This is a genomic window from Paraburkholderia sp. BR13439, assembly GCF_040948805.1.
Classification (GTDB): Bacteria; Pseudomonadota; Gammaproteobacteria; order Burkholderiales; family Burkholderiaceae; genus Paraburkholderia; species Paraburkholderia youngii.
The window spans coordinates 226,333-282,530 of sequence record NZ_JBFPKN010000011.1 but is presented as its reverse complement, the minus strand read 5'-3'; the positions used below and the strand labels follow the sequence as shown (position 1 = coordinate 282,530).

Here is a 56,198-nt window from a genome sequence, read left to right as displayed (position 1 = left end):
CATCAAGGACGGCCCGTCGTACCATGGCGTCTTTGTGCTCCTTTGAACAACGTTGTCGCCATTTACGCCCGAAATCGGAATTGCCGTCACATCGGATATACCGATTTTTTTTGCAAATTCGCAATACTCGCGTGAAATTTCGTCGAACCGCTCACGGGAGTAATCAACCAGGTCCATCTTGTTCACCGCAAGAACCACGTTGCGAATGCCGATCAACGACACGAGATAGCTATGCCGTCGCGTTTGCTGCAACAAGCCTTTGCGTGAATCGACGAGGATGATGGCGAGATCCGCCGTGGAAGCCCCCGTTATCATGTTGCGAGTGTACTGCTCATGCCCGGGCGTATCGGCAACGATGAACTTGCGGCGGTCCGTCGAGAAAAACCGGTAGGCGACGTCGATGGTGATGCCCTGCTCGCGCTCGGCAGCCAGACCGTCGAGCAGCAGCGCATAGTCTATTTCCCCACCACGCGTACCGACCTTCTTCGAATCGGCTTCGAGCGCGGCAAGCTGATCCTCGAATAGCATCCTGGATTCATAGAGCAAACGGCCAATCAACGTGCTCTTGCCGTCATCCACGCTCCCGCATGTGATGAAACGCAGAAGGCTCTTTCTTTCGTGCTGCTTCAGGTACCGTTCGATATCGGTCCCGATCAGGTCAGAGACGTGTGCCATTAAAAGTACCCCTCCTGTTTCTTTCTCTCCATCGATGCGGCGCCGTCGTGATCGATCACCCGACCCTGGCGCTCGGAGGTCGTCGTCAAGAGCATTTCCTGAATGATCTGCGGCAATGTCGTGGCGTTCGACTCGACCGCACCGGTCAGCGGATAGCAACCCAGCGTGCGAAAGCGCACCATTCTGTGCTCTGCCTTTTCGTGCCGCGAAAGCGGCATGCGGTCGTCGTCCACCATCACCAGCGTGCCGCCCCGATTCACTACGGGTCGCCGCGCCGCGAAATATAGCGGCACGATGGGGATGTTCTCGAGGTAGATGTACTGCCAGATGTCCAGCTCGGTCCAGTTTGAGATGGGAAACACGCGGATCGACTCGCCATGGTTCTTGCGCGCGTTATAAAGGCGCCACAGTTCGGGTCGTTGACTCTTCGGGTCCCATTGATGGCTGGCTGTACGGAATGAAAAAATTCGCTCCTTCGCACGCGATTTCTCTTCGTCCCTGCGAGCGCCCCCCAAAGCGGCCTCGAAGCCGTACTTATCGAGCGCCTGCTTCAGGCCCTGTGTCTTCCACATGTCGGTGTGAACCTGCGAACCATGATCGAACGGATTGATTCCAAGTTCTTTCGCTTCCGGATTCTGGTGGACGATGAGCTCCATTCCGGCCTCGCGAGCCATCCGGTCGCGCATCGTGTACATGTCGCGAAACTTCCAGGTGGTATCGACATGCAGGAGCGGAAACGGGGGCGGCGCCGGGTAAAACGCCTTTTTTGCCAGATGGAGCATGCAGGCGCTGTCCTTGCCGATCGAGTAAAGCATCACAGGGCGCTGTGACTCAGCGACGACTTCTCGCATGATATGAATGCTCTCGGCTTCGAGCCGCCGCAGGTGAGTCAATGTGGGCATGGCAAATCCTTTTACAAAGGCGATTCACTGCGCGGCTGCGATGGCGGCCAGCATCAGTTCGGCAATCTCCGCTCGACATATGAGCAGATCGGGCATCGAAACGTCCGACCCGTTATAGATGCATGGGCTACCGTCGATGCGGCTGGCATGAAGTCCGGCCGCAAGCGCGACCCCTACCGGAGCGCACGAATCCCATTCATATTGCCCGCCGGCATGAAGATATGCGTGCGCCTCGCCACGCAGCACGGCCATTGCCTTTGCGCCTGCCGAACCCATCGGCACGAGCTCGGCGTTCAAGCGCTGGGCAACCCGTAGTGCCAGTTCGGGGGCACGGGAACGGCTCACGAGAATTTTTAGGCGCCCCTCAGGCGCTGGGGGCAACTCAGGCGGCGATAAAGTTCCGAACGTGACGCCACGAGCCGGAAGCGCGACAGCACAAGCGCGCGGCTCGCCGCAAACCGTCAGTGCGACATGGACCGCCCAGTCGTCGCGCCGCTCCAGGCATTCGCCATACTCGCGCGTGCCATCGAGGGGGTCGATGATCCATACACGATCGAGGGCTAGCCGTTTTGGATCCGGTGCGGACTCTTCGGAAAGGAAGCCGTCTGCCGGTCTGGTGTGAGCGAGAATGTGCGTGATCAGCTCGTTTGCCGTGGCATCGCCCGCTGTTCCCAGTGGTTTGCCCGCAAGGACCGCCGACGCGCGTATCGCGTTCAAGGCAGCTCCGGCCGCCGTAGCAATGTGCACGGCCAGGCGGTGATCGTCGTCAACCGAATGCACGGTGCCAGCCGTGTTCATCGAACCGCTCCATTGCGAGGCACCTGTTCCATCGCGGTGAGACCCGCTGGTGTGTACCAGATGTGCTCGATATAGTGACCCAGCGTTGCCCTGTGATCTGTGTAGAAGTACCGGGCGGACCCAGGCGACTGACCGTCGATGACGATGGGCACGCCCGCGGCAGTCATTTCGCTACGCTGCGTTTCGAACGCCGCTTCGCTATCGATCAACTGCGCGATGTGGTGATGGCGAATCGCGACCCCGTCTCGAGGAAGCGCATCACGATACACACGGTCGTCGCCGGATAACGGCTCGATCAGTTCGAGCTGAACGGATCCGACGAATGCAAGCGCGATGTTCAGCTTGCAATGATGCCCGGCGATCGACTCGATTTCAATGCCGGGCAAGCGCGCCCACGTCTGCACATTCTGTTGCCTGCAAAAGTAGTCAATTGCCTTGTCCACGTCGGTGGTGACGTACGCAATCTGCAGAAAGCCGGAAAACGGAGAAAGTGAGAGCGTGCTCATCATTGCAGGCCATAGGTAGTCATGTAGCGGGAGAATCGCTCCCGGATCGCCTCGGTTGCAAGGCCGAATTCGGCTTGGGTATATTTATGCACACCATGAGCGCGTTCTGGGCTTTGCTCAACTCGCCGGCGCATTGCTTCCATCGTTTCCTCGGTCAGTTGAAAGCCGAAGTGACCGTAAATCCGCCGCATCGTACCAATCGGATCGGCGTGAAGGTCGGCTTGGCTGATATCGAGGAACTGCTTCTTCGGCAAGGACGCGCGCGCCGCCATTGCTGCTTCGCTGGCCCACGCCCAATTATCGAGTTCGCGCGCGCCGATCTCGTGCCTGTCGACTTGCTCGCCCTCGGAAATTCGACGCGCCATCGCCAGCACGCTCGCGAGCGAAGGCAACGCCTCCACGGGATTCCGATGTGTCTGGACCACGCATGCGTCGGGAAAAACCTCGAATAGTGCGGGCAACTGCATCAGGTGGCCGGGATTTTTCAGCAGCCACGTTTTTTCGCGGTCGCGCGCGCCGATCAGACTGAGCGTCTTTGCAAAGTAGCGATAGGCGGGTAATTCGCTCTGCTCGCGCCACCAGCGATCGTATTGAGGTACGCGGAAGGACGACCCCCACAGATTGCTGCAAAAGCCCTGTTTGAGTATTTCGAGGCATTCATCGACCTCGTCGGCGACGATGTTATGTGCTGCGCGCATCTCCGGCGCCGACCTGAAAAAGGCCTCCAGTCCGGCCGCGGTCGCCTGGAACTGAACGTAGTTGATCCAGGTGTCGCGCGGCGGCCGTGGCTGCGGAAAGACCGTCAGCCACTTTTCCAAACCCTGAAATTGCGGGTCGACCGAAAGCAACTTGTGCAATGCGGTCGTGCCGGTCCGAGGTATGCCGGTGATGACGAGCGGACGCCGCGGAGTCTGGGACAAGACATCGGCATGCTTGCGCAGGCCCTCCACTAGCGTCAGGCGCGAGACCAAAGCACCGACAACTGCATTCCACGCAAATTCCCGGCCCCCTGGCGCGAAGCGCGGGCCATCTTCGTCGAAAGCGTTCAGAAGTTGCGTCAGGCCGGGCATGTATTCGGCGCTGGAGCCGAAATCGCTCGAGCCAGTAGCGGCACTCGCGACTGCATGAAGCTCATCCTCCGCACCCGAAAATCGTTTTGATGGCGACATCTATCGTCTCCTGAAGATCCCTTAATCGTGCTTACCACCGCCGTCTCAGCTGCGCACCTATTCGTCTCTCGCGCAAGAGTCTCTCGCGTTCGGTTGCGTCAACGAAGCGAGTCCCTGTCGGCAAGTGATTGCGCAACTCGGACACCGGCACACGCTTGAGCGTCGGAACCGGCTCCGAACTGCACCCATACCATCTGCCTATTGCGGTCCCCCGATTGACCCCGCATGTATCCAGCCAGTTCGCGACACCCGGATCACGGTGCGCAATCACGGCGCGGAAATGGCCGTCTTCGTCGACGTGCGCCTGATGTCCATTGAGGCTGCTTTGGTGATCGATATAGTCAAGCGCGTTGAACAGAGCGTCGTTCAATTGCACGTTCCAGTATCGGCGTGTCTGCGGCAGTGCGGTTTCGAGAATGAGCGCTTCGTCGTCACCGAAATCGAAAATCGCTTGCCAGTACGCCTGTTTCGCGAGGCCACCACCGAAAGCGAAAAACTCGAACTCGTTCATGTTGATCCGCGTGCGCAGTTGCTGCATGTGCGTGAGCCAGCGACGTGACAGACGCTCCGCGTAGTCCATCAGCTCGCCGGTACGCCTCGCGATCTCCTCGTGGCCCATTGGCGGTTTCGTCCGGGGAGCGTCGAGGCACTCGATAGCGATTCGTGCGTCACGTTCCGCTCCCCACGCATACGAGCGCTGGCGCAGCATTGCGAAGTCAGCCTCGGGGTGCAACTCGAGCCAGTTGCCGTGATAACCGGCGGGACGCCGTGCGCTCAATAGAACTTCGAAGCTGCCGTCCTCGCCGATCTCGAGGTCGTCCAGGTCGAACTGACCTAGCGGAGGGTGGATTTTATCGGTAGTACCCATGATGCCGCGGCCGATATCCAGCGTCAGCAAATGCACGCTGCCGCGCTCTCCAACTAGCCGATATCGCAGGTCACCTCGCAACGGTGCGACGAAATAGGTGTCGTCGGGATTCGGCTGCAGCATGAAGACCGAGTTAAGGAAAGGCAACCAGTCTGGATGAAGCGGATCGGATTGGAAGTAGATGAAGTAGGCAAGCGAGAGATTCATCTGAAACTGCCGATACAGCTCCGCGCGCGTTTGAGGATCGCGCGGTGTCTCCGTCAATTCGAGCAGACTCTCCGCGTTTGCCAACTGGGAGAGATAGTCGCTCCAGGATTTCAGCTGAGCCATGGGTTCACCATTACCTTGCATTGCGTCGACCGTTCACGCAGTGCTTCAAATGCATCGGGTAGCGCGTCAAGCGAGACGCGGTCGGTAATCATCGCGCGCGGTTCGACACAGCCCGCGTCGAACACGTTCGCGACATGAGTGAACTCTTGCATACTGTAGGTGACAGCGAACTGAATTCGCACTTCCTTCCATACCGCTACTGCCGGAATGAATTGATCCGGCACCGTGCAGAAGCCGAGCACTACGACGTCGCCCTGCGGCTTAACGCAATGAATCGCCTTTGCAATCAGATCCTTCTGCCCTGCGCATTCAAACACGACGTCTGGTGGACCCTTGAGAGCATCGGCAGCTAGCGCCGCCAGATCCTGCCCATCCTGCGGAACCACAAATTCGTCAGCCCCCATGTGTCGCGCGAGCGCTTCGCGGCGCTGCGATGAAGCAGTCGCAACAATGCGACCAGCGCCGAGGCGACGAGCCCAGAACGTGGCGGCCAGTCCAACGGGACCCGCGCCAATCACGAGCACTTTCGCGCCCGGCGTGAGCTTTGCCAGCGCAACTCCGTGCAAGCCGACGGCCATCGGTTCGATCAGTGCGCCGTCCTCCATGCTCAGCGTCTTCGGAAGCCGGGTCGTTACGCGCTCGGCAACGACTGCATATTGAGCGAAGCCGGCGGCGGCGCCCTTGAATTGCGCGCAGAAGTTCGGCTTCCCGGAAAGACAGGTCGCGCAATGCCCGCATCCGACAAACGGCAGCGCGGTTACAGCATCGCCAATCTTCAGCTTCTCAACGCCCTTACCTAAGGCCACCACCTCGCCGGCAAATTCGTGACCTAGGGTCGAATTTTCTGGAAGCGTGAAATGCGGTGCGTGTCCATCCGTCATGTGTAGATCCGATCCGCAGATACCGCAGCGGTGAATCTTCAGCACAACTTCTCCCGATGCTGGAGTGGGATCGGCCACACCCCTAACTTCTAGAGGCGAACCTACCTTCTTGAAATATGCGGCCCTCATCGCTTGAGTCTCCGGTTGGCGTCAATGTGCTGCCCGTCATCGAACATCTGAAATATACTTTACTGGGAAAGTAAATTGCGGTGTCCAGGTGTTTGTACCGGGACGGCACTGGAAGCAGACGCGCCAATGTGTTCCCCTGAGCTTTCGCTCACGAACATAGCGTTATGCGGGATTGGCCATATGCCACCGGATGCCTCGATGGCAACGAAAGACGGGAGAGAAGGCCTGCTGAGAGCGCAGGCCCAGGATGGGTTTGTGTCTTGCGCGCTGATTGCGAGCAGCGATGGCGATGACTAGGGGTTTGCTATCGAAATGGTGATCACCGAAGCTATGTCAGCCGCGCTCGGCACCCCGACGTGCGGCCTCCGCGTCTGCAAGGACATGCAGTTCCCGCAACAAGGTCGAGAGTGCCGCTCGCCGTTCAGGCGCCATATGACTGGATGCCACCCAGTCAGTGCCGTACGCCTCCTGATGGAGGATGTTCCTCAATACTTTGCGTGCCTGTGACTTCATTCGTACGAGTATTCCACGACCATCCGCCGGGTCCGGCATGCGCTCCACCAAGCCCATCTGTTCGAGCCTGCCGACACACTTCGTGATGCCGCCCAGCGTCATTGCCAGCGGTTTTTGAAGTTGCGTCGGAGACTGCGTGTAAGGCGGACCGGAAACCAGAAGCGCATCCAATAGCAACAGTTCGGCTGCCAGCAGGCCCTGACTCGCGGCGGCTTCCTTGAGCGCCCGGTCGATGTGAGCAGACAGTCGTAGGAGTCGTTGCCCGATCAGATAGACATTCGGGTCTTCCGCTGGCCACTCGCGCGCCCAAGCCGCAGCCTGTTCGTCCAACGCATCGCTAGCCTCTGAGCACACGGGGTTCTGCAGCGCCTCGCATTCGGCCAGAAATTGTGCTTCAGCCTGAGAACGTTTCGAATAGGACGCCTCGCCGTTGTCACCGAAAGCGACGTCGACCCAGCCGGCCTCGCCAAGTTCGTTCAGGTGCTCGATCACGCTCGCACGCGATATTTTCAGCTCACGCGCCAATGCGGCTGCGCTTTGAGGACCCGCATTCAGCAGAGTCAGCAGTTGTCGTCGGGAAGCATCCGCTAACGCGGCGAATAGCGGATCTGCGGTCTTGCGAGCACCCATGCGATTATCGATTGGTTCGGACCCCCGCTTGCCGGACGGCAAATACGCGTTGTCGAGCAAACAGGCGATCGGCATGGACCGCGACTCAGCGGTCCGTGCCAGCGCCCTACAGGTGCCGTTTCCTGTCACGCGGGTCAATTCAGCCACGCTAAGTTACCAGAAAACACGCCCTGTAAGCTCCGTGCTAATAGACACGCTTCACGTGGCGAGGCGCACACTGGCCAGATCGACGGCTATTGTTGAACCAGGTCGTATGCCGCAAGCGCGGCGACCTCCGTCACACCACCGTCTACGGGTAGGCACGTGCCGGTAATGAATCGCGATTCATCGCTGCAGAGAAACAACGCGGCGGCCGCGACGTCCCACGCATCCCCTTCCAACGGAAGGGGCGCGATTTTTCGGCGGCGTTCGCGGGCCTTGTCACTGAGCATGCTTTCGACCATCGGCGTAAAAATATGGCCCGGAGCAATCGCGTTGGCACGAACATGATCGCGGCCGTACATCACCGCGAGTTCACGCGTAAAGCCGACCATGCCCGCTTTCGATGAGCCGTATGCGGCTGACCCGTGGCTGCGGATGCCCGCGACCGAACCGATGTTGACGATTGCCCCGCCTCCGCGCGCCACGATCTTCGGCACCGCACTTCGGCTCATCAAAAAGGCACTTTTCAGATTGACGTCGATCACGCGATCCCAGGAGGCCTCGTCGAGGTCCTGCAACCGCCCCGGCGCGCCCGAAATACCGACGTTGTTGACGAGAATGTCGAGGCCACCGTACCTCTCGACGGTCTCGTCGACAATGCGCGCACAGACCGCACCGTCGGTGACATTGCCGGTCGAGACGAACGCGCTGCCGCCCCCCTCCGTGATCAGCGCGAGCGTTTCCGCCGCCCGCTCGTATTGCTGATCGACGAGACAGACGGACGCGCCCTCCGCGGCGAAAAGACAGGCAATTGCCTTGCCCGTGCCGAAACCCTGACCGAGCGATCCCGCGCCGGTCACGATCGCGATCTTGCCGTTTAAACGTTGATGAAAGACTTTCGGAGCGGGCATGCTGTAGCCGGTTGAGGTAGATCGATCGTCGTCTGGAGCGTTCGATCGAGCGGGTATTCGTTAGCGCTCAATCCCTCGCTCGCGAGGACGTCACTGATGCTTGAGCTTAGTCTCGTCAGGCCAATAATGCAACATATAGTTGCATTATTGGCCTTCGATCCAATCGGTTAACCCACTTCGCCATGATCCACCAATGCCGCACCAAAGCGCGCTGCATACGCCGTGTTCACCGCCTCGGTCTGGAAGCGCGTTTCGTTGATCGCAAAGATGAAGAATCCGTATGCGAGATCGCGTCGATAGTCGCCCCATGCTTCGTCGAAGTCTGGTGCCTGAACCCCGTTAATCGCCAATTGGGAAAGATAGTGCTCTAGTAGCGACCGCTCCCACGAGCGCCGGTCTTCGATATCGAGCGCGCACCCTATGTGATAAGCGACCTCGAGACTCCAAGGCGCCCGGCTAACCTGAGCATCGAAAAAACCCGGCGCTTCATCAGCTTCGACGTAGAGATTTCCAAGGTGCGTATCGCCGTGGATCACACATACCGGTTTGCGCTTGTGTTCGCGCGCAATGCGCCCGAGCGCTGCCACCATCCAGTCGCGATCGTGCAGATGCCGGCTTACCGCGGCCCCTCTCGGCAGCGATACGTAGTGCGCCCAGACATCCGGCTCGAGGTAGCGGTTCTGATATTCCAACGACCAATCCGAAAAGCGCTCCCCCACCCAATCAAGCCGCCCGCCCTTGTCGAACTCCCGGCTATTCCATGTTTGCGCGTGATAGCGCGCCATTGCACTCAGACGCAAAGCCACCTGTTCGTAGCCCTGCGGCTGCTGAGCACGACAGAACCGAACGTTACGCTCGACCAGGTCTTCCATCACTACGACCGCCTGCCAGGCGTCAGGATCGGCGCCCGCATAAAAACACTTCGGCGCGTTCATGTTTATGAACGGCAGTACGTCCCGATAGAAGCGCATTTCGTTGCGATACATCTCCTTCATCGACGGACTGTGTTCCTCGAAACCGCCCTTCACGATCATGCGCGACGGTAGTGCCATCGCATGTCCCGCGTCGTTGTACTCCAGAGCCACTCGGACCTTGGTCGACGTGCCCGGCAGTACATCCACGTGCTCGCACGAGAGCACTTCGACGCCGCTGAAGCGGAATCCCAGCGCTGAAGTAAGCCACTCCGCCGTCACTTCCCCGACAGTGACAGGCAACCTCATGTCACTTGCCACACCAGATTCAGACAAGGTTCCTCCCGAATATTGCGGATGAAAGACGCGTGCGCATCGTCGCGCAGACAGCCATTCGGTCGCAACATGGGGAAAACCACACCCCCCGGTGCGTTGCATATTTTGAATGACGTGCATATAGTTGCTTGCAAACGCAAAAATTTTTTTAGCAGGTAATCGATGACCCCACTCGAATCCCCCGCACTTCAGAGACGTCCGCCTAGCGCCGAACTCGCGCATACGCTTGCTCCGGACGAGTACCGCACAGAAGAAAGCGTCGCGTTCAAGATGAACATGGTTCATCTTCTGCTTGGCGCGGAAATCGACCGGAAGCTCGCGGCGAGCAAACTTTCTGCGATTCAGTGGGGGATTTTGAAAGCGCTGTTCGACGAGCGTGCTCGTACACCTACCGCCCTGTGCCGAATACTTCTCGCTGACGGCAGCATCATGACTCGCAAGCTCGATTCGCTCGAAAAAAGAGGATTGGTTGAACGGATCCGCAGTACTTCCGATAGACGTTCTGTCGAGCTCGCACTGACAGAAGATGGTCGACAGCTGTTAGGCGAGACTTTGCCGCTCATCGTCGAAACAAGCAATCGCCAACTTCACGGCTTCACAGTGGATGAAGTTGAAGCCGCCCGGAATCTGCTCGATCGGATGATCGCCAACTTGAGTTGAGCTGCCAGATCCCACCGATCGATTCACGTCGGCGCTCAGGTCGACGCGTACCCGCTACTGAAAAGGAGTTGTTCATGGAGCATACCGAAACAACCGTAAAGCAAAGCGCGGACCCGGCGCAGGATGCCAGCCTGGCACCGCTGCTGGTTCCTCACGTATACCGTGGGCGCACCGTCACCGGAAGCGCGATCAGACACGTGTCTCGCGATCTGGGGCAAGGCTTTTGCACGCCTAAAATCGAACTAGACGATTTGGTGTGGCCACGCGCTGAATCCGGCCCTGCCTTCGATGTTCCTGTCGCGAAGATCATCGATTTTCTTGTCGAACTAGGTCCGCGTTTGCACCTCGACGTCAATCCGCTGATGCAGGCTGCGCTCGAATCGATGATCAAGGTCAGTCCGCTCGGGCGACGGATCCTCGAAAACTGCTATCGCGACATTCCCAATCTTTTCTTGCGTGAAGTGATCGAGGACGAACTGCGCGTGAGTCTCGGCGACGCGCGTCTCGTGGACGGTTGGGTGGAACGTACTCTGCGCGGGCGCCCGAGTCGTCTGCGCGCGTTTCCCCCGCGCCTCGTACATATCCTCGCAGGCAACTCGCCGATGGTCGCAGCCATGACGGTCATGCGCGCGGCGCTGACGAAGGGTGTTCACCTGCTGAAGCTGCCTTCGAACGATCTTTTCACGGCCACCGCAATCCTGCGCACCATGGCCGAAATCGACCCGGATCATCCGGTTACCCAGTCGTTTTCTGCCGCGTACTGGCGCGGCGGCGACGAAAACGTCGAGTCGATTCTTTATCGTCCGCAGTACTTCGACAAAATCGTCGTGTGGGGCGGCGAAAGCGCGGTTCGGCATGTGATGCGCTATGCCGGCCCCGGGCTCGAGCTGGTCGCGTTCGATCCGAAGGTATCGATCTCGCTGATCGGCCGCGAGGCCTTTGCATCCGACGAAGTACTGCGCGAGGTCGCGCGTGCGGGCGCAGCCGATGTGCTGTCGTTCAACCAGGACGCGTGCAATGCTAGCCGGTATCAATTCGTCGAAGGCGACGAAGACGACGCCGACCGCTACTGCGAGCAACTAGCGCTCGCACTCGGCGAAGACTATCGGTACGGCGACGGCCAAGGCCCGCTCGTGCCCGCCGACATTCGCGAGGCCGTGGACGTGCTGCGTGAAATGGAACCGATCTATCGCGTGTTCGGTGGCTATGACGGCAAGGGGCTCGTCATTCGTTCTGACGAAATGGTGGATTTCCACCCCATTTGCAAGACCGTCAACGTCGTTCCTGTAACAAGCCTGCGCGATGGCGCGCGGCACGCGACGGTCGCCACGCAGACGGTGGGGATCTATCCGCCTCACCGGGTCACGGAGGTACGCGATGCGCTCGCCTGCGCTGGTGTCCAGCGCATGGTGGCGCTGGGCGAGTCGATTTCTGACGGAGTCGGCGGCTATCCCCATGACGGCATGTTCCCGATCCATCGATTCATGAAATGGGTATCGGAGGAATCCGGTCCGAATCAGGAGGGGACTCGATGATGCAAGCCCTTTCTAAGCTACTGCCACTCACGGACGTCGCCGACCCTTTCCGGAATGCGCCCGAAAACCTCCACGCGATGCAGCTTCAGGCCGTGGACGAGCGCTTCGCACAGCGACGGCAGCAGATTCGTATTCTCGACAAGCGGGCCAGCGAGGCTGGCGTTACCGAAGTGAAGAACATGAGCGATGCCGTGCCATTGCTCTTTGCCGACGCCGTCTATAAAAGCTATCCGGATGCGTTCATCGAGCAGGGTAAATGGCGCCATCTCACTGCATGGCTGCAAACGCTCACGACGCGCAAGATCGACGGACTCCAATATGACGCGATTCGCGACCTCGATGACTGGATCAACGAGTTGCGCCGCAACGGACACTACGTGATGAGTTCGAGCGGGACGTCGGGCAAGCAGTCCTTCATATACCAAAGCGAGGCCGACCGTGAACTTGGATGGCGGCTGCTCGCCCAGGGTATTCGGTGGGCCGCGAGCGGTATGCGCGATCCGTCGCGGCGTTATCCGGTGTTTCTGTTGACGCCTTCTTCAGGCTCTTATACCGGCACGGAACGGATGGCGAAGTTCGCTGAATCCATTGCCGTGCCCGGCGACCTCCACTACATGTCCGATGTACCGCAGAGTGCCGCGCACACGACGCGCATGGCACGCATGCGACGCGCGATCGCGGACGGTACCGCGCTGCCAAGTGAAATCGAGGCGTTCCAGAACGAGAGCCGGGAACGTAGCGAGCGCGTACAAGCCGATTTCCGGCTTTTCATCGACCAATTGCTCGACAGGCGCCGTGAGCCCATGTTCATCATGGGCATGCTGGGCATGCTGTACCAGATCGTGGCCACCGGCCGCGAACGCGGCATCGCCGACGGCGAGTTCCATCCCGATACGATCATCAGTATCGGAGGCGGCAAAAAAGGCGCGAACTTGCCCGAGGATTTCCAGCAGCAGTGCGAACGCTTCTTCAATTTCAACTCGGCCAATTTCAACGACGGCTACGGAATGGGCGAAGTGTCAGGCTTTTGCCCGTGGTTCCATGAAGCGAAGGCGTGGGCCGTACCGCCGTGGCTGGTCCCGCTGGTGCTCGACTCCAAAGGCGAAGAACTTCTCAATCCGCCCGATGGAAAAGGCGTTGTCGAAGGACGGCTCGCGATGATCGACTTGCTGGCGGATGGTCGCTGGGGCGGGGTCATCAGCGGCGACAAGGTCACTGTCGAGTTTGGTCATGGCATCGACGGCGTGCGCACGCCCATCATTCGCGACGTCGTTCGCTACAAGGATCTGCCCGGCGGCGACGACAAGCTGTCTTGCGCCGGAACGATCGACGCCTATGTCCGCGGAGAGGTCGCAGACATGACTGAGGCTCGCACCGCCGGATGACCTTATCTCCCGAGAAATCTACAGAACCTGCTCAACGATGACACAACAAACGACAAGTCCGGCCGTGTGGTTTATCACCGGTGTTTCGTCCGGCTTCGGCCGCTCCCTGGCCGAGGCAGTCCTCGCTCGCGGCGACACAGTGGTCGGCACTGTACGCAATGAAACGCAAGTCGCCTCCTTTGAAAATCTTGCGCCCGGCCGCGCACACGGCCTGCTGCTCGACGTCACCGATGCGGCGGCGGTACCACGCGCCGTTGGGCAAGCACTCGAGCGCACTGGCGCTATCGACATACTCGTCAACAATGCCGGCTACGGCCTGTTTGGCGCACTCGAAGAGGTTTCCGACGCGCAGGCGCGGCAACTATTCGATACCAACGTCTTTGGCACAGTCAATGTGATACGAGCGGTGCTGCCCCACTTTCGCGCGCGTAAGCGCGGCCATATCGTGAACTTCTCGTCGGTCGCCGGCGTGATCGGTATCGCTGGCTGCAGCTTCTATTGCGCGTCGAAGCACGCGGTCGAAGGGCTTTCAGAATCGTTGGCTCAGGAACTCCACCCGTTTGGCATTGGCGTGACCCTCGTCGAGCCGGGCGGTTTCCGCACGAACTTCGCGGGTGGATCGCTGAAGTGGAGCGAGAACGAATTGCCCGACTACTCGGAGACAGTGGGGCAAATGCGCCGATATATGAGCAGCTACCACGGCACCCAGGCGGGCGACCCCGCGAAGGCCGCCGAGGCCATCGTCCGCGCGGTGTCGGCAGACGCGCCGCCGCTGCGTCTGCCGCTCGGTCCCGACGCCGTCGACGTCGTCCGCAAAAAGCTCGCATCGGTACAGGACAACCTCGAAACATGGCTTGAAGTCTCGAGTTCCACCAATTTCGATCAATAAAATCGCAGCAATTTCCTGCAGAGGAGACAACATGTCCGCTCTGGACCCGTTCTACGCAATGCTTCGTGGCGAAGGCGACCCTTTCCGCAATCACCCCGAGAATCTCCGTGAGCTTCAGCTCGCAGCCATGAAAGAGCGCTTCGCCGAGCGCCGCGAGCAGATCAAGCTGCTGCGCCGCAGAGCGGACGATGTCGGCATCGCAGACGTCAACCGTCACGCAGACATGGTGCCGCTGCTGTTCGCGCATCAAATCTACAAGAGCTACCCTGAGCAGTTCATCGACAACGGCCGCTGGAAGCATCTGTCCGTCTGGCTGCAGACACTATCGAGCAAACGCGTTGGTGACGTCGAGGTCAACGGCGTCGATAACGTCGACGCGTGGATGGATCGATTGCGCGACGCAGGTCATCACGTGTTCAGTTCGAGCGGCACGTCCGGCAAGTGCAGCTTCGTCAGCCAGACGCGAGCCGATCTCGACAATGTCACCGAGTCCTGCGTGAAGCTGGGCGTGTATGGCAACGCATTGATCCAAAGAGACTTCGGCAAACGTCCGGTATTCCTGATGATGCCGCCGGGCGGAGCGCATCGGCATATTGAGCCGGTACTGAACGCAGCAAAGCGACTCGGCGCCGAAAGCACCTTGATGTTCGACGACCCGGTGCTCGCATCTTCAACGATCTCGATGGGCCGCATGCGTCGTGCAATGGCCGATGGCTCCGCCAAGCCAAGTGAAGTCGCGGCATTCCAGGAGCAGGCGGTGGCACGCCAGCGACACACAGGCGCGATGATCGACCGGTTTCTCGACAAGCTTACGGCGCGCTGGAAAGTCCCCGTGCTCGTGCAAGGCAACTGGTCGTTGCACTGGACTCTCGTGGAGCGCGCCCGCCAGCGCGGGATAGCGGATGGAATCTGCCACCCCGACACGGTGATCACGGCCGGAGGCGGATTGAAAGGCACCGCCGCGCCCGCCGACTACCGCGAGCAGGTCATCCGCTTTTACGGTATCCGGCCGGAGAACGTTCAGAACAGCTATGGCATGACCGAGATGATCGGCACCGGTCCGTGGTCGGACGTTGCGCAGGGCTACGCTATCTGCCCGTGGATCGTTCCGTTCGTTCTCGACAAATCGGGTGAGCACCTGCTGAATCCTGCCGATGGTCAGGGTGTCGTCGAAGGGCGGTTCGCGTTCTTCGATCTGCTGGCCGAAGGATACTGGGGCGGTTTCATTACCGGCGACAAGGTCACCGTCGACTTTTCGCCGACCGGCAACACCGACGGACTGCGGGGACCGCTAGTCAGGCAGGTCGGCCGGTATGCGGATCTTGAAGAAGGCGAAGACAAACTTTCGTGCGCAGGTACGATGGAGTCGTATGTACGCGGCATGATCAACGTTTGAGCCTCGCGCACTGACCTTGGAACCGAGGGGCGTCGTCAGTGGCGCCCCCCGGGACACGTGAGTATACTGGCGGCCTGTATCCGTCATAAAACACTCACCGATGTTCAAACCTATGGCAGTTCTTGCTCCCGACGGAGCTTCGCGGCTCGCTGCCGCGGGCAAACAGCGAACGGCCGGGCGGCCCACCCACGACGATGCGCTCCAGATGCGCGAGAGCCTCCTCGATGCCGCCAAATCGGTCTTCATGAGAGAAGGTTTCGGCGCCGCCAGAGTCGAAGAAATCGCGTCGATCGCGGGCGTCAGCAAGACGACGATTTACCGTCAGTTCGGAACCAAGGAAGAGTTGTTTCGCGCCATCGTCTGGCGCGGGATGGCTGATTTGCGCGGCAAGATTTCACAGCATGTCGAGCCGGGCCGCGATTTTTCGAGGAACCTGGCAGCCCTCATCGACGCGCTCGTCGAGCACATCGCGACACCGGACAGCATGCACACTTCCCGACTGGTGATCGGCGAAGCGATACGCTTCCCGGACATCGCGAAACAATTTCTGCAATACACAGCTACGATGCTGGAGCCCCTCGCCAGCGCGCTCGAATCCGCCGCGGCCAGCGGAGTCATCGAGATCGATGACCCTGCGAACTCGGCGCGCGATGTCCTGACGTTGGTCACCGGCGCGCCCGAAGTCCACCTTGCGATACAAACCACGCGCGCAGAACGCAAACGCCGGGCCGAACGCATTCATCGGTTCGTGTTGACGGCGTGGAAATATCGGGCGACTCTGGATAAGGTTCGGGGCAGATCAATGCCGTAACGTGGGGCGCTACATTCTCTAGTCCCGCGAAGGACTAGTTGTCAAACGCCCCCATCACCTGGAACTGCCCCGACGCCTGGGCAATGCACTTTGCATTCGCCCAGATTTGACAGTCCGAGAAAATCACTCGCCTTCCCGAACGCAAAACGTCGACACGAGCTTCAACCCAATCGCCGGGCTCAGCGTTGCCCATGAAGTTGACGGTCAAGCTCGTCGTCAAAACTTTCACCGCCGGCGCGCGCGAATGCTTGCTCGCCCATGTAATGGCCGTATCAGCGAGCATGCAAACCGCGCCGCCGTGCATCATCTGACCGAGGTTGCGATGCGCCTCGCGGACATACATCCCAATCACGTGTCCGCGCTCGGTCTTACGAAAGTACGTTGGTCCGAACATCTGATGGAAGGGCCCAAACGCCGGCATCAACGCAAATCCTTCTGGAATGGGCCCTTCGTCATCTGCTTGCCCGCAGAAAACGGCCAGTGCGTCTGTTTGCTCCAATGCAATTCTCCTCTTCGACGCCGGATGTAACACGGCGGCAGATTTTCTTTCTTCCTCAATCAAAGATAGCGTATCATTATTCGCACGAAAGTCAATTATATGAACGCTCATGGATATCGGACCGCTCTTTACGCCCCTCACCGTACGGGGCGTCACGCTTGCCAACCGTATCGTCATGTCACCCATGACCCGCGGCTTTTCACCCAATGGACTGCCTGGCAGTGACGTCGCGTCCTACTACAAGCGCCGTGCGCAGGGCGAGACAGGTCTCATCATCACGGAAGGCGTTGGTGTCGATCATCCGGCAGCACTTGGCGAAGCGGGACTAGGCGAAAATTCGATCCCGGTGCTGGTCGACGACGAATCCGTTACCGCCTGGCGCCGCGTGACGGACGAAGTGCATGCAAGTGGCGGCATCATCTTTCCTCAGTTGTGGCACATGGGTCCGATGAAGGAAGCGAATACGGGCCCCTTCCCGGCTGCGGCACCGCTGCGCCCCTCCGGATTGTGGGGGCCGGCGGGACGAACGACATCGCTGAACGCAGGCTACATGGAGCGGGTCATGACGCCAACTCGCCCGATGACCGACACCGAGATCGCGGACGTCATTGCGGCCTATGGTCGAAGCGCCCGCTATGCGAAGGCCGCCGGCTTCGACGGAATCGCGATTCACGGTGGTCACGGCTATCTGATCGACGCGTTTCTGTGGGCCGAAACCAATCAGCGCACGGATCAATGGGGCAAAGATCTGACAGCGCGCAGCCGCTTCGCCACCGAAGTCGTTCGCGCAATTCGCGAAGCGATCGGCGCCACGATGCCGATCACGTTCCGCTTTTCCCAGTGGAAACAGCAGGATTTCCGCGCGCGTCTCGCCAACGATCCGCACGAGCTTGAACAGATCCTCGCCCCGCTCGCGGACGCGGGCGTCGACATCTTCGAGGCGAGCACCCGGTACTTCAATCGGGCGGAATTCCCGGGCTCAGAAATGAATCTCGCCGGTTGGGTGAAGAAGGTAACCGGCAGGCTTTCGATGGCCGTTGGTGGAATCGGCATTAACAAGGGCTACTACGATTCGATGGCCGGGGACGAGACCTCCGCGCAGCCCGATCTCACCCCTCTGCTCGATCGCTTTTCGCGCGGCGAATTCGATCTTGTTGGCGTAGGACGCTCGCTTCTGCATGATCCAAACTGGGCGCGGCGCGCGCGGCTTGGCGAGCCGTTCCTCGGATTCAGCAACGATTCGCTCGCACGACTAACTTAAAGTGCATTGTTCGCACTGCCCTCATGTCACTGGCGGACTCACGCTCCGGCGCAATCCCACGGCGGCCGAGATCGCCGCTTCGGTGCAAGCGGCGACACGATGAGGACATTTTTTATGAGCGGGAGAAACTGACAATGCATCTGCAGCTTGGAGGCAAGCGCGCACTGGTCACCGGCAGCAACTCTGGAATTGGCGAAGGCATCGCAAAAGTCCTGGCTCGCGAGGGCGCCGTCGTGGTCGTGCACGGCCGCAATGAAGGACGTTGCCGGAACGTGGCAGAAGCAATCACGACTGCCGGAGGCAAGGCTTCTTATGTCGTGGGTGACTTGTCCGATGAGGCGGCTTGCAACGGCGTCGCGGATCAGATCATCGAGCGGCTCGGCGGAGTTGACATCCTGGTGAACAACGCCGGCGGCCGTGCCAGCTCACATCGTATGGACGGCAAAGGTGGTGCGATGAATCCAGCCTGGCTCGAGACGCCTTGGACCGATTGGCTCTGGACCTTCGAGCAGAATGTCGGCGCGGCCATCAGGCTTATCCAGAAGCTCGTTCCAGGAATGAAGGAGCGCGGTTTCGGGCGCATCATCAATATCGGAAGCGCGGCCGCCACACAAGTGGAGCCCGATCTTGCCGAATATCAGGCCATCAAGGCGGCGATGGTCAACATGAGCGCATCGCTTGCGAAGACACTCGCCGCGACAGGGATCACGGTCAACACCGTGACGCCCGGCATCATCATGTCGCCCGCCGTCAAAAGTACGTTTACCGATCTCGCACTGAAGCAGGGTTGGGATGTCGATGACTGGGCAGAGGTGGAGCGCCGCTTTACTTCCCAGATCTTCGTCAATTCGGCCGGCAAGTTCGGCGAGCCGGAGGATATCGGCCGCATGGCCGCCCTGCTGGCCAGTCCGCTATCCGGATACATGACCGGTGCCAACTATCGTGTCGATGGCGGCCAAGTCAGATCGATCAACTGAGTTTCAAGGCTGGATGAGCGAACGCCGCGAAAGGCCCGGCGAAGATCTGCTGAACGCCATAGTCCACGATCGATTTCAACGCAAGCGAACGACCGACTGCACTTTTGGCAGCGGCGTACACACCTGCCCGGGCGCCGGCCTTGCGCGCAGCGAAGTGGCGATCATGGTCGAGGAGTGGACCAGGGCCATCCCGGAGGTCCGCCTCGATCCGGCGAAGAAGGCCGTCGCCAGCAGCGGACTAGTCAAGGGTATGCTTGAACTGCATTTGGTGTTGGCCTGTTTGACCATCCAGCGAGACAGAAAACGCTCGGGAGATCTCGCCTGACTGCCCGCTGGACCATCGCTTGCGGTTTTTTACGTGCGCCCGGTCACCGGAATCAACGCCCCGGTTACCCCCGACGCGGCACCCGACGCGAGAAAGAGAATCACGTTGGCGATTTCTTCAGCCCGCACCCAACGGGAAAAGTCGGCGTCCGGCATATCCTTGCGGTTTTGCGGCGTATCGATGATGCCTGGCAAGATAGCGTTGACGGTAACGGAGCGGCCCTTGAGTTCCTCGGCCAGCGCCTCGGTCAAACGCATCACCCCCGACTTCGAAGCCGTATACGCTCCCATGCCCGCGCCCGCCTTCAGTGCAGCGCCGGCTCCGATATTGATGATGCGTCCGCCTTCCGCGCTGTTGGCAATATAGTCGAGCGCGGCTTTCGACGCAGTCGCTGCCGTGCGCACGTTCATCTGGTACATCAGATCCCACGTGTCCAGACTGCCGTCCGCCAACGTCTCCCAGCGAAAGCCCCCCGCTATGTTGACGACCGCATCGAGCTTGCCAAGCTGCTCGACGATATCCGAGATCGCCGAGCGCGCCGAATCGAGATCAGTTAGCTCGACGCCGCCTCGCCACCACGAAGCGTGCAATTGCTCCGCGCTGGCGTTCTCTGGCGCAGGCGCCTTGTCGATCAGCGCAACCTCCCAGCCGTTCTCAGCAAACACGCGACCAACCGTGCGCCCAAGCGCGCCGAATCCACCCGTTACCGCCACAACCCGTTGCATGTCAGATCTCCCTCGCCGCGCCCGCCGCATACATCGCTAAAGCCGGACGCAGTAAAAAGCTCAACGTCCCTTGAACACCGGCTCGCGTTTCTCGCGAAACGCGTTGACCGCCTCTTGATGGTCTTCCGTCAGGTTCGACAACGCCTCGTATGCAATCGACGCGTCGAGAATGGAATGCGCAAGTTGCTTCAGGCCGATGTTGATCGACGCCTTGGTCCACTGGATCGCGCGTGAAGCGCCGTTGGCGAGACGCCTCGCCATGGCGTCGACAACGGCATCCAGCTCGTCGGCCGGCACCGCATGATTGATGAGACCCAGTCGTGCTGCCTCCTCCGCGGTGACGAGGTCGCCCGTCAACAGGTATTCCTTGGCCTTCGCATAGCCCACCAGCTGCGGCCAGATCACCGCGCCGCCATCGCCCGCCACGAAGCCGACTTTCACGTGCGGATCACCGATCTTCGCGTGATTGGCCGCGTAGCTCAGATCCGAGAATAGCGCGATCGTCGCGCCGAGGCCAATTGCATGACCGTTTATCTTTGCGATGACCGGCTTCGGACAATCGAGCATCGAGAAGACAATTTTCTTCGCGCGCTGCATGCCTTCGAGAAACAGCGTCGGGTTGTCGATGACCTGCTGCATGTGCTCGATATCGCCACCCGCGCTAAAAGCGCGCCCTGCGCCCGTCAACACGACGACCCGGGTTTCATCATCCTCGGCGACATCGATAAAAAGCCGCGACATCTCGATGTCCATCTGCTCGTCGAACGCGTTCAACGTTTCAGGGCGGTTGAGCGTGACGGTCAGGATGCCGCCATCGCGTTCGAGCAATAACGCCTTATAGTCCGAAATATTCATGGCTAACCTATTCACAATGAAGAAATCCGGCGGGACGGCAGGTCAGTCTGCCGCCGTCATCGGACGCTGCATTCGCGCTGCCGCGCGAATGCATGACGCCGACCAGCGCACACCCGGCGCCCAGCGCAAAAGCGGTCACACGTGCAGCGGAATGAACCTGCGACCGTTGTCGTACATGATCTTGCGCGTGTCCTCTTCGGACAGCGCATTGCATGCTTCCGACGCAAAGTCCTTCGGTTCCGGCACCCCTTCCGCGTGCGGATAGTCGGAGCCCATCAACAGGAAGTCCGACGAATCCGTTTGAGCGATGATCTGGGCGATGTTGTCCTCCGGATACGCGACCACGAAGACGTTTTCCTTGAAGATCTGACTCGGGCGTTTCTTCAACTGACCGCACGGCCAGTAACCATTCTTCGCCATCCCGCGGCACTTGTCCATTTTGACGAGCATCGACGGCACCCATTCCGCGCCGTTTTCCGCGCTGCACAGCTTGACGCGCGGGAAACGCTCGAAGAAGTTATAGAAGATGAACGACGACAGCGTCTCGATCACGGGACGCTCGCCATAGCCGTGCATCCAGACGAAGGCGGTCTGACGCTGGCGCGACTGCTGCACCGGCTCGCCCCACACCGCCATGTGATCCTTCATGTAGATCGCTTCCGACACGTGGAACGTCACGCGCACGCCAGCCTCGTTCAAAATCGACCAGAACGGATCGAAGTACGGGTCCGCCGGCGCACGGCCATTGAACGGCCCCATCGGCATCAGGACCACGCGCACGCCGTTCGCCACGAGCCACTTGGCCTCGGCGACAGCGGCGTCGAGATCGTCGAGCGTGACGACCGGCGTCGTGTAGATGCGATCCTTGTAGTTGAAACCCCAGTCTTCGAGCATCCAGCGGTTGTACGCATGCAGAACCGCGTTGGCCGCGACGGGCTCGTTGAGATACGAAATACACGCGACCATTTCGCCGATGTACATCGTGCAGGCCTCGACACCGAATTGGTCCATCTTCTGCAAACGCGCGTCGCGGTTGAACATGTCCGGGGTCGGGGGCACCCGCATATCGACGTTATCTTTGCCTTCCTTCATCGCGCGCAACCATTCATGCAGCTTGCCCGGCGGCGGCACGTGCCCCTCGGCCGAGGTGTAGCCCTCGCTGATTTCCACCTTGCGGTCACCGACATACATGCAGCGATTGCCGTCTGCCGTCACGCGGCTGGTAAACGACCAGTCCTTCTTGAACTGCTCGGGCAAGTAGCGGCTGAATGCGTCCTCGACTTCGTAGAAGTGCGTGTCCGCGTCGTAGATCTTCCCTTGATACGCTTGCATGTTCTATCTCCTGATCGTGGGGAGCGCTGCTGAACGAGCGCCCTTGAGAGAAGTATCGGGTCAAGCCATCGACCGAAAAACTCTCATATCGAACTCAAAAGCGTCGATATCGATTTGATATCGGGGAGCGCCCTCACCATCCTTGTCGCCTGCATCGATCGCTCGCACAAAACATCAATGCGAACAGTGTTCGTATATAAGTATAATCGAAACGATACATGCAACCGGAGACGTTCATGCAAGCAGAAGTACTCTCCCCGCAGGGACACCGAGCGCAACGCGTAGCGGGACCACCACGTGGGTTCACGATCGCGATCCTGCTTGCCGCGGTAGCGGCTTCGTCTGGCATCACCGTCATCTATACGGTGCTGGTCACGCTCTACAAGGCCTTTCCTGCGTCGAACTCCGTGAGCTGGACCGTGACCGCATACTGGCTCGGCTCGGCCGCCTTTGCAGCGGTGAGTGGGCGACTCGGTGACCTGTTGGGCTACCGCAGAATCCTGCTGGTGGTGATGTCGGTCGCTGCGGTCGGCGCAGTCGTCGCTGCGTGCGCGACCGACGTCGGCATACTCGTCGCGGGTTGTGCGATGCAATCGATCGCGGCAGGCATCACGCCGCTCTCAATCGGGTTGGTTCGTGAGAACCTGCCACCCGCCAGGGTGCCTGCCGCGGTCGGATTGATCAGTGCGGCGGGAATGGTATCGGCGGGGCTGATTTACATCTGCGCGGGCGTCGTCGTGGATCACTATTCGTGGCAGGGCGGCTTCTGGTTCAAAGTCGCGCTGTGCGTGGTCGCCGTCTCAGCCGTACGCACGTGGGCACCGCCGTCTCCGCCGAATCCCGGCGTCCGGATCGACTACATTCGAGGCCTTGCGTTCGCTCCAGCACTGTGTGCCATCCTGTTCGCAGTGCAGGAAATCCGCGCGTGGGGACTCGGCGATGTGCGGCTATGGGCTTTGATCGTTGGCGGGATGATCGTGCTCGGACTCTGGGCACGCCATCAACTCGGAGCCCGTCATCCGCTCATCAACGTACGTCTGCTGAAAATGCGCGAAGTCGTATTGGCGAATGCATGCATGGCATTCCTCGCGGCTGGCGCCATGCAGCTGGGACAGGTTTTCTCGCTGCTCGCCCAGCAACCTGCCGGCACGCACGCCGGATTCGGGCTGAGCGCAACGACGGCTGGACTGCTGATGTTTAGCATCAACATCGTCGCGCTGGTCGCAAGCCCGTGGAGCGGCCGTGTTGCGGCCCGCTACAAGGCCCGCCCCGCTGCCATGATCGGCATGCTCATACTGGCCCTGGCCTGGGCCTCACTGATCGTGCTTCATCGCAACCTGCTGCTCTTCGTGCCAGGTGCGGTGCTGTGCTCGTTCGGCCTCGCTTTTACGAGCACTGCGCTGTACAACCAGATCGTGGAAACGACGCCTGCACATCAGACAGGCGAGGCAACGGGCATGCTGTACGTGTTCTTCTCGTGTTTCTTCGCGGTAGGCGCCCAGGCGGTCTTTTCACTACTGCGCAGCGCGACGGCCGGACACAGCGGTGCATCGTTTCCCGCCGATAGCGGCTATGTTTCGGTATTCGTCTACATTGCCTGCAGTTCGATGGCCGGACTGTTGATCGCTTCCATGCTGCCGAAGCGTCGTACCCACTGATTGTCGTTTCGATCGATGCGTTGCGCTCAGGTGCAACGCATCTCAAACTGCGCCACGCCCGCTTCGCGGTGAAGCACGCGCTTCACCGCGAAGCCGACCGCCCGGCCAGTCACTCCTCTTCTGCTTGCCCCAACGCGGACGCCCGCTGAGCGACTCTGATCATGTTCTCTTCGAGTCGATGACGTTCGCGGTCGAAGCGCTCGAGCGGCGCACCAATCGCCATCGCCGCGATCACATTGCCATTCGGCCCGAAGATCGGCGACGACACACCGGCGGAATCCGGCAGCAGTTCGCCGCGACTCACCGACAGGCCGCTTTGGAGAATATGATCGAGTTCGTCACGCAGCGCCTTCTTCGTTGCGATCGTTTGCGGCGTGCGGCGCTCGAACTTGACCGACTTCATGTAATCGGTAACGAAAGCATCCGGTGCATGGGCCAGCAGTACGCGTCCCGCAGCCGTGCAATAGAGCGGGCGACGCAGACCGATGTGCATTGAATAGCGCACCGATTGCTCGCTTTCGATCACGTCGACATAGGTGATCTCTTTGTGCTCGGCGTCAAGGACACCGATATACACGGTTTCATTGGTGCTCTTCGAGAGATCCACCAGGAACGGGCGCAGCATCTTCGAGAAGTTCCACGCGGCCATCACACCCGCGGACAACCGGAAGATCGACGGCCCCAAGCGATAGCGGCCTGCGTCGTGCATCAAGAACCCTTCCGCCACTAGAGGCCTCAGCAGATTGAGCAGGCTGCTCTTGGGTGACTCGAGGGCGACATTCAGTTCTGCCAGCGACATACCGTCCGGAGACTTCGCCAGAACATCGAAAATTCCGAGGAGTCGGGTCAGCGAGCGCGGCCCGCTGACGTCCCGGTCCGCCGGCGCTGAGGTCTCTTTCAACATGATTTTCCCCATGAATTGACTGTATCGATTATACGGGAACTATTCACATAGTTTTACAACGATCGCAATGTGGCACACTTTTGCGCCATCCGAATTCGGGAATACGCCAGGGCGTCCCCGCTCTCTTGTTGCGATATAGTTGAACGACGTTCATAAAATTGGAATGCCGGGCATCACTTTCCGGAACATCCTCGAGGTGCGCCTGCGCGCCGAACAACACCATTAACCATCACTTTCGGACTCACACATGCACACGAAAAAACTGGCAGAAAAGGTCGCCATCGTGACCGGAGGTGGGCAAGGCCTCGGACTCGGTATTGCCCGCGCACTTGCCGCCGAAGGAGCGAGCCTGGTCCTGACTGGCCGTACGGAGGCCAAACTCACGCAGGCTGCCGAGGAATTGACCGCCCATGGCTCACGAGTGCTCGTGGTGCCCGGTGATACGCGCAATCGCGCCGACGCCGTTCGGACAGTCGAGCTTGCCGTCGAGCGGTTCGGACGTGTAGACGCGCTTATCAACAATGCGCAAAGCAGCAGCCCGGGTGTACCGCTTGAGTCTGTTACCGACGATGACTGGAGTAATACGCTCGAGTCGGGCCTATACGGTACGCTGTATTTCATGCAAGCCGTATTGCCGCAGATGAAGTCGCGAGGCCGCGGCGCCATCATCAACTTCGGTTCACGCACCGGCATCGAAGGTCTCAAGGGGTTCGGCGCGTACGCCGCAACCAAGGAGGGCATTCGTGGTCTCTCGCGCGTCGCGGCGCGCGAATGGGGCGCCTATGGCATTACCGTCAATGTCATTTGCCCGGCAGCGCTAACGCCTGCTGCCGAAGCCTACCTCGAGGCCAATCCCCAGGAACGCACTCGCTATCTCTCTGAAATTGCAGTTGGGCGCTTCGGCGATCCTCAGCGCGATATTGGACGAACAGTTGCATTTCTGTGCAGTGACGACGCTAATTTCATAACAGGGCAGACTATCAGTGTGGACGGCGGGCAGTCAATGCTTTAGTGCGTCTTTTTGAACGTAGTGCAATATATGAAACGAACAGTTGCATTTCGATAGATTAAGAAATGATCTAACTAAACAGATCGTTGCATTATCGCGAACTTCGATCCGAGAAATGATTTTGCGCCCGGCGCGTAACACCAAGATCGAAGAGTGATCAGGGACGACTTCTCCTCTCACACACTTCGCGAGAGCGTGTGGAGTTTGGCCTTGGCTGCGGGACACCGAGCCAAGGCGTTTTTTTCATCGCTGATTTTGGATGTGTTCGTCGACGCAGGAGCGTTTTGCACGTGCAGACTCCAAGGCTCACCGTCGCCCGCAAAAACAATCAACGGCTTGTGGGAAAACGTCGAGTTGGATGCGCCTCGCGAGAGAGCGACGCGCGAGGAGACCACCCAACCGGCCCTCCAGGGCAACGCAGGGCCGGCCGCCCCGCGTCGCGCTAGAAGTTGGAGGCCGATCGCGGAGAGTGCGGTTTCGATCCGTCTGTTAAGAAGGTTCTTAAAACCATTCGGACGTGGAGGACGGCAAGTGCACGTCCATCCAGTCGAATTCGCTGCGGCAGTTCCCCCAGGCCCACGGCGGTGACTTCCCACCTCGTCCGGCAGCGTCCGAACCTTGACGCGGTCGCGAGATGTCCCGGCCCTCCCTGCCCGAGTCGATTTTTCCTACTGCTGACTGGTCTGTACTTGCGATGTGACTGTTGCCTGTCCCGGTCGTCATGACTCGCCCCCTAGCTGCAATTTTTTACCATTTCTTCGATTACCTTCTTCGCATCGCCGAACACCATCATCGTCTTGTCCATGTAGAAGAGTTCGTTGTCGAGGCCCGCATAACCGGCGGCCATCGAGCGCTTGTTCACGATGATCGTGCGCGCCTTGTACGCCTCGATGATCGGCATGCCCGCGATCGGCGACTTCGGATCGTTCTTCGCGGCCGGATTCACCACGTCATTCGCGCCGAGCACCAGCACTACGTCGGTCTGGCCGAATTCGTTGTTGATGTCCTCCATTTCGAACACGAGGTCGTAGGGCACCTCGGCTTCCGCGAGCAGCACGTTCATGTGACCGGGCATGCGGCCCGCCACGGGGTGAATCGCATAGCGCACGTCCACGCCCTTTTCGACGAGCTTGTCGGTCAGTTCCTTCAGCGCATGCTGCGCGCGCGCCACCGCGAGACCGTAGCCCGGCACGATCACGACACTCTCGGCGTTGCCCAGCATGAACGCCGCATCATCGGCGGAGCCCGACTTCACTGGACGCTGCTCCTGCGCGCCAGCCGCTGCCGCTGAGCCAGCCTCGCCGCCGAAGCCGCCAAGCAGCACGCTGAAGAACGAGCGGTTCATCGCGTGGCACATGATGTACGACAGAATCGCGCCGGAAGAGCCCACGAGCGAACCCGCGATGATCAGCATCGCGTTGTTCAGCGAGAAGCCGATACCCGCCGCCGCCCAGCCCGAGTAGGAGTTCAGCATCGACACGACCACCGGCATGTCCGCACCACCGATCGGAATGATGATCAGCACGCCGAGCACGAACGCAATGATCGTCATGATGATGAACGGCAGCCACGACTGCGTGAGGAAGAACAGGACACCGAAGCCGAGCATCGCGAGCGCGAGCATCAGGTTGATCAGATGCTGGCCGGAGTAGACCACGGGCGCGCCCTGAAACAGCCGGAACTTGTACTTGCCCGACAGCTTGCCGAAGGCGATCACCGAGCCGCTAAACGTAATCGCGCCGACGAAGGTGCCGATGAACAGCTCGATACGGTTGCCGTATGGCAGGAAGCCCGGATACGGCGCATCTTCTGCAACGAGCCCGAATGCGGCGGGATCGGAAACTACCGCGTACGCAATGCAGACAGCAGCAAGACCGATCAGCGAATGCATCGCCGCGACCAGCTCGGGCATCTTCGTCATCTCGACGCGTGCGGCGACATACGCGCCAAGACCGCCGCCCACCACGAGCGCCGTGAAAAGCAACGCAAGCCCGAGCCCGAGATTCGAGCCGAACTGCGCGGACTCCTTCACGATGAGCGCAAGGGTGGTGAGAATGGCGATCGCCATGCCGATCATGCCGAAGGTATTGCCAGCGCGCGCGCTCCTCGGGTTGGAAAGCCCTTTGAGCGCCTGAATGAAACAGACCGACGCCACCAGGTAAAGCAGCGTAACGAGGTTCATGCTCATTTACGCACCCTCCTTGCTGGTTAGCTTCTTCGGCTCTTTCTTGCGGAACATCTCCAGCATGCGCCGCGTGACGAGGAATCCGCCGAACACGTTGACGGCCGCGAGCAGCACGGCGAACGTGCCGAAGAACTTGCCCGCCCCGCCCACGGTCAGTCCCGTGGCGAGCATCGCGCCGACGATGACGATCGCCGAAATCGCATTGGTGACGGCCATCAGCGGCGTATGCAGAGCAGGCGTGACGTTCCAGACCACGTGATAGCCGACGTAGACGGCTAGCACGAAGATGATCAGATTGATGACCGTATGATTGATGACTTCCATTCCTGTTCTCCTTCCCGTCATGCCTTGCGCGTGACCTGGCCGTCACGGGCCAGCAGCGTAGCCGCGACGATGTCGTCCGCGAGATCGATGTTGAGGATGCCCTCCTTCGTGACGATCAGCTTCAGGAAGTCGAGCAGATTGCGCGCGTAGAGCGCGGAGGCATCGGCGGCGACCATCGAAGCGAGGTTCGTGTAGCCGCAGATCTGCACCCCATGGTGCGTCACGACCTTGTCGGCCTCGGTGAGGGGGCAATTGCCGCCGCGCCGTCCCGTGGCCTGCTCGGCGACCGGACCCCGTCCCGCCGCGAGGTCGATCACGACCGAGCCCGGCTTCATCGCCTGCACGGTTTCCGAAGGCAGCAGCGTCGGCGCGTCGCGGCCCGGAATCAGCGCGGTCGAGATGACGATGTCGGCCTGCTTTGCGCGCTCATGCACCAGCGTCGACTGGCGCGCGAGCCACGACGGCGCCATCGGCCTCGCATAGCCGCCGACACCCTGCGCGGCCTCGCGTTCCTCATCGGTTTCGAACGGCACGTCGAGAAACTTTCCGCCGAGAGACTCGATCTGCTCCTTGACCGCCGGGCGCACATCGGAAGCTTCGATCACCGCGCCAAGGCGCCGCGCCGTGGCAATGGCCTGCAGACCCGCCACGCCCGCACCAAGAATCAGCACGCGCGCCGCCTTCACGGTGCCTGCGGCGGTCATGAGCATCGGCATGAAGCGCGGATAAAGGTTCGCAGCCAGCAGCACCGCCTTGTACCCAGCGATATTGGCCTGCGAGGACAGCACATCGAGGCTCTGTGCGCGCGTCGTGCGCGGTGCGGCTTCGAGCGCGAACGCGGTGACGCCAGCCGCGGCGAGTGTGGTCGCATTGTCGACGTTGAAGGGGTCGAGCATGCCGACGAGCACCGAACCCCGCTTCATGAACGGCAATTCGCTCTGCGTTGGCGACTGAACCTTGAGCACGAGGTCCGCGCCGAAGGCAGCAGCCGCATCGGCTACCCGCGCGCCCACGGCGATGTACGCCTCGTCAGGATAGCTCGCGCCAATGCCCGCCCCGGTCTGGATCGTCACCGTGTGCCCCTGGGCGACGTATTTCCTGACTGTTTCGGGTGTCGCGGCCACACGGCTTTCGTTCGCCCGCGTTTCCGCGGGTATTCCAATGTGCATCAAAGTACTCCTGATTGCATATGGGTGGTATGAACGTACCCACGAGGCCTGCTGCGGGAGGCAGCAACCATTCGACCTTCGGGCGCAATGCACCCCTCAAGGAACTGGTGGGTAATCCATAAAAAAAGCGCACCCTCGAAGAATGCGCTTCACAGGCTTTTCCGCGCTCTATAGAACTTTCTTTTCGCGCAGAGCATCGATATCGGGCTGCGACATACCGAGCACGTCACGCAGCACATCGTCCGTATGTTGGCCGAGCGTCGGCGGCGCGCCGTATGAATCGATAGGCGTCCCCGACATCTTGACCGGATTCGCCACCATACGAACGGCCTGATCTGTGAGCGGGTGCGCGACTTCCACGCACATCGCGCGTGCCTGCACATGCGGATCTGCGAACACCTGTTCCAGATTGTTGATCGGTCCAGCCGGCACTCCGGCGGCGTCGAGTGCCGCGAGCAGTTCATCGCTCTGCCATTCGACGATCAGCGGCTCGAACACTTCGCCCAGTGCACGACGATTCTTCACGCGCAGAGCGATCTCGCTGAATCGCGGATCAGTAGCAAGCTCGGGATGCCCGAGAACATTGCACATTCGCGCGTACTGCTCGTTGTTGCCGGCAACGATCATGATGTCGCGATCGGCGCAACGGAACATGCGGGACGGCATGCCACCATTGCCCTCGGTACCGCGCCGGATCGGAATCTGGCCAGAAACGAGGTACTGGCTTGCATAGTGCGATGTGGCAGCAATCATCGCGTCCAGCAATGCCAGGTCGATGTATTGCCCTTCGCCAGTACCGCCTTGCGCCACGTCGCGGTGATAGAGGGCCGCGATGATCGCCGAAGCGGCATACTGACCACAGAGGATGTCGGCAAGACTGGGCCCGGTTTTCATAGGGCCGCCGCCGGGCACGTCGTCACCGTTTCCGGTCACGCTCATCAAGCCACCCATCGCCTGGAAAATCGAGTCATAGCCCGGCCGTGGGCTATACGGTCCGGTCTGGCCGAACCCGGTTATCGAACAGTAGATCAGGCGCGGATTGACCAGCTTGAGGCTCTCGTAGTCGAGCCCATAACGCTTGAGGTCGCCCACCTTATAGTTCTCGAGCAACACGTCGCATTGTGCAGCCAGCGAGCGGATCAGCGCCTGGCCTTCAGGCGTAGAGATATCGCAGGTGATCGACTTCTTGCCGCGGTTCGCGCTGATAAAAAACGTCGATTCGCGCGTGACCTTGCCGTCCCGATCCATCAGGAACGGTGGGCCGAATTGCCGCGAATCGTCGCCCTTTCCCGGACGCTCGACCTTGATGACCTCGGCGCCGAGATCCGCCAGCATTTGAGCCCCCCACGGCCCCGCGAGAATACGGCTCAGGTCGAGGACGCGAACACCCGCCAACGCGCCTTTTGTCATAACAAACTGTCCCCTTGAATTCGCACCGGCTGCGCCGGAAGCCATGCATCAGCGGCCGACAAATTTCGCCGCACGTTTTTCGATGAAGGACTGAACACCTTCCTTGGCATCTTCAGTGTTGTAGAGAAACTGCTGGGTCGACTGAATGGTCGCGTAAGCATCCTGCCAGCCTTGTCCCAGCGAAACCCGCGCGTTCTGCATCGTGGCCTGCACGGCTAGCGGTGCCTGCGCCGCAATTCGCTCTGCGATCGCGAGCGCCCGGTCGAACTCCTGCCCCGCGGGCACGACATCCTGCACGAAGTTCATGTGCCGCGCCTCTTGCGCGGTGAATTCGTCGCCAGTAAGTAGTACCTTCATCGCGTTGCCCCAGCCGGCACGCTGGACCATGCGGAACGTCGCACCACAACCTGCCATGATCCCCCGCTTGACTTCAAGCTGGGAGAAACGGCAGTTATCGGCCGCCACAGCCACTTCCGATGCGAGCATCAATTCGACCGCAACCGTGAAACAGATTCCCTTGAGCGCAATGACGACCGGCTTGGTGCGCAGCGGCGCGCGCAAGTTGAACGGATCTACCTCGCCTTCAGGAAGCAGGGATTTCCCTTCCCGGCGCAATGGCGCGATCTTCGGCATGTCGAGCCCTGCCGTAAAGTGATCCCCTTCGGCGTAGACCAGCCCGCAAAAAATATCGCTGCTCTGTTCGAGCTGCGTGTAGGCCATGGCCAGTTCGCGGAACATCTTCGGGGTAAATCCGTTGCGCTTTTCCGGCCGGTCGATGCCCATCAAAAGCAGGTTCCCGCGCTGCTCAACGCGAATCTGTCCGTCCTCGTGACGAGTAGTCATGCAGTGTCTCCTCGCGGTGTTTCCCGTTAGTGAATCTGCCCTCGCGCTCAATTGACAAAGCCGGGCCTCACATTCAGAATCATAAACGTCGTTCAAATAATTGGCAACGTGCGGTACGCTTTGACGTAACCCGAACGGCGCGCCGCGGCCCACGAACCACGCGCGAGCAGCGTTGCCCCTCATTCCCTCAAGGAAGAAGCATGGCCTACGAGACGATCATCGTCGAAACGCACGGAAAAGCCGGCTTGCTCAGGCTGAACCGTCCGCAAGCCTACAACGCGCTGAACAACCAGCTGATGGACGAGCTGACGGCAGCACTCGACGACTTTGAAGCCGATCCCGCCATCGGCTCGATCGTGCTGACCGGCAGCGAAAAGGCGTTCGCCGCCGGAGCCGACATCAAGATGATGAACGAATGGACGTACATGGACGTCTACAAGAATCAGTTCATCACGTCTAACTGGGAACGCACCTCGCGTTGCCGCAAGCCGGTCATCGCGGCGGTCGCGGGTCTTGCGTTGGGCGGAGGCTGCGAACTGGCCATGATGTGCGACTTCATTCTCGCCGCCGACAACGCCCGTTTCGCCCTGCCCGAAATCACGCTGGCGACCATTCCCGGCGCTGGCGGCACCCAACGCCTCACGCGCGTGCTCGGCAAATCGAAGGCGATGGAGATGATCCTCACCGGCCGCAAGATGGACGCCGTCGAGGCCGAACGATGCGGCCTCGTAAGCCGCATCCTGCCGGTCGGCACGCTCGTCGAAGAAGCACTGAAAACGGCCGATGAAATCGCGCGATATTCGCAACCCGTCGTGGCGATGGCGAAAGAGTGTGTGAACCGCGCCTACGAATCCAGCCTCGCGGAAGGCATCCTGTTCGAGCGGCGCATGGCCTATTCGACCTTCGCCACCGCAGATCGAAAGGAAGGCATGGCAGCCTTCGCCGAAAAGCGCAAACCCCAGTTTCGCGATTGTTGAATCGCCAAGAACGCCACGCGCATCGTGGCAAACCGAGCACGCCAGGTCACGCGCGTCAGGCGCATTTCTCTGGCACCCACACTCCCTATCCAGATTACAGGCGCGCGATGAAACCGTATGTCAACCGCATTACTGAATTACTCGGCATTCAATATCCCATCATTCAGGGCGGTATGCGCTGGGTGGCGCGAGCCGAACTGGCGGCGGCCGTGGGGAACGCGGGAGGGCTCGGGTTCATCTCCGCGCACACCCATGCAAGTGCCGATGCACTCGCGCGCGAAATCGACAAGGTGCGTTCGCTCACGGACAAGCCCTTTGGCGTCAACCTGACCGTTCTCGGCGCGAATGCCGGTCTCGACTATGACGGGTATGTTCGCGCGATCGTGTCTCAGGGCGTCCAGGTCGTTGAAACAGCTGGCAGCAATCCCGCGAAATACATCGCCGAGTTCAAGGCACATGGCGTTAAGGTCGTGCATAAGTGCGTCACGGTTCGCCACGCGGTGAAGGCGCAATCGCTCGGCGCAGATGTCGTCAGCATCAACGGATTCGAATGCGCGGGGCACCCTGGCGAAGACGATATCCCCGGACTAATCCTGATTCCCGCCGCAGCCGAAAAGCTCAAGGTGCCGATTCTCGCGTCCGGGGGCTTCGCCGACGGGCGCGGCCTGATGGCGGCTCTCGCGCTCGGCGCGGATGGCATCAACATGGGTACGCGTTTCATGCTCACGCAAGAATCGCCGGTCCACCCAGCGATCAAGCAACGTCTGCTGGAAGCGACCGAGCGCGATACCGTCCTGTTGGGCCGCTCGATCGGGGACCCGAGCCGCGTGGTCAAGAATAGCGTGAGCCTCGCCGCACTCGAACTTGAGCGCAGCAAAAACGTGACGCACTCGGACCTGTCCGCACTGACCGGAGCACAGCGCTGGATGGATGCGTTCGCTACGGGAGAAGTCGAAGGCGGCGCTTTCCCCGCCGGTATCGTCACAGGCCTCATTCACGATTTGCCGACCTGCGCGGAATTGATCGCCCGCATCGTCAAGGAAGCCGCCGCGATTGCCCAACGCCAGCTAGGCTTCAGCGCTGCTCTGGCATGAAACTGACCGGCCTTCGAGTCATTGACCTGTCGCAGTTCATGCCGGGTCCGTTCCTCGCTGCCAATCTCGCCGATCACGGGGCGCAAGTCATCAAGGTCGAACCGGTCACCGGCGACCCGACGCGCGGCGCACCCGGAACGGACGGCGCTTTCTTCGCGGCTATCAACCGCGGCAAGCGCAGCATCGGCCTCGACCTGAAGCATCCGGACGGACGCGAGGTCGCGCTGAAGCTGCTGAACGAGGCCGATGTCGTCATTGAATCGTCGAGGCCGGGCGTCGCTGCTCGCCTTGGTATCGACTACGACACGGTGAGCCGCAATAACCCGAAGGTCGTTTATTGCGCGATTACCGCATTCGGCCAGACCGGCCCGCTCTGTCAATTGCCCGCACACGATCCGGTAGTTCAATCGCTTGCAGGTACGCTGCCGCGAGATGAGCGGGGAATGCCGATTGCCACGGGACCGTCGCTCGCCGCGCTGGCCGGTTCGCTGACGGCATTGTCCGCTGTGTTGATGGCGCTGCTGCGCGCCCGGGAAACGGGACGCGGCGACTACATCGACGTGTCGCTGTTCGATGCGGCGCTCACGGCACAGCCGTACCTGAGCGGCCGTTTGCTCAACATGCCGGTCGGGCAATCCTCGGAAGCGACCGAGGACGATAGTGGGCTCGCGATGCTCAGCACCTACGAGACCGCCGATGCGAAATGGCTCTGCCTCGGCGGCCGGGAACACAGTTTTGCCAGCAACCTCCTTACGCCGCTCGGCCGCCCCGATCTTGTCGCCGACGCGACCGGGCCGGCGGGTGAAGGCCAGATACGCGTTCGAGCATTCCTGACGCAAACATTCATTACACGCACGCTCGATGAATGGCTCGATTGGTTCAAAGGCCGGAACGTCAGCGTCGCGCCGGTGCTCTCGACCGCGGAGGCGCTAAACCATCCACATGCTCATGAGCGAAGAATGGTCCAGACCGATCCGTCCGGACGCGCCCACGTAGCGAGCCCGATTCATTTCCGCATGGAGCCCGCGTCGCCACCGCTCGCGGTTCCGGGACTGGGCGAGCATGCGGAGCTCGTCCTGCACAGCATCGGCTACAGCGAAGACCGGATTGCGGAACTCGTTGCCTCGGGCGCCGTGCGGGGGCAGCACAACGAAGCGCATGACTTTGCGCAAGCCGCCAATTGACGCGAACAACATCATGCCCATACTGCTAGAGGCGGACGCCATCGACTTTGCGTCCATCATCCGTCGCGGCGACACTGTCACATGGGGCCAATCGAACGCGGAGCCTCTTGCGCTCACCCGCAAGCTGCTCGAGCAACGGCATGCTGTCGGCGCGTTCCGGGTTTTTCTCGGTGCCAGCAATTACGACACGTACCGCCCCGAGCACGCCGACTGCATCGATTTCGTTTCGTACTGCGGCAGCGGCTCCAACCGCGCACTGGCCAAGGCTGGCGCGCTCGACATTCTTCCGTGCCACTATTCGCAGTTCCCGGAGATGATGGACTCGGGTCAGCTTGCGATCGACGTGCTGCTGTTGCAGTTGGCGCCCCCAGATTCGCAAGGCCGCTATAGCCTGTCGATCGCGCATGAGTATCTGATCCCTGCGCTCGAGCGCGCGCGCGTCATCGTCGCGGAGGTCAATGAACAGGCACCCTGGACTTACGGCGAACGATATCTTCGCGACGACGAGATCGACTTCATTCTCCCGACATCACGCGCTCTGCCCGAGAGTTCGCCAAGCGCGGCAAGCGCGACGGATCAGGCGATTGCACAAAACACGGCCGCTTTGATCGAAGACGGCGCCACGATTCAACTCGGCCTCGGCGCGATTCCCGAAGCGATTCTCGCTTGCCTCGGCGATCGGCGCGACCTCGGCATTCATTCCGGCACGATCGGGGACAAGGTCGCCGATCTGATGGAAATCGGCGTGATCAACAATGCGCGCAAGACCATCGACGCGGGCAAGACCATTGCAGGCGTGATGATGGGCGGCCGTCGCATTCACGAGTTCGCGCATCGCAACGACGCCATCGAGTTCCGTTCGACGCGCTACACGCACGACGCGAACGTGCTCGCAAGCATCGAGCGCTTCGTCGCCATCAACTCGGCTGTGGAAGTCGATCTGAGCGGCCAGATCAACGCCGAGGTTGCCGGTGGCGTGTATGTGGGCGCGGTGGGCGGCGCACTGGATTTTCTGCGCGGCGCGCGGCGCTCGCGTGGCGGCGTTCCAGTCATCGCGTTGCCGTCTACCGCGGGCAAGGGCGCCAGCCGCATCGTCGCGTCGTTGAATGGACCGGTCAGCACGCCCCGCAGCGACGCCGCCATCGTGGTGACCGAATACGGCGTAGCCGATCTGCGCGGCCTGACGCTGCGGCAACGGCGCGAACGCATGCTGGCGATCGCCCATCCGGATCATCGCGCCGCTCTCGATCAGATGGCGAGCGCCCTGCCCCTTCATCGCACCGGAAGCGCGACGCTCGTTGCCTGATCGCAAGCACACCCGCATCCGCAACCTCGAACTTTGCAAGGAAACGTCCCATGAAACGCGCGGCAATTGTCTCCCCTGTACGAACGCCCGTGGGCACCTTTGGTGGCAGCCTGCGCGGCGTTAGCGTCGAAGAGCTCGGCGCACTCGTCGCGAACGAAACGATCCGGCGTGCAGGGCTCGACCCCGCTCGCATCGACGACGTCGTCTTCGCACAATCGTATGCAAACAGCGAAACGCCGTGCGTAGGCCGCTGGATCGCGCTGCAGGCCGGCCTGCCCGTCGACGTGCCCGGCATGCAACTGGACCGCCGCTGCGGCGGCGGCCTGCAGGCGCTCGCCACCGCCGCGATGATGGTGCAGACCGGTGCCGCGGACGTCGTGCTGGCTGGCGGCGTGGAAAGCATGAGCAACATCGAGTACTACAGCACGGACATGCGCTGGGGCGCCCGCTCGGGCTCCGTGCAGTTTCACGACCGGCTCGCGCGCGGCCGCGAGCGCTCGCAGCCGGAATCACGTTTCGGCTATATCTCCGGCATGATCGAGACCGCAGAAAATCTCGCCATCGACTATGGCATCAGCCGCGAGGCCGCCGACGAGTTCGCGCTGCGCAGCCATCAGCGCGCCGCGGCAGCGTGGGAGTCGGGCCATATGGCCGAAGAGGTCGTTGCGGTCAGCGTTCCGCAGAAAAAAGGCGAGCCGCTGCTGTTTTCCAAAGACGAGGGATTCCGTGCGGACGCCAGTATGGAAAGCCTCGGCAAGCTTCGCGCGTTGATGCCGGGCGGAACGGTCACCGCAGGTAACTCCAGCCAGCAGAACGATGCGGCCGCCGCTTGCATCGTTGTCGCGGAAGACCGCCTCGAAGAGCTCGGACTCGAGCCTATGGCATGGCTGACGGGATGGGCCGCGGCGGGCTGCGAGCCCTCGCGGATGGGCATCGGTCCCGTGCCCGCAGTGCAGAAGCTGATGATGCGCACCGGTCTTACGCTCGATCAGATGGATCTCGTCGAGGTGAACGAAGCGTTCGCATGCCAGGTACTGGCTGTCCTCAAAGGCTGGAACTGGCACGACATCGACCGGCTCAACGTGAATGGCTCGGGCATATCGCTCGGTCACCCGATCGGCGCAACGGGCGTGCGGATCATGACCACGCTGTTGCACGAGTTGACGCGCCGAAAGGGGCGCTATGCGCTCGAGACCATGTGCATCGGCGGCGGCCAGGGTATTGCCGCCGTGTTCGAGCGCGCCTGACCCGGGGCAATGAAGCGCACGGCTCGACGCCGTGCGCGTGTCCGAACGCTTAGGCCTCGACCTCGATCATCACGAAGTCAGCCTTGGTCGCCCCACATTCAGGACATGCCCAGTCATCCGGAATGTCTTCCCAACGAGTGCCTGGCGCGATGCCCTCCGCCGGAAGTCCCGCTGCTTCGTCGTAGTAGAAACCGCAAAAGATACATTGCCACTTTTTCATGATCGTCGATGAGTCGTTGAGGGTGGGGATACTTCAGGGTGCTACGTCCCAGACGAGCGGCAGATAAAGCATGCCGTTGACGGAGCCCGAACCGCATCGCGGCTTGTCGCCCTCGCGAATACGAAAATCGGGAATGCGTTTGAGCCACTCCTGCAGGAAAACCTTGATCTCCGTACGCGCAAGGAACGACCCCGGGCAGCGATGCGGGCCGTTGCCGAACGCCGCGTGAAGCACTGGCTTGCGCGTCAGGTCGACGGCGAGCGGATCGCTGAACTTGCGGTCGTCGAGGCCAAAGAGCGAATTCGGCAATTGAATCTGGTCACCCTTCCTGAACTGGATGCCCTTGTATTCCATGTCCTGCGTGATGAGCCGCGCGGTGTTCGCCACGCCAAAGCGACGAATCATCTCATCGACTGACGAAACCATCAGTTCTGGATTTTCGATTAGCTGGCGCCGATGAGCCGGGTTCTCCGCGAGGAAACGCGCGATGAAACCCATCATCGATGCGACGGTATCGAGGCCGCCGAACAGCACGACGATGAACATGCCGAACATCCGCTCAGGGCTGATCGGTTTGCCGTCGATCTGCGCGTTCGCGATCAGGCTGACGAGATCTCCGCCCGCCTCTGCCTTGCGCTTTTCCACCCAGGTGGAAATATAGCCAATCAGCCGGTGCTGGGATTCGTTGCGCTGCTCGACATTGCCGCGCACGGCCCATTCCGCCCATTCGAGCAATTGTCCGCGATCGCTCAACGGGAGATCGGCCAGACGCAGGAAAATCACGATCGGCAGGATCTTCGAGAACTCCGACACGAACTCGCATTCGCCTCGTGGAGCGATTTTTTCGATCAGCTCGATTGCGAGGCTGCGCACGTCGCTTTCCAGCGACGCGATAGCTTGGGGCAGAAAAGCGGGCGTGATCAGGTTGCGGTACTGGGTATGTTCGGGCGGGTCGAGTTCCAGCGGCACGAGCTGCGTTTCATTGAGCGGCGGGATGTTGACGCTGCGATGCGAAAAACGGGTGTGGTCCTTCTGCATCGCCTCGATGTCTTCGCCCCGGGTGGCGATCCAGTGGCCGCCATAGTATGGAGACCAGACGATATCGGGACCCGTATGCAGCGTCTTCCACGCGCGATGGACGTCGTCTTCGGCACCGGGTGGATTCATATAGTCGAAATCGACCACGAGTTCTCGCGGAACATGGTCCGGCACGGTCCAGCCTTTCATGTCGTTCATTGCGTGTCTCCTTTCATTTTGTCGTCTTCGAATGGATGAATCGCTACACAGTCGCTGCCAACGCAATATCGTTCATATTCTGCAACGGCGTTCAGTTTTTGTTATTATACGTGGGCGAGCTTTTCAACATCAACGCCTGTATCGAACGGAGACAAGAGTGAGCGATTTCGTCAAGGACAAGGTGGTAGTGGTAACGGGTGCGGGTGCAGGCATCGGGCGCGATTTCGCGCTGCAATTCGCGGCGAACGGCGCCAAGGTCGTCGTCAACGACCTCGGTCGCAACGCCGAAACCGGCGAATTCGCCGCACAGCGCGTCGTCGCGGAAATCAAGGAGGCGGGCGGCCAAGCGGTTGCTTCCACGGACAGCGTGGCCGAATGGGACTCCGCGCAGAAGATCGTGCAGGCCGCGCTGGACACGTTCGGCCGCGTCGACTGTGTGGTCAACAACGCCGGCATCGTGCGTGACCGTATGTTTTTCAACATGAGCCTCGATGAGTGGAAAGCCGTCGTCGACGTTCATCTGAACGGGTCGTTTTTCGTGGCACGCGCCGCGGCTCCGCATTTCAAGGCGCAAAACAGCGGCAGCTTCGTTCATATGACCTCCACGTCGGGTCTGATCGGCAACATCGGACAGGCCAACTACTCGGCCGCCAAGATGGGTGTCGTCGGTCTGTCGAAGTCGATTGCCCTCGACATGGCCAAATTCAACGTGCGCTCGAACTGCATCGCACCGTGGGCATGGACCGCGATGACGGCCTCGATCCCCTCGGAGACGCCCGAGCAAAAGGCACGTGTCGAAGTTCTCAAGCGCATGGAATCGCGCAAGATCGCGCCGCTCGCGGTCTACCTCGCTTCCGACCAGGCCGCGAAGGTATCGGGACAGATCTTCGGCGTGCGCGCCAACGAGATCTACTTCTTCAACCAGATCCGGATGATCCGCTCGCTGCATCGCGACGGCGGCTGGACGCCCGAAGCGATTGCCGAGCAGGTCATGCCGGCGTTCGAAGCGAGCTTCTTCCCGAACGTGCCTTCCATGGCGCTCACGCCGTGGGACCCGGTGTAAGCCAAATTGCAACACTCCCGCGTCACCCCTTGAAGTGGCGGCGCGGGCGATGCAGCGCTCACTCCGCCGCACCTCTCACCCCTCTGCCGAATCGCGCACCTTTTCGGACGCGCTGACGATACGTCTTGCCTTGAGCAACACGGGCAAGTCCACCATCCGTCCATCGACGGACACTGCCCCGCCTTCCGCCCGCTCATACGCTTCGACGATCCGCCGCGCCTTGGCAATCTGATCCGCACTCGGGCTGAAAGCGGCGTTGACCGCCTTGACCTGGCGCGGATGAATGCACAGCTTGCCGCCAAAACCCAGCGATCGCGCCTTCGACGAGTCCTCGGCGAGTTGCCGCTCGTCGTCGATCGCCACGGTGACGCCATCGACCGGACTTTCAATTCCAGCGACGCGCGAAGCCAGCACGATACGCGAACGCGCGTGCAGCAACGCGTCCCATGAGCCGTCGCAATCCAGATCGAGCTCGAAGTCGACGGAGCCGAAGACCAGCCGCTCGACGCCGGGCATGCGTGCCACCTCCAACGCATTCCAGACACCCGCGGCGGATTCGATGATTGGCCAGATTGGCTTCGTCGTTGCCGCCGCTACGGTGGTCAGCGCAGCCGGAGCCTCCGCCTTGGGCAACACGACGCCATCGATCCCATCGAACGCGGCAAGTGACAGGTCCTCGTCGAACCACTGCGTTCCAGCGCCATTGATGCGCAACAGCACGCAAACTGGCGATGCCGAAAATATTCGTACCGCATCGGCAACATGGGCTCGCGCCGACGCTTTGTCCGCGTCTGCAACGGCGTCCTCCAGGTCAACGATCACCGCATCGGCGCCTGCCGCGAGCGCCTTGGCGAATCTTTCGGGCTTGCTTCCCGGCACAAAAAGAAACGAACGCATAAGTCTCCCATTCAGCGCCCGGTCCGGCTACGGCGTACCCGCCGGCGGACCGGACTCAACGATCAGCTGAGAACAGCCGCGGCATCCATCCGCAATGACCCGTCACTACCAGCGATCCACAAGCTCACTTTGCCAGGGTCGGATTCGTCTCGCTTTCCGCAAACATAGAAAGGCGAAGTGTCCACCACCGGTTTGATTGCGCGGAACGAAAACGCTCCGACGCGCGCGCCCGGCAGTTCCGATCTCAGCGAGTCCATGAGTAGCGTGGCGAGCAGCGGGCCATGCACGACGAGACCCTCGTAGCCCTCTTCGCCGGTTGCGTAAGGCCGATCGTAGTGAATGCGATGACCATTCAACGTCAGTGCCGAATAGCGGAACAGCAGCACGGGATCGGGATTGATCTCGCGGGCCCAATGGGCGCCTGCGGGCGCGGCCTGTGACGCCGCCGGCTTCTCGCCAGCAACCGGATGATCGCGATACACGATATCCTGGCGTTCTACGAGCGCAACGCCATTCGCATCACTGACTTCGTGCTTGACCTTGACGAACACCAGATCGCCGGTGCGCCCCTGCTTGTGAGCTACGCTCTCGATCGAAGAAAGTCGGGTGATCGCGCTGCCCGCTCTCAGCGGCCGTAGAAAGTCGAGTTGACTGCCCGCCCACATGCGGCGAGGCAAGTCGACCGGCGGCAGGAAACCGCCACGCTTCGGATGCCCGTCGAGCCCGACCACGGACTGACGATGAACCGGCAGAAAATAGAGCCAGTGCCACAACGGCGGCAACTCATCGCCAGCTGCCGCGGGCGGGTCGTCCCGGTCTAGCACGGCGCCGAACGCTGTCATCGGCGTGAGGGTGAGCTGGTCCTTCACTTCCTCCGTGCGCCCGGTCCATTGCTGCAAATACGCGATATCCATGACCATGGTGCCGGTCACTCCAGATCCAGCGCGTTGCGAATCGCCGCAGCGATCGGAAGCAGTGGGTCTTCTTCCGGCGTGGTCGGGTTGAACAGCTTGTTATGGCAAATCGCGACGGCGAGCCCGGTGTCCGGGTCCGCCCAGCCGATCGAATTGCCTTGTCCCGGATGGCACAACGCGCGCGGCGAACGCGCCGCCGTCACCGGCGGATGGTTGCCGCCGAACCAGAAGCCACCAATCGTGATCGGAATCGGAAAGCCGAACATCACCGGGTCGGGCTCTTCGCTATTGGCACGTGGCGTATTCAGCGTGGCGACGAGCTCCTTCGACAGTATCCTCACGCCGTCCAACTCACCGCCACATGCGAGCATCGCCCAGAAGCGCGCCTCGCTGCGCGCATTGAAGATCCCGCCAACACCCGCCACTTCCGCGCGCCGCACGTCCGGACGCTCGAACACTTGCGGCGTCAATGCGACCTGTTCGGGCATCGAGCGCAGGAATAGCGGCGGCAGGTACTCCGCGGGAACCGGCACCATCGCATCGGTGAGACGTGCGATGCGCGGTTCGACTTCGTCAGGGATGCCAATCCATAGATCTTCGATGCCTAGCGGCATCGCGATCTCTTCCCGGACGAAACGGCCCAGCGAGCGCTTCTTCGGATCGGCACGTCGCACCAGCTCGCCAACGATCCAGCCGAACGTCATCGAAAGGTAAAGCGTTTTCGTCCCCGGCTCGGCAAGCGGCTCCAGGTTTGCGATCGCGCGGGTCATCCAGTGCCAGTCGCACATCAGCTCCGGCGTGACGTCTTCAGGCATTTGCGGCACGCACGCGCGATGAGTCAGCACATCGCGCACCGTGGTTTTCTCCTTGCCGTGCGCGCCGTACTCCGGCCAGTAGCGCGTCACTGGCGCGTCGTACTCGATCAGGCCGCGGTCGGCCAGGATGTGCAACGCGGTTGCCGCAACGGCCTTCGTTACCGAATAGACATTGAAGAGCGTGTCGCCATCGACAGGACGGCCGGTGGACGGATCGGCCACGCCGCTCCATGCGTCGATCACGAGTTTGCCGTTCAGATAAGCCGCCACCTGCACGCCGATCTCACCGCCTTCGCGCGTCGCGCGGTCGAGCGCCTGCTGAACGATCGCGCTGCGCTGCGTTGATGCTTGCACTGCCAATGTCATATCGGGTCTCCCATTTGTGAACATGTCGCGTTGACGGGCTACGTTCTGCCGGACTGCGCGGCGATACCGGCAAGCCCTTCGAGCGCGAGCCCATAGCCCAGTTCGGCGACCATGCGACGCTTGAACGGCTGCGTAAAGACCGCGCGCGTGTATCGCAACGTCTCGACCGGCTTCGCCGCGAGTTCGCGCGCGATTTGCCAGGCGCGTTCGAGCAACGTGTCGGGCGCGACGACTTCGCCGACTACACCAAGCTCCCACGCACGTTGCGCACTGATGCGCTCGCCGGTGAGTAGAAGGTGGCGGGCGCGGTTGTGGCCGATCAGCATCGGCCAGACGATCTGCACGCCGTCCGCGGGCACGACGCCGTGAATGAAGTGCGCCTGATCCGAGATTTCTGCGTGGTTGGAGGCGAGCACGATGTCGGACAGCGCCAGCAGCTCGGCATGGATATGCGCAGGCCCGTTGATCGCGCCGATAACCGGAACCGGAATGTCCAGCAGTTGCATCAGCAAGTCTTGCCCCTCGCGTTGCAAGCGCGGCCAGACTTGCGAAAGCGGCTCCGCCGGCAACTCGGCGTAATTCATCGCGTCGCAGAAAGAATCGCCGGTTCCGGTCAGGATGACCACGCGATTGTCGAGGTCGCGTGCGATCTGATAGAACGCCTCGCCTAGCTGGCTGTGAATGCTGCGATCGAGTGCGCCCCACTTCAGCGGGCCGCCATCCGTATGCAGGCGCACTTGCAAAACACCGTCGCGTCGCTCGAATTCGATATTCGAAAAGTGCCCCTTATAGTCCTCAAGGCAACTCATCGCGCGTCCTCCAGGATCAGCCCGGCGGCGCGCCATGCCATCGCCATCATCGGGCCGTTCGTGTTGCCGGAGATCATCGTGGGTGTGACGGACAGATCCATCACGCGCAGGCCTTCGATACCGCGCACGCGCAGCCGCGAATCGAGCACGGCAAGCGGGTCCGAGCCCATCCTGCAAGTGCCGCATGCGTGAAAACCGGATTGGCCGTCGCGCCGGTAGAGGTCAAGAATTTCGTCATCGGTCTGGACGGCGAGGCCGGGGCGTGTCTCCCCCACCAGCAGACTCCTGAGCGGCTCGGCGGCCAGCACGTTGCGCATGAGCCGGAACGCATTGACGGCCATCTGCTGGTCGTACGGATCGGCAAGGTAGTTAGCGACGACTTCAGACGGCACGCGCGGGTCCGACGACTGGAGCCTGATGTGCCCCTCGCTGCGTGGACGCAGTGGATAGCTGAAGAGCTGCATGCCTGGGAACGACTCGAACGCGTAACCCGCCGCGCCGAAATCCATCGAGTACGGCGCCATCATCAATTGAACGTCCGGACGCTTCGCATCGGGCGCGGTCTTGACGAAACCACCCACCTGATACGAGCCGAGCGACATCACGCCACGGCGGAACAGAAAATACTGCATCGCGTTACGCCATAGCCGCATGCCGCTGAACTGCCGGTTCTGCGAATCGCGCCAATGCTGTAGACGCGCCTGCACCATATACAGATAGTGCTCGCGCATGTTCCGTCCGACACCCGGATTCGCCGCCACGACAGGAATGCCGAGCGACTGCAAATGGACTGGATCGCCAATGCCCGAAAGCTGCAAAAGCCGCGGCGACTCGATCGCGCCCGCCGACAGCACGACCTCGCGGCGCGCCCGGTAAGCGATCTGCTGCCCCGCGCTTTCGCACTGGACGCCGACGGCGCGCGTGCCGTCGAACACGATTCGCGCGGCTTGCGTGCCGGTAACGACGGTCAGATTCTTGCGCGTCCTCGCAGGCTTCAGAAAGGCTTCGGCTGAGCTTTGCCGGCGACCGTTGCGGATCGTATAGATCAGATAGGCCACGCCCTCATGATCGAGCCTGTTGATATCTTCGACGCGCCTCACGCCGAGCGACCGGCACGCTTCGAGCACTGCGTCGCCGATACGATTGCGCTGCGCGTACTGCGACACTTTCAGCGGTCCGCCCTCGCCTCGTAGCTCATCGGCGCCGAGCGCGTGATCCTCGATGCGCCGGAAGCACGGCGCCAGATTCTGCCAGCTCCATCCCTCGACGCCCAGCTCGGCCCATCCGTCGTAGTCTTCTGGATGACCCCGCATATACACCATGCCGTTGATGCTGCTGGAACCACCGAGCATCTTGCCGCGCAGCCAGATCTCGTTGCGATGCCCGTTCCCGTCATCGGGCTGCACCGGAATGAACCAGGCATGAGCTGGATCGCCCAGCAGCTTTCCGAAGCCTTTAGGCATTCGGATCAACGGATTGCGATCTTCCGGACCTGCCTCGATCAGCAGCACTGAATGGCGCCCGCTTTCCGAAAGACGATTGGCCAGCACGCAACCCGCGGCACCGGCGCCAATCACGATAAAGTCAAACTCGATCATCTATGCGTTCTCCACCGTCCGTGCGTGCGGACCAGCGGTATCTCGTGAGCTGGCCCGCCACACGTGCCTTGTCGGCCAGCCTCGTCCACGACACGGGAGGCTGGCGCTGTTCTGGTTAGCCGAAGACGACGGGAATCGAATGCGGAACGCGCATCATGATTCCATTGATCTGTGGAGCTGCCGCGGCCGGATCGAGGCGAAGATTGGGCAGGCGATCGAGAATCGCGTTGAGCGCGCGCGTCATTTCCACGCGCGCAAGGTGCTGGCCGATGCATACGTGCGGGCCATACGCGAATGCGAAGTGCCGGTGCGCAGGCTTTCGATAGATGTCGAACCTGTCCGGATCGGGGAAGCGGCTGGGGTCGCGATTGGCGCTTCCCGCCAACACGTCGAGAAATGCGCCCGCCGGAATCTCCACACCGCCGAGCGTGACGTCACGCGAGGCCATACGCGATTGCATCAACACGGGGCCATCCCAGCGCAGAGCCTCCTCGATCGCCTGCGCGACCAGCGTGCGATCCTCGCGCACCGCTTCAAGCTGTGCGGGATCGCGCAATAGCGCAAGCAGCAGCACGCTGGTTGCGCGATACGTGGTGTCACCGCCCGCATTCACCAATTGACGCAGGAACGAAATGACGACCTCGTCCGGCAGCAACTCGCCATCGACTTCCGCGATGGCCAGCGAACTGACGAGATCGTCGCCCGGATTGCTGCGGCGCTCCTCGACGAGTCGAGCGAAATAAGCACCCAGCTTCGTCGACGCCTCCACACCGTGCGCCACATCGATCGAAACCAGCGTCTGCGCGATCGCCAGCTTGTGGAAGATCTTGACGTCTTCCGGCGGCAATGCCAGTTGGCGGTAGATGATATTGAACGGATAGTGAAGCGTGAACTCGTTGACGAGATCCGCATGTCCGCGATCCATGAACTTCGACATCAGTTCGTTCACGACCGGATCGACCAGCGTATCGCCCCATGCTGCCACCGTGTGCGGCAAAAAGGCCTTCTGGAAGATGCGGCGGTAACGCGGGTGCTCGGGCGCGTCCATCGTCGAGATGCTGCGTCCGAAGCTGATGCCGATATTGCGCTCGTAAGACTTGTTCGAGAACGTGACCGGATCTCCGAGCACCTGCGCTACCTCGTCGTATCCGAATACGCAGTAATGCGCGACATCGGACATCGTCAGATCCGCTGCCGCACCCATCAGCACACGGTAGTCGCCCTTCTGAACCGAGCCTTTCTTGCGGAGCTCGGCAATCCGCGGATACGGGTTAGGATCGGCGCCGAAAGCGAGCGAATCCTCGAAAAAGGGGTTGAACTTGGGATCGTCGAAGTCCTCGAGTTGCAGCGCGCCCGCCATGGTTCCTGTCTCCATTAATCGTTCATTTAAAGGCACCTCTGCCTGGTAGCGACGTGCCGATATCTGAACTATGTTCGATTTTGCACGAATGTGCAAGATCGTTCTATCATTCGCTGAAAGGGATCGCGCACTGTCCGATTTGCACCCGCCATGAAAGGGAAACCATGCCGTCCAGAACGACTCACGCCGCTAGCAGCCCGGCGACTGCCATCAATGCGCCGCGCGCCACGGCGCGCAGCACGACGCCAGAGCGCATTCTCGATACGGCCGAGCGGCTGTTCGCGATGCACGGCTACTTCGGCACATCGATCCGCGACATCATGCAGAGCTGTGGCATGGAGCTGAGCCTCGCGCGCTACCACTTCGGCAGCAAAGACGCGCTGTTTCAACAGGCGATCGGCCGTCGCGCGGCCGTGATCAGCCGGCAGGTCATCGAATCGCTCGAGGCCGGACTCGCACCGCTGCGAGGCAAACGTCCCGATGTCGAGACGATCGTGACCGCACTTTCCGCACCGGCTTTCGCGCATCTGACGAGCGGCGATCCGGGGTGGCGAAACTACCTGCGCCTGCTGACCCAGATTGGCTGCCTTTTGGAGCGCCCCGACCTCACGGCGCCGTTTTATGACCAATACGCGCCGGCGGCCGCGCGCTATCGTGACGCCTTCGCCAAGGCGCTTCCTCATGCCACGCGTGAGACCGTCGAACTGGTGCAGCATTTCGTCGAGTCCGTGTTTCATCTCGTGCTCAACGAGCTTTACGCGCAGGAAGCGCGATCCCGAACACGGGCACTCGCGACGGCGCATATCGAGCGCATGCGCACCTACCTGATCCGTTTCGCGGTTGGCGGCATCGAGGCGATGGTCAGCTCCGCTGCGGCTCAGCGGGGTTCATGAGCATTGACAGTAGCAACGACGCTCGTTCACAATTTGGAACACTATTCGCAATTTCTGGCCGCAGCGAACTTGTGGCCGTATGAGACGGAGTTGGCTTCATGACAGCTGGAGACGCAGAGAACACCGCACTGATCGTCGGGGCGGGTCACGCGGCGGGGGAATGCGCGACCGCGATCCGCGAACAGGGATGGGCGGGGCGCATCGTGATGGTTGGGGAAGAATCCCACTTGCCGTACCAACGGCCGCCGCTCTCCAAGGCATTTCTGTCGGGCGAATCGACCGCCGAGCAGCTCTACCTGAAACCGCTGTCGACGTACGACAAAGCGCGTGTCGAGTTCATTCCGAATGTGCGCGCGCAACGCATCGACCGTGACGCGAAACGGGTCACGCTCTCCAACGGCAGCGAAATCGGCTATACGAAACTCGTTCTGGCTACCGGCGGGCGCGCGCGGCGCCTGATGTTGCCCGGTATCGAAACGATCGAGAAGCTGCAGAACTTTCACTACCTTCGCACGCTCGATCACGTCGCGCGCATTCGAAACCAGTTTCATGCCGGCTCGCGCCTCGTGATCATTGGCGGCGGATATGTCGGACTGGAGGTGGCAGCCGTAGCCGTGAAGCGCGGCTTGCACGTCACCGTGCTCGAAGCATTGCCCCGCGTCCTCGCGCGCGTCACGGCGCCCGAGCTTTCCGCGTTCTACGAGAAAGTGCACCGCGAGGCCGGCGTCGACATCCGCACGAACGCGATCGTCAGTGAGTTCGAACTCGACGCGTCGGGCGACGCGGTCGCGGCCGTGTGCTGCGCGGACGGCACGCACGTCGCCGCGGATCTCGTCATCGTCGGCGTGGGACTGGAGCCCGCCACCGAACTTGCAGACGCAGCCGGGCTGGCCGTCGACAACGGCATCGTGGTCGACGAATACACCCGCACGTCCGATCCGGACATTTTCGCGGTCGGGGATTGCACCAACCACCCCAACCCTTCGCTCGGCCGGCGCCTGCGGCTCGAGTCGGTGCCCAACGCGCTGGAGCAGGCCCGCACCGCGGCTGCCTCGTTGTGTGGCAAGGAGCGCGTCTACAACAGCGTGCCGTGGTTCTGGTCCGATCAATACGATCTGAAGCTCAAGATGGTCGGCTTGTCCCACGGCTACGACGAGTTCGTCCTGCGCGGCAATCCCGATACCCGCTCGTTCTCAGCGTTTTATCTGAAAGACGGCGTCATGCTCGCCGCCGATACGGTCAGTCGCGTGCCCGAATTCGTGCTGGCCAAGCGATTCGTTGCCGAGAAGATTCCAGTCCGCGCGGCCGATCTCGCCGACGAATCGATCCCGTTGAAGAGTCTGCTTCCGCAGTCCAACTAATTTTTCAGAGGTTCAGAAGCCATGCCGCTCATTCGATTCATTCAGCCGGACGGCAGCGAAGCCGCCGTGAGCGCCACCGTTGGCGATTCCGTGATGCAAACGGCAGTCAACAACCAGATCCCCGGCATTCTCGGCGACTGTGGCGGCAGCTGCAGCTGCGCAACCTGTCATGCGTACGTCGACGCGGCTTGGAGAAGCCACATGCCAGCGGCCGAATCCTATGAAGTCGACATGCTCACCTGTGCGATGGACGTGCGCGAAAACAGCCGTCTGACATGCCAGATCTTCGTGACGCCGGAGCTGGACGGATTGGTCGTCCATCTGCCCGGCGTGGCTGCGTAAGCGTGACGGACATGAAGGTTCCACGCACGACGCTGATCACCGGCGCCGCATCGGGCATGGGCGCGGCGCTGGCCCGGCATTTGACCGCGCTCGGCGAACGGGTGATCGGCGTCGATCTCCACGATGCGGAAGTTTGCGCGGACCTCACTGTCCCGGCGCAGCGCGCAGCGCTGGTCGCGCGCGTACAGCAGATCACACCGTCGATCGATGCGGTGGTCGCCTGCGCAGGCGTATCGCCGCCGGTGCCCGGCGACACGCTGGTGGCGGTGAATTACTTCGGCGTTACTGATCTGTTGCCACGCCTGTTGCCGCTGCTGCATCGCGCAAGGGAGCCACGCGCCGTGGTGATCTCATCGCTCGCCTCGCTTCACCCGGTCGATGCACGCCTCGTCGAGTTATGCCTCGACGGCAACGAGGCCGCGGCACGCGAGCAAGCTGCAAAGATCGGCGCACAAGGCTATGCGTCATCCAAGCGTGCGCTGACCCAGTGGATACGGCGCACGGCGGTGCTGCCCGGCTGGGCCGACAAGGGCGTGTTGCTCAATGGTGTCGCGCCGGGCGTCGTGAAGACGCCGATGGTCGCGCCGCTGCTGGAAACTGCCGAAGGTCGCGAGGCGCTTGCCGCCGGCGTGCCCACCGTCGTGCCCAATTACGCCACCGCCGAGCAGATCGTGCCGCTCCTCGCATTCCTTGCGAGTCCAGCCAATGGCTACATGGTGGGCCAAGTCCCCTTCGCCGACGGCGGTGCCGACGTGCTCTTGCGTGGAGAAGCCGCGCTGTAACGCGCAAGAGCCGCGGACACTGCCGTGCTTACGGCGCCTTCGTCAAAGCGTCGATGGCGTGCTGTTCGCTCGCGCTCCAGAAGGTCGCCCACGTAGGAAAACTCTGCGGAAGGCGCGGCTGATACCGGTCGCCTTCATACTTGCCGGGCCAGTTCTGGAAGCGCGGCGTACCGGGGCGCTCGAGCCAATCCGTCGAATACCAGTGCTGTTCGTCGCGACGCTCGAAGTACCATTGCCCATCGCGCCGCACGTAGTGATCGAAGTAGCAGATCGCCATCACCACCCACGCACCGTTGTCCTCATGCTCCGCGCGACAATAGACGCTTCCCGTTGCATGGTCGGCGTCGATGAAATCGACTGTGTGGCCGCAGATCTGGTGAATGCTGCGGTAAAAGCCGCGCAAAATATGCTCGGACCCATAGAAGGTCTTCAGCGCCGCGCGCCCCACGCCCCATCGGCCGCAGTTGACGTATTCGGCGAACAGCTGCACCAGACCGTCCAGATCGCGCGAATCGACCGCAAGCGCGTATCGCACCGGCAACTGTTGTATAGCAAGCTGCGCCTCGATGCGCTCGATACGCGCAAGAAGACCGGAATCCGTCGTCATGCCGCCCCCTTCGCAACGTTAGTCGTCGCCGCCGAGCGCGCACGGATTTCGTCCGCATAGTAAGGCTGGTGCGAAAGCAGCCCGCCATCGACGTTAAACACCTGGCCGGTGACGAACGCCGCTTCATCCGAAGCGAGATACACCACCGCATGCGCAATGTCTTCGGGCTGCCCGAGCCGCGGCGTCAGATGGTGGCTCAGCATCATCTCCCCGAGCACGCCCGCGTAGTACGCCTGGGTCACCGGCGTGACGATCAGGCCGGGAGCAATCGCGTTGCAGCGTATTCCTTCCTTACCGTGCTGCGCGGCGATGTAGCGCGTCAGGTTCTCGATACCGGCCTTGCAGACACCATATGCGCTATACCCCAGAGCACCCGCCTGAGCGGAACCCGACGAGGTATTGATGATCGAACCGCCACCGCGTGCCCGCATCAGCGGCAGCGCACGCCGGGAAGCCAGCATCGTGCCGCGAAGATTGATGCGCATCGTGTCGTCCCAGACAGCGACGTCGACTGTCTCGACTGCCGCATCGACGGTACTGGAAAGCGACGTGGCCGCGGCGTTGTTGTGCAGAATATCGAGGCCGCCCCAGGTCTTAAGCGTCAACTCGAACATCGCATCGATCGAACCTTCGTCGCCAATATCGACACGCGCCGCAACCGCCCGGCCGCCCGACTCCTCGATGCGACGAACCTGCTCCTGTGCGCCTTCGAGATTGAGGTCCGCCACGACGAGCAGCGCGCCCTCATCCGCGAGTCTCGCAGCACAGGCCGCGCCGATGCCAGACGCGGCCCCGGTCACAATAGCTATCTTGTCCTTGACACGCTGCATCCTCATCCTCCTCGGTAACCGATCGTTATTGAGTGGTCAGTGAAAGCTTGCCGAGATTGAGGACCGGGCCCGCTGTGTGCTGACCACCATCACCGTAGATCACGGCGCCATTGACAAAATTGCATGCCTCGGAGGCCAGGAAAAGCCGTCCACGCGACCGAACGCGCGCATGGGGTTGTCGACGATAGCCCGCGCCGACTCCGTTGTGCCTACCGGATTGCAGTCGGCGCCGGCCGTATCGCCACCATAGCCGTTCACGACGATCCGTGCGCCGCGAAGCGCAAGCTCCGTCGCAATCGCGCGGCCAATTGCACCGGCAGCACCAGTCACTATGGCGACTTGTCCATCGAACGATAGCTGCGGCATAACGGCGACTCGATCAGCCGGCCGCAACGCGGTCGAGATGAAAGTCGATATCGCCAAACATCTTCTCCATCATCGTCATCTTGCGGAAGTAGTGCCCCACCGGATATTCCTCGGTGAGCCCCATGCCACCGTGCAACTGGATGCCCTGCGCGCAAACGAAGCGATTGGCGCGCGCGGCGACGGCCTTGGCCGCCGAGATCACGCGGCTGCGTTCGGCCGCCGGGCTGTTCAGGTGTGCGATCCCGCAGTACAGCATCGAGCGCGCCTCCTGGGTGGCGACGAACATCTCCGCCATGCGGTGCTGCAACGCCTGAAACTTGCCGATAGACTGGCCGAACTGCGAGCGTCCCTTGATGTACTCCGAGGTGATCGCCATCACCGCTTCCATCATGCCGAGGCTCTCGGCCACGCTCGCGAGAATCGCGAGTTCCGTTGCTTGCGTGAGCACCTCCAGCGCGCGTTCCGGGCCGACGACCAGCGCATCCTCACCGAGCTCCACGTTGTGCAGGTCGATATCCGCGGCACGCGATCCATCGAGCAAGCGGTACGAACGGCACGTCACGCCCGCAGCGCGTCGATCGACGAGAAAAACGCCCACGCCCTGCGATGCACCTTCGACTCGCGCGGTCACGAGCAACTGATTTGCCGACGCGCCTGCGATCACCAGCGTCTTCGCCCCGCTGATCAGATAACCCGAGGCTGTCTTGAGCGCGTGCGTTCGGGCGTGGCATCCCACTTTGTACCGGCTGCCCGCTTCGCTGTCCGCGAGCGAAAGCAGCAGCTTGCCCTCGATGACGGCGGGAAGCAGCGTCTCGCGCTGACCCGGCGCATCGCCTCGTTCGATGATCGTCGCGCAAAGCAGCGCCGTCTGTACGACCGGCTCGAGCGCCATGCCGCGGCCCAGCGCCTCCATCAGGATCGCCGTCTCGACGAACGAGCAACCGAGACCGCCGACGTCTTCCGGCATGGTCAGACCGAGCCAGCCAAGCTCCGCATAGGAGCGCCAATGATCGCGGCTGAAGCCTTCTTGTCCCGCCGCGATGCGCGTGCGCGCCTCGAATCCATACTCCTGCTGAACATAGCGCTCAGCGCCATCCTTCAGCATCAATTGTTCTTCGGAGAGGTTGAAGTCCATGGCTACAGTCCAAATGCCAGCTTGGCAATGATGTTCTTCTGCACTTCGCGCGTGCCACCATAGATGGTGGATGCGCGAGCGATCAGATAGCCCGACGTGCGGCCACCCATGTAGTCCGGCCAGTTTTCGTCGACTACCGGATCACCATCTGGATCGCTGTGGTCGTCGAAACGTATCGCGCGAGGACCGAGTGCGTCCATTTGCAGCTGCGTCACTCGCTGTTGCATCTCCGAGCCGCTGATCTTCAGCGCAGAGACGACAGCGTCGAGATTGCGCTCGCTCTTCTCTTCAGCGAGGATGCGCAGCACGGACCATTCGAGTGCCATCAGGTCCGCTTCGACCTCCGCGACCTTGCGCGCGAACCCGGGCGTATCGATCAGGCGCACGCCGTCCACCGTCTCCTGTCCGGCGATGTCTTTCGCGCGTTGCAGCTCACGTTTGTTGAAGTACAGGAACGCGCTCGCCGTGCGCTCCTTTTCGAGCAGATACTTCGCATAGGTCCAGCCCATGCCAGCCTCGCCCACGAGATGCGCCTTCGGCACGCGCACGTTCTCGAGGAACACTTCATTCAGCCCCCTGCCGCCCTCGATCGAGACGATCGGACGCACCGTGATGCCCGGTGTGTCCATTCTGACCAGCAGGAAGGAGATACCGCGTTGCGGCTTCACGGTCGTATCGGTCTTGACGAGGAAGAATCCCCAATCGGCAATCGTCGCGTCGCTGGTCCAGATCTTCTGGCCGTTGATGACGTACTCGTCACCGTCGAGCACGGCCGTGGTCTTCAGTCCGGCCAGATCCGAGCCCGCGTTCGGTTCCGAGAAGCCTTGACACCAGAACTCGTCGCCACGCAGGATAGGCCCGAGAAAACGCTCCTTCTGCCAGTCCGAGCCAAACGCGATGATGACGGGCGCCACCATCTGAGTGGACTGCCAACCGTAGTCCATCGCATCGGCGTTGTACAGCTCCTCCATGAAGATGTGCTTGCGCAACGCGCTCCAGTCAGTGCCGCCATGCTCGGCCGGCCAATGGGGCGCGCCCCAGCCGCGCTCGTACAAAATGCGCTGCCATCTGCGGATGTCATCGCGCGTGGGCGGATGCACGCCATCACGCCAGCGGCGCGAGATGTCGGCCGGCGCATGCTCGTTGAAAAACTTCCTGACTTCCTGACGAAATGATTCGTCTTCCTCGCTGTAGCCGAAATGCATGCCTGACTCCTGAATCTCTTCCGTCTTCGTTTGTCTGCTCTGCCGTGCCGCTGTGCCGCGCTCGTGCGGGGTCTGCGCCTAGCGGCCCCTGAACGCTGGTGCGCGCTTTTCTCTGGCCGCGAGCCGTCCTTCCGCCGCATCCTCCGAGTTCACCGCGAGCGCCACCGCGTTGAGTTCCTGAGCAAGAAACTCTTCCATGCTGCCCGTGTTCAACCTGAACAACTGCTTGGTCAGCCCGAGCGAAAAAGTCGGGCCGGCCGCAAGCTCGCCAGCCAGCTTCCCGGCAGCCGCATCGAGGTCGCCGTCTTCGACGAGATGACTCGCCAGACCTATATCGAGCGCTTCCTTGCCGCTCAGCCGGCGATTCAGATACATGATTTCCTTCGCGCGAAACTCGCCGCAATGACGGGCGAGCAGATGCACCATGCCACCTTCAGGCAAGGTGGCGCGCATCAGGAATGCGGGAATGAACTGCGCAGTGTCGGAAACGACGAGCTGGTCCGCGCACAGCGCAAAGCTCCATGCAATTCCCACCGCGACACCCCGTACCGCCGCGACCATCGGCTTGTTGAGGTTGTACAACCGCAGCGCGATCTTCTGGTACACCGCCATCGATGCACGCGCGTGCGCCACGCTCATCTGCGGCGGCGCGGCGCCGCTGCCCTTGATGTCGGCGCCGGCGCAAAAAGCGCGGCCTGCGCCGGTGAGGATCACCGCGCGAATCTCCGGGTCCTGTTCGATGCGATCCAGATGGCCGAGAATCAGGTGGAGCATCTCCGGCGTCAGCGCGTTGAGCTTCTCGGGGCGGTTCAGACACAGCGTCGCAACCGCGCCGTTCAATGTGAGTTCAACATCCATGATGTTCGGATCTTCGTTGGGGTTGGAGTGGTCGCTTCGAACGACGGGTCAACTGCCGCGAGCGTGCAGCCGGATCATCCCGTCGCCGAATGGCTCGTCGCGGCGCTTGAGCGCCTCCTTGAGGCCAACCGCTTCCATGTCTGCCTTGAATTGCGCGCGCCGCGGCCCCTGGCTCTGGTGAGCGCGGGCGTCGTTCTCGACCGCAATGCGTTGAAGCGTGCGCGAGCCGGCCAACTCCAGGCCGAGGTTGACGATGCGCTTATTCGCAGCCAACAGATCGGCATCGACGAACGACAGACGGCGCGCCAGCTCGTTCACCTCCGCGTCGAGCTGTTCTGCCGGCACCGCATCCATGACCAGCCCAATCTTCGCGGCGTCGCGGCCCGTCAGCGAGTCGCCGGATAGCAGCAGACGTTTCGCCCACTGCGGGCCCACGTGATAGAACCACATATGCGCAGGCGGCGAGCCGTTCGCACGCGTGGCGGGAAAACCGATCCTCGCATCGTCGGCGGCGATCACCATGTCGCACGCGAGCGCCAGGTCCGTGCCGCCCGCAAGACAGTTGCCATGCACCTGCGCGATGATCGGCTTGTGGATTTCGGCCATCAGATTGACCGTCTCCGACTGCCGCTCCATCGACCAGCAGTCGTCGTCGAAACTGCGAATCGTGCCGCGATAGTCACCCGGATCGACGGCGTCCGCGGCACGGTCCGAATACGTCGTCACGAGATCGTAGCCCGCGCAGAAATCGCGGCCGGCTCCCGACAGCACGATCACGTTCACCGATTTGAGGTCGTCGGCTTCGAGCAACGCCGCTTTGAGTTCCTGCAGTAGCGGATTGTTGATGGCGTTGCGCTTGTCGGGACGATTCAGCGTGATAC

Annotated in this window: 55 protein-coding genes (2 of these 55 only partly in view); 21 read left to right on the top strand and 34 right to left on the bottom strand. The window is 61.4% G+C overall.

Annotation, left to right across the window (positions count from 1 at the left end):
• From cysN to AB3X96_RS22850, 10 genes are all read right to left on the bottom strand, one after another.
• A protein-coding gene (gene cysN / locus AB3X96_RS22895; protein WP_368591514.1) for a sulfate adenylyltransferase subunit CysN crosses the window boundary here: on the bottom strand, positions 1-675 show its 5' portion. 1,251 nt of this gene lie to the left of the window's left edge; the window shows 675 of its 1,926 coding nt (coding positions 1-675); it begins with the start codon at positions 673-675; its stop codon lies beyond the left edge, outside the window.
• The gene (gene cysD, locus AB3X96_RS22890) at positions 675-1,577 is read right to left on the bottom strand and encodes a sulfate adenylyltransferase subunit CysD (RefSeq protein ID WP_368591513.1); all 903 of its coding nucleotides are present in this window, start codon (positions 1,575-1,577) and stop codon (positions 675-677) included. The genes cysN and cysD overlap by 1 nt, the downstream gene beginning before the upstream one ends.
• Before the next feature lie 24 nt (positions 1,578-1,601).
• On the bottom strand, positions 1,602-2,375 hold the full coding sequence (locus AB3X96_RS22885; protein ID WP_368591512.1) for a 3'(2'),5'-bisphosphate nucleotidase CysQ: 774 nt from the start codon (positions 2,373-2,375) through the stop codon (positions 1,602-1,604).
• Positions 2,372-2,881: a VOC family protein gene (locus AB3X96_RS22880; protein ID WP_368591511.1), complete on the bottom strand. Its 510-nt coding sequence runs from the start codon at positions 2,879-2,881 to the stop codon at positions 2,372-2,374. The genes AB3X96_RS22885 and AB3X96_RS22880 overlap by 4 nt, the downstream gene beginning before the upstream one ends.
• Positions 2,881-4,050, bottom strand: coding sequence for a sulfotransferase (locus AB3X96_RS22875; protein ID WP_368591510.1), 1,170 nt, complete (start codon positions 4,048-4,050; stop codon positions 2,881-2,883). Before AB3X96_RS22875 ends, AB3X96_RS22880 begins: the two co-directional genes overlap by 1 nt.
• Positions 4,051-4,081: 31 nt before the next feature.
• Positions 4,082-5,248, bottom strand: a complete 1,167-nt coding sequence (locus tag AB3X96_RS22870) for a DUF1214 domain-containing protein (RefSeq protein WP_368591509.1) — start codon at positions 5,246-5,248, stop codon at positions 4,082-4,084.
• Positions 5,236-6,174, bottom strand: a complete 939-nt coding sequence (locus tag AB3X96_RS22865; RefSeq protein WP_368591508.1) for an alcohol dehydrogenase catalytic domain-containing protein — start codon at positions 6,172-6,174, stop codon at positions 5,236-5,238. Before AB3X96_RS22865 ends, AB3X96_RS22870 begins: the two co-directional genes overlap by 13 nt.
• 417 nt (positions 6,175-6,591) lie before the next feature.
• Positions 6,592-7,548 (bottom strand): MarR family transcriptional regulator, encoded by a 957-nt coding sequence (locus tag AB3X96_RS22860; RefSeq protein WP_368591507.1) that lies wholly within the window; start codon positions 7,546-7,548, stop codon positions 6,592-6,594.
• Positions 7,549-7,634: 86 nt separating this feature from the next.
• Positions 7,635-8,453 (bottom strand): SDR family NAD(P)-dependent oxidoreductase, encoded by an 819-nt coding sequence (locus AB3X96_RS22855; protein ID WP_368591506.1) that lies wholly within the window; start codon positions 8,451-8,453, stop codon positions 7,635-7,637.
• Between the two features lie 167 nt (positions 8,454-8,620).
• Positions 8,621-9,820, bottom strand: a complete 1,200-nt coding sequence (locus AB3X96_RS22850) for a hypothetical protein (protein ID WP_368591505.1) — start codon at positions 9,818-9,820, stop codon at positions 8,621-8,623.
• 42 nt (positions 9,821-9,862) lie between these two features.
• Between AB3X96_RS22850 and AB3X96_RS22845 the strand changes: the two genes are divergently transcribed.
• From AB3X96_RS22845 to AB3X96_RS22820, 6 genes are all read left to right on the top strand, one after another.
• Entirely contained in the window at positions 9,863-10,360 is a 498-nt protein-coding gene (locus AB3X96_RS22845) for a MarR family winged helix-turn-helix transcriptional regulator (protein ID WP_368591504.1), read from the top strand.
• A gap of 74 nt (positions 10,361-10,434) precedes the next feature.
• Positions 10,435-11,895, top strand: coding sequence for an acyl-CoA reductase (locus AB3X96_RS22840; protein WP_368591503.1), 1,461 nt, complete (start codon positions 10,435-10,437; stop codon positions 11,893-11,895).
• On the top strand, positions 11,850-13,280 hold the full coding sequence (locus AB3X96_RS22835; protein WP_368591502.1) for a hypothetical protein: 1,431 nt from the start codon (positions 11,850-11,852) through the stop codon (positions 13,278-13,280). Before AB3X96_RS22840 ends, AB3X96_RS22835 begins: the two co-directional genes overlap by 46 nt.
• A gap of 37 nt (positions 13,281-13,317) precedes the next feature.
• Positions 13,318-14,169 (top strand): oxidoreductase, encoded by an 852-nt coding sequence (locus AB3X96_RS22830; protein ID WP_368591501.1) that lies wholly within the window; start codon positions 13,318-13,320, stop codon positions 14,167-14,169.
• A 31-nt stretch (positions 14,170-14,200) separates the two neighbouring features.
• Positions 14,201-15,565: a hypothetical protein gene (locus AB3X96_RS22825; RefSeq protein ID WP_368591500.1), complete on the top strand. Its 1,365-nt coding sequence runs from the start codon at positions 14,201-14,203 to the stop codon at positions 15,563-15,565.
• Between the two features lie 112 nt (positions 15,566-15,677).
• Entirely contained in the window at positions 15,678-16,376 is a 699-nt protein-coding gene (locus tag AB3X96_RS22820) for a TetR/AcrR family transcriptional regulator (RefSeq protein ID WP_368591499.1), read from the top strand.
• Between the two features lie 34 nt (positions 16,377-16,410).
• Here AB3X96_RS22820 and AB3X96_RS22815 read toward each other — a convergent pair whose 3' ends face one another.
• A complete protein-coding gene (locus AB3X96_RS22815) occupies positions 16,411-17,061 on the bottom strand; it encodes a PaaI family thioesterase (protein ID WP_368591498.1) in 651 nt (216 codons plus the stop codon).
• Between AB3X96_RS22815 and AB3X96_RS22810 the strand changes: the two genes are divergently transcribed.
• The 3 genes from AB3X96_RS22810 to AB3X96_RS22800 all read left to right on the top strand — a co-directional run bounded on the left by AB3X96_RS22810 (position 16,985) and on the right by AB3X96_RS22800 (position 19,438).
• The gene (locus AB3X96_RS22810) at positions 16,985-18,136 is read left to right on the top strand and encodes an NADH:flavin oxidoreductase (protein ID WP_368591497.1); all 1,152 of its coding nucleotides are present in this window, start codon (positions 16,985-16,987) and stop codon (positions 18,134-18,136) included. The genes AB3X96_RS22815 and AB3X96_RS22810 overlap by 77 nt on opposite strands.
• A 134-nt stretch (positions 18,137-18,270) precedes the next feature.
• The gene (locus AB3X96_RS22805; protein WP_368591496.1) at positions 18,271-19,113 is read left to right on the top strand and encodes an SDR family NAD(P)-dependent oxidoreductase; all 843 of its coding nucleotides are present in this window, start codon (positions 18,271-18,273) and stop codon (positions 19,111-19,113) included.
• A gap of 13 nt (positions 19,114-19,126) precedes the next feature.
• Positions 19,127-19,438 carry a hypothetical protein gene (locus tag AB3X96_RS22800; protein WP_368591495.1) on the top strand — a complete coding sequence of 104 codons (312 nt, stop codon included), beginning with the start codon at positions 19,127-19,129 and terminating at the stop codon, positions 19,436-19,438.
• Positions 19,439-19,467: 29 nt separating this feature from the next.
• Here the strand turns inward: AB3X96_RS22800 and AB3X96_RS22795 are convergent, their stop codons facing one another.
• The 3 genes from AB3X96_RS22795 to AB3X96_RS22785 form a co-directional block, all read right to left on the bottom strand.
• On the bottom strand, positions 19,468-20,163 hold the full coding sequence (locus tag AB3X96_RS22795) for an SDR family NAD(P)-dependent oxidoreductase (protein WP_368591494.1): 696 nt from the start codon (positions 20,161-20,163) through the stop codon (positions 19,468-19,470).
• 60 nt (positions 20,164-20,223) lie between these two features.
• The gene (locus tag AB3X96_RS22790) at positions 20,224-21,018 is read right to left on the bottom strand and encodes an enoyl-CoA hydratase/isomerase family protein (protein WP_368591493.1); all 795 of its coding nucleotides are present in this window, start codon (positions 21,016-21,018) and stop codon (positions 20,224-20,226) included.
• A 135-nt stretch (positions 21,019-21,153) separates the two neighbouring features.
• Complete coding sequence (locus AB3X96_RS22785; protein WP_176122672.1) at positions 21,154-22,350, bottom strand: amidohydrolase family protein; 1,197 nt, start codon at positions 22,348-22,350, stop codon at positions 21,154-21,156.
• A gap of 236 nt (positions 22,351-22,586) precedes the next feature.
• Here AB3X96_RS22785 and AB3X96_RS22780 point away from each other — a divergent pair, with 236 nt between their 5' ends.
• Positions 22,587-24,008 carry an MFS transporter gene (locus tag AB3X96_RS22780; RefSeq protein ID WP_368591492.1) on the top strand — a complete coding sequence of 474 codons (1,422 nt, stop codon included), beginning with the start codon at positions 22,587-22,589 and terminating at the stop codon, positions 24,006-24,008.
• Between the two features lie 109 nt (positions 24,009-24,117).
• Here the strand turns inward: AB3X96_RS22780 and AB3X96_RS22775 are convergent, their stop codons facing one another.
• Positions 24,118-24,924: an IclR family transcriptional regulator gene (locus AB3X96_RS22775; RefSeq protein WP_368591491.1), complete on the bottom strand. Its 807-nt coding sequence runs from the start codon at positions 24,922-24,924 to the stop codon at positions 24,118-24,120.
• Between the two features lie 235 nt (positions 24,925-25,159).
• Here AB3X96_RS22775 and AB3X96_RS22770 point away from each other — a divergent pair, with 235 nt between their 5' ends.
• Positions 25,160-25,924 carry an SDR family NAD(P)-dependent oxidoreductase gene (locus tag AB3X96_RS22770; protein WP_368591490.1) on the top strand — a complete coding sequence of 255 codons (765 nt, stop codon included), beginning with the start codon at positions 25,160-25,162 and terminating at the stop codon, positions 25,922-25,924.
• A 730-nt stretch (positions 25,925-26,654) separates the two neighbouring features.
• Here the strand turns inward: AB3X96_RS22770 and AB3X96_RS22765 are convergent.
• The 5 genes from AB3X96_RS22765 to AB3X96_RS22745 all read right to left on the bottom strand — a co-directional run bounded on the left by AB3X96_RS22765 (position 26,655) and on the right by AB3X96_RS22745 (position 31,852).
• Positions 26,655-28,109: an NAD(P)(+) transhydrogenase (Re/Si-specific) subunit beta gene (locus AB3X96_RS22765; RefSeq protein WP_368591489.1), complete on the bottom strand. Its 1,455-nt coding sequence runs from the start codon at positions 28,107-28,109 to the stop codon at positions 26,655-26,657.
• A complete protein-coding gene (locus AB3X96_RS22760) occupies positions 28,110-28,430 on the bottom strand; it encodes an NAD(P) transhydrogenase subunit alpha (protein ID WP_368591488.1) in 321 nt (106 codons plus the stop codon). It abuts the gene before it with no gap.
• 17 nt (positions 28,431-28,447) lie between these two features.
• Positions 28,448-29,599 (bottom strand): Re/Si-specific NAD(P)(+) transhydrogenase subunit alpha, encoded by a 1,152-nt coding sequence (locus AB3X96_RS22755; RefSeq protein WP_368591487.1) that lies wholly within the window; start codon positions 29,597-29,599, stop codon positions 28,448-28,450.
• Positions 29,600-29,767: 168 nt separating this feature from the next.
• Positions 29,768-31,009: a CaiB/BaiF CoA transferase family protein gene (locus AB3X96_RS22750; protein WP_368591486.1), complete on the bottom strand. Its 1,242-nt coding sequence runs from the start codon at positions 31,007-31,009 to the stop codon at positions 29,768-29,770.
• Between the two features lie 48 nt (positions 31,010-31,057).
• The gene (locus tag AB3X96_RS22745) at positions 31,058-31,852 is read right to left on the bottom strand and encodes a crotonase/enoyl-CoA hydratase family protein (protein WP_184227985.1); all 795 of its coding nucleotides are present in this window, start codon (positions 31,850-31,852) and stop codon (positions 31,058-31,060) included.
• A gap of 200 nt (positions 31,853-32,052) precedes the next feature.
• Here AB3X96_RS22745 and AB3X96_RS22740 point away from each other — a divergent pair, with 200 nt between their 5' ends.
• From AB3X96_RS22740 to AB3X96_RS22720, 5 genes are all read left to right on the top strand, one after another.
• Positions 32,053-32,829 (top strand): enoyl-CoA hydratase, encoded by a 777-nt coding sequence (locus AB3X96_RS22740; RefSeq protein ID WP_176365545.1) that lies wholly within the window; start codon positions 32,053-32,055, stop codon positions 32,827-32,829.
• Between the two features lie 107 nt (positions 32,830-32,936).
• Positions 32,937-33,923: an NAD(P)H-dependent flavin oxidoreductase gene (locus tag AB3X96_RS22735; RefSeq protein WP_368591485.1), complete on the top strand. Its 987-nt coding sequence runs from the start codon at positions 32,937-32,939 to the stop codon at positions 33,921-33,923.
• The gene (locus AB3X96_RS22730) at positions 33,920-35,107 is read left to right on the top strand and encodes a CaiB/BaiF CoA transferase family protein (RefSeq protein ID WP_368591484.1); all 1,188 of its coding nucleotides are present in this window, start codon (positions 33,920-33,922) and stop codon (positions 35,105-35,107) included. The genes AB3X96_RS22735 and AB3X96_RS22730 overlap by 4 nt, the downstream gene beginning before the upstream one ends.
• Positions 35,108-35,120: 13 nt before the next feature.
• A complete protein-coding gene (locus AB3X96_RS22725; protein ID WP_368591483.1) occupies positions 35,121-36,413 on the top strand; it encodes an acetyl-CoA hydrolase/transferase family protein in 1,293 nt (430 codons plus the stop codon).
• Between the two features lie 50 nt (positions 36,414-36,463).
• Positions 36,464-37,660: an acetyl-CoA C-acetyltransferase gene (locus tag AB3X96_RS22720; protein WP_368591482.1), complete on the top strand. Its 1,197-nt coding sequence runs from the start codon at positions 36,464-36,466 to the stop codon at positions 37,658-37,660.
• Positions 37,661-37,709: 49 nt separating this feature from the next.
• Here AB3X96_RS22720 and AB3X96_RS22715 read toward each other — a convergent pair whose 3' ends face one another.
• Together AB3X96_RS22715 and AB3X96_RS22710 are read right to left on the bottom strand one after the other, a co-directional pair.
• Positions 37,710-37,880: a rubredoxin gene (locus tag AB3X96_RS22715; protein WP_018436109.1), complete on the bottom strand. Its 171-nt coding sequence runs from the start codon at positions 37,878-37,880 to the stop codon at positions 37,710-37,712.
• A gap of 33 nt (positions 37,881-37,913) precedes the next feature.
• A complete protein-coding gene (locus tag AB3X96_RS22710) occupies positions 37,914-39,116 on the bottom strand; it encodes a cytochrome P450 (protein WP_176111339.1) in 1,203 nt (400 codons plus the stop codon).
• A gap of 157 nt (positions 39,117-39,273) precedes the next feature.
• Between AB3X96_RS22710 and AB3X96_RS22705 the strand changes: the two genes are divergently transcribed.
• On the top strand, positions 39,274-40,179 hold the full coding sequence (locus AB3X96_RS22705) for an SDR family NAD(P)-dependent oxidoreductase (protein WP_368591481.1): 906 nt from the start codon (positions 39,274-39,276) through the stop codon (positions 40,177-40,179).
• Between the two features lie 75 nt (positions 40,180-40,254).
• Here AB3X96_RS22705 and AB3X96_RS22700 read toward each other — a convergent pair whose 3' ends face one another.
• From AB3X96_RS22700 to AB3X96_RS22675, 6 genes are all read right to left on the bottom strand, one after another.
• Complete coding sequence (locus AB3X96_RS22700; RefSeq protein ID WP_368591480.1) at positions 40,255-41,076, bottom strand: CoA ester lyase; 822 nt, start codon at positions 41,074-41,076, stop codon at positions 40,255-40,257.
• Positions 41,077-41,138: 62 nt separating this feature from the next.
• On the bottom strand, positions 41,139-41,996 hold the full coding sequence (locus AB3X96_RS22695; protein ID WP_368591520.1) for a MaoC family dehydratase N-terminal domain-containing protein: 858 nt from the start codon (positions 41,994-41,996) through the stop codon (positions 41,139-41,141).
• Between the two features lie 8 nt (positions 41,997-42,004).
• Complete coding sequence (locus AB3X96_RS22690; RefSeq protein WP_368591479.1) at positions 42,005-43,171, bottom strand: serine hydrolase domain-containing protein; 1,167 nt, start codon at positions 43,169-43,171, stop codon at positions 42,005-42,007.
• A 38-nt stretch (positions 43,172-43,209) separates the two neighbouring features.
• The gene (locus AB3X96_RS22685) at positions 43,210-43,980 is read right to left on the bottom strand and encodes an enoyl-CoA hydratase/isomerase family protein (protein WP_368591478.1); all 771 of its coding nucleotides are present in this window, start codon (positions 43,978-43,980) and stop codon (positions 43,210-43,212) included.
• Complete coding sequence (locus AB3X96_RS22680; protein ID WP_368591477.1) at positions 43,977-45,578, bottom strand: GMC family oxidoreductase; 1,602 nt, start codon at positions 45,576-45,578, stop codon at positions 43,977-43,979. Before AB3X96_RS22680 ends, AB3X96_RS22685 begins: the two co-directional genes overlap by 4 nt.
• 115 nt (positions 45,579-45,693) lie before the next feature.
• Positions 45,694-46,938: a cytochrome P450 gene (locus AB3X96_RS22675; protein ID WP_368591519.1), complete on the bottom strand. Its 1,245-nt coding sequence runs from the start codon at positions 46,936-46,938 to the stop codon at positions 45,694-45,696.
• A 164-nt stretch (positions 46,939-47,102) separates the two neighbouring features.
• Here AB3X96_RS22675 and AB3X96_RS22670 point away from each other — a divergent pair, with 164 nt between their 5' ends.
• From AB3X96_RS22670 to AB3X96_RS22655, 4 genes are all read left to right on the top strand, one after another.
• Positions 47,103-47,831, top strand: a complete 729-nt coding sequence (locus AB3X96_RS22670) for a TetR family transcriptional regulator (RefSeq protein WP_368591476.1) — start codon at positions 47,103-47,105, stop codon at positions 47,829-47,831.
• A gap of 98 nt (positions 47,832-47,929) precedes the next feature.
• Entirely contained in the window at positions 47,930-49,192 is a 1,263-nt protein-coding gene (locus AB3X96_RS22665; protein ID WP_368591475.1) for an NAD(P)/FAD-dependent oxidoreductase, read from the top strand.
• A gap of 21 nt (positions 49,193-49,213) precedes the next feature.
• Complete coding sequence (locus tag AB3X96_RS22660) at positions 49,214-49,534, top strand: 2Fe-2S iron-sulfur cluster-binding protein (protein WP_368591474.1); 321 nt, start codon at positions 49,214-49,216, stop codon at positions 49,532-49,534.
• Positions 49,535-49,545: 11 nt separating this feature from the next.
• Entirely contained in the window at positions 49,546-50,316 is a 771-nt protein-coding gene (locus AB3X96_RS22655; RefSeq protein ID WP_368591473.1) for an SDR family oxidoreductase, read from the top strand.
• A gap of 28 nt (positions 50,317-50,344) precedes the next feature.
• Here the strand turns inward: AB3X96_RS22655 and AB3X96_RS22650 are convergent, their stop codons facing one another.
• The 6 genes from AB3X96_RS22650 to AB3X96_RS22625 form a co-directional block, all read right to left on the bottom strand.
• The gene (locus tag AB3X96_RS22650; RefSeq protein WP_368591472.1) at positions 50,345-50,923 is read right to left on the bottom strand and encodes a nuclear transport factor 2 family protein; all 579 of its coding nucleotides are present in this window, start codon (positions 50,921-50,923) and stop codon (positions 50,345-50,347) included.
• Positions 50,920-51,753 (bottom strand): SDR family oxidoreductase, encoded by an 834-nt coding sequence (locus tag AB3X96_RS22645; RefSeq protein WP_176122690.1) that lies wholly within the window; start codon positions 51,751-51,753, stop codon positions 50,920-50,922. The genes AB3X96_RS22650 and AB3X96_RS22645 overlap by 4 nt, the downstream gene beginning before the upstream one ends.
• 379 nt (positions 51,754-52,132) lie before the next feature.
• Positions 52,133-53,254: an acyl-CoA dehydrogenase family protein gene (locus tag AB3X96_RS22640; protein WP_368591471.1), complete on the bottom strand. Its 1,122-nt coding sequence runs from the start codon at positions 53,252-53,254 to the stop codon at positions 52,133-52,135.
• Positions 53,255-53,256: 2 nt separating this feature from the next.
• On the bottom strand, positions 53,257-54,459 hold the full coding sequence (locus tag AB3X96_RS22635; RefSeq protein ID WP_368591470.1) for an acyl-CoA dehydrogenase family protein: 1,203 nt from the start codon (positions 54,457-54,459) through the stop codon (positions 53,257-53,259).
• 78 nt (positions 54,460-54,537) lie between these two features.
• Entirely contained in the window at positions 54,538-55,317 is a 780-nt protein-coding gene (locus AB3X96_RS22630; RefSeq protein WP_368591469.1) for an enoyl-CoA hydratase/isomerase family protein, read from the bottom strand.
• 48 nt (positions 55,318-55,365) lie between these two features.
• Positions 55,366-56,198: the 3' portion of a crotonase/enoyl-CoA hydratase family protein gene (locus AB3X96_RS22625; protein WP_176111353.1), read on the bottom strand. The gene runs 61 nt beyond the window's last position; the window shows 833 of its 894 coding nt (coding positions 62-894); its start codon lies off the right edge, out of view; the stop codon is at positions 55,366-55,368.

What these genes read in the sequence shown, in the direction of transcription:
- AB3X96_RS22795 (WP_368591494.1), bottom strand. Translation starts at nt 20,163, where the DNA reads ATGCAACGGGTTGTGGCGGTAACGGGTGGATTCGGCGCGCTTGGGCGC.
- AB3X96_RS22785 (WP_176122672.1), bottom strand. Translation starts at nt 22,350, where the DNA reads ATGCAAGCGTATCAAGGGAAGATCTACGACGCGGACACGCACTTCTAC.
- AB3X96_RS22820 (WP_368591499.1), top strand. Translation starts at nt 15,678, where the DNA reads ATGGCAGTTCTTGCTCCCGACGGAGCTTCGCGGCTCGCTGCCGCGGGC.
- AB3X96_RS22640 (WP_368591471.1), bottom strand. Translation starts at nt 53,254, where the DNA reads ATGGACTTCAACCTCTCCGAAGAACAATTGATGCTGAAGGATGGCGCT.
- AB3X96_RS22725 (WP_368591483.1), top strand. Translation starts at nt 35,121, where the DNA reads ATGCCCATACTGCTAGAGGCGGACGCCATCGACTTTGCGTCCATCATC.
- AB3X96_RS22770 (WP_368591490.1), top strand. Translation starts at nt 25,160, where the DNA reads ATGCACACGAAAAAACTGGCAGAAAAGGTCGCCATCGTGACCGGAGGT.
- AB3X96_RS22885 (WP_368591512.1), bottom strand. Translation starts at nt 2,375, where the DNA reads ATGAACACGGCTGGCACCGTGCATTCGGTTGACGACGATCACCGCCTG.
- AB3X96_RS22645 (WP_176122690.1), bottom strand. Translation starts at nt 51,753, where the DNA reads ATGCAGCGTGTCAAGGACAAGATAGCTATTGTGACCGGGGCCGCGTCT.
- cysD (WP_368591513.1), bottom strand. Translation starts at nt 1,577, where the DNA reads ATGCCCACATTGACTCACCTGCGGCGGCTCGAAGCCGAGAGCATTCAT.
- AB3X96_RS22840 (WP_368591503.1), top strand. Translation starts at nt 10,435, where the DNA reads ATGGAGCATACCGAAACAACCGTAAAGCAAAGCGCGGACCCGGCGCAG.
- AB3X96_RS22745 (WP_184227985.1), bottom strand. Translation starts at nt 31,852, where the DNA reads ATGACTACTCGTCACGAGGACGGACAGATTCGCGTTGAGCAGCGCGGG.
- AB3X96_RS22830 (WP_368591501.1), top strand. Translation starts at nt 13,318, where the DNA reads ATGACACAACAAACGACAAGTCCGGCCGTGTGGTTTATCACCGGTGTT.
- AB3X96_RS22690 (WP_368591479.1), bottom strand. Translation starts at nt 43,171, where the DNA reads ATGACATTGGCAGTGCAAGCATCAACGCAGCGCAGCGCGATCGTTCAG.
- AB3X96_RS22835 (WP_368591502.1), top strand. Translation starts at nt 11,850, where the DNA reads ATGGGTATCGGAGGAATCCGGTCCGAATCAGGAGGGGACTCGATGATG.
- AB3X96_RS22675 (WP_368591519.1), bottom strand. Translation starts at nt 46,938, where the DNA reads ATGGCGGGCGCGCTGCAACTCGAGGACTTCGACGATCCCAAGTTCAAC.
- AB3X96_RS22880 (WP_368591511.1), bottom strand. Translation starts at nt 2,881, where the DNA reads ATGAGCACGCTCTCACTTTCTCCGTTTTCCGGCTTTCTGCAGATTGCG.
- AB3X96_RS22710 (WP_176111339.1), bottom strand. Translation starts at nt 39,116, where the DNA reads ATGAACGACATGAAAGGCTGGACCGTGCCGGACCATGTTCCGCGAGAA.
- AB3X96_RS22740 (WP_176365545.1), top strand. Translation starts at nt 32,053, where the DNA reads ATGGCCTACGAGACGATCATCGTCGAAACGCACGGAAAAGCCGGCTTG.
- AB3X96_RS22630 (WP_368591469.1), bottom strand. Translation starts at nt 55,317, where the DNA reads ATGGATGTTGAACTCACATTGAACGGCGCGGTTGCGACGCTGTGTCTG.
- AB3X96_RS22730 (WP_368591484.1), top strand. Translation starts at nt 33,920, where the DNA reads ATGAAACTGACCGGCCTTCGAGTCATTGACCTGTCGCAGTTCATGCCG.
- AB3X96_RS22760 (WP_368591488.1), bottom strand. Translation starts at nt 28,430, where the DNA reads ATGGAAGTCATCAATCATACGGTCATCAATCTGATCATCTTCGTGCTA.
- AB3X96_RS22685 (WP_368591478.1), bottom strand. Translation starts at nt 43,980, where the DNA reads ATGAGTTGCCTTGAGGACTATAAGGGGCACTTTTCGAATATCGAATTC.
- AB3X96_RS22765 (WP_368591489.1), bottom strand. Translation starts at nt 28,109, where the DNA reads ATGAGCATGAACCTCGTTACGCTGCTTTACCTGGTGGCGTCGGTCTGT.
- AB3X96_RS22790 (WP_368591493.1), bottom strand. Translation starts at nt 21,018, where the DNA reads ATGAATATTTCGGACTATAAGGCGTTATTGCTCGAACGCGATGGCGGC.
- AB3X96_RS22700 (WP_368591480.1), bottom strand. Translation starts at nt 41,076, where the DNA reads ATGCGTTCGTTTCTTTTTGTGCCGGGAAGCAAGCCCGAAAGATTCGCC.
- AB3X96_RS22775 (WP_368591491.1), bottom strand. Translation starts at nt 24,924, where the DNA reads ATGGGGAAAATCATGTTGAAAGAGACCTCAGCGCCGGCGGACCGGGAC.
- AB3X96_RS22800 (WP_368591495.1), top strand. Translation starts at nt 19,127, where the DNA reads ATGAGCGAACGCCGCGAAAGGCCCGGCGAAGATCTGCTGAACGCCATA.
- AB3X96_RS22870 (WP_368591509.1), bottom strand. Translation starts at nt 5,248, where the DNA reads ATGGCTCAGCTGAAATCCTGGAGCGACTATCTCTCCCAGTTGGCAAAC.
- AB3X96_RS22805 (WP_368591496.1), top strand. Translation starts at nt 18,271, where the DNA reads ATGCATCTGCAGCTTGGAGGCAAGCGCGCACTGGTCACCGGCAGCAAC.
- AB3X96_RS22715 (WP_018436109.1), bottom strand. Translation starts at nt 37,880, where the DNA reads ATGAAAAAGTGGCAATGTATCTTTTGCGGTTTCTACTACGACGAAGCA.
- AB3X96_RS22750 (WP_368591486.1), bottom strand. Translation starts at nt 31,009, where the DNA reads ATGACAAAAGGCGCGTTGGCGGGTGTTCGCGTCCTCGACCTGAGCCGT.
- AB3X96_RS22670 (WP_368591476.1), top strand. Translation starts at nt 47,103, where the DNA reads ATGCCGTCCAGAACGACTCACGCCGCTAGCAGCCCGGCGACTGCCATC.
- AB3X96_RS22665 (WP_368591475.1), top strand. Translation starts at nt 47,930, where the DNA reads ATGACAGCTGGAGACGCAGAGAACACCGCACTGATCGTCGGGGCGGGT.
- AB3X96_RS22875 (WP_368591510.1), bottom strand. Translation starts at nt 4,050, where the DNA reads ATGTCGCCATCAAAACGATTTTCGGGTGCGGAGGATGAGCTTCATGCA.
- AB3X96_RS22815 (WP_368591498.1), bottom strand. Translation starts at nt 17,061, where the DNA reads ATGGGTGACATGACGATACGGTTGGCAAGCGTGACGCCCCGTACGGTG.
- AB3X96_RS22780 (WP_368591492.1), top strand. Translation starts at nt 22,587, where the DNA reads ATGCAAGCAGAAGTACTCTCCCCGCAGGGACACCGAGCGCAACGCGTA.
- AB3X96_RS22650 (WP_368591472.1), bottom strand. Translation starts at nt 50,923, where the DNA reads ATGACGACGGATTCCGGTCTTCTTGCGCGTATCGAGCGCATCGAGGCG.
- AB3X96_RS22720 (WP_368591482.1), top strand. Translation starts at nt 36,464, where the DNA reads ATGAAACGCGCGGCAATTGTCTCCCCTGTACGAACGCCCGTGGGCACC.
- AB3X96_RS22680 (WP_368591477.1), bottom strand. Translation starts at nt 45,578, where the DNA reads ATGATCGAGTTTGACTTTATCGTGATTGGCGCCGGTGCCGCGGGTTGC.
- AB3X96_RS22660 (WP_368591474.1), top strand. Translation starts at nt 49,214, where the DNA reads ATGCCGCTCATTCGATTCATTCAGCCGGACGGCAGCGAAGCCGCCGTG.
- AB3X96_RS22755 (WP_368591487.1), bottom strand. Translation starts at nt 29,599, where the DNA reads ATGCACATTGGAATACCCGCGGAAACGCGGGCGAACGAAAGCCGTGTG.
- AB3X96_RS22735 (WP_368591485.1), top strand. Translation starts at nt 32,937, where the DNA reads ATGAAACCGTATGTCAACCGCATTACTGAATTACTCGGCATTCAATAT.
- AB3X96_RS22810 (WP_368591497.1), top strand. Translation starts at nt 16,985, where the DNA reads ATGGATATCGGACCGCTCTTTACGCCCCTCACCGTACGGGGCGTCACG.
- AB3X96_RS22695 (WP_368591520.1), bottom strand. Translation starts at nt 41,996, where the DNA reads ATGGTCATGGATATCGCGTATTTGCAGCAATGGACCGGGCGCACGGAG.
- AB3X96_RS22850 (WP_368591505.1), bottom strand. Translation starts at nt 9,820, where the DNA reads ATGCACGTCATTCAAAATATGCAACGCACCGGGGGGTGTGGTTTTCCC.
- AB3X96_RS22845 (WP_368591504.1), top strand. Translation starts at nt 9,863, where the DNA reads ATGACCCCACTCGAATCCCCCGCACTTCAGAGACGTCCGCCTAGCGCC.
- AB3X96_RS22635 (WP_368591470.1), bottom strand. Translation starts at nt 54,459, where the DNA reads ATGCATTTCGGCTACAGCGAGGAAGACGAATCATTTCGTCAGGAAGTC.
- AB3X96_RS22655 (WP_368591473.1), top strand. Translation starts at nt 49,546, where the DNA reads ATGAAGGTTCCACGCACGACGCTGATCACCGGCGCCGCATCGGGCATG.
- AB3X96_RS22825 (WP_368591500.1), top strand. Translation starts at nt 14,201, where the DNA reads ATGTCCGCTCTGGACCCGTTCTACGCAATGCTTCGTGGCGAAGGCGAC.
- AB3X96_RS22855 (WP_368591506.1), bottom strand. Translation starts at nt 8,453, where the DNA reads ATGCCCGCTCCGAAAGTCTTTCATCAACGTTTAAACGGCAAGATCGCG.